Genomic DNA, 57,671 nt, shown 5'->3' on the forward strand with positions numbered 1-57,671 from the left:
TGTGCGTGCAACCCGCGTCCGCCGTCGGTCAAGGGTGGTGCGAAAACCCATCATGGGTGAAAGCCCCGCCCTTCAGGGCGGGCGTAGCTTACATGCGTAGTCTGACGGCCGGCGGTAAACCCGTTTTCGATCTCATCGATCCGGTCCGACCGCCAACCCGGTCACGTCCGAGAGGCCCAGCGACCGGGACCGCCAGCCCTCTGCGCCGTCCTTGGCGGCCGGTGGATCGACCAGGATCGTCCCTGCCGACGTGACGGCGACGATTCCCTGTCCGTAGCCGACGTCGACGATCCGCTCGTCTGTCGGCGGTTCGCGTTTCACCCACTCACCGTCCCGCCGTTCGATCAGCCCCTCCTCGCCGACCGCGAGCGACCGCCTCCCGTCGCCGGTGATGGCGTGGAACACCCCCCGCCGCTCGCGTTCCCACTCGCCGTCGGCGAACCGGTAGAGTCCGTCCACGGTCGCCGCTGTCGGGACCGGGTCGGCGGTGACGTCATGGGCCGCGGGGCCACGACGCTCGATCGTCTCGTCCTCGATCCGGTGGAGTCCGTCCCCGGCCGCGATCCACTCGCCGGTGATCGTCTCTGGATCCTCGACCGTTCCGAGCGACCGCCACTCTGGGCCGTCGTAGCGGGCGACTTCGCCGTCCGGTGACGCAGCGATCGGTCCCCCGGCGTCGACAGCGACGGTCGGCCCGAACCCCAGCGCCTCGAAGGACTCGATTTCTTCAGTCATCGCCCGGTAGACGTCCTCGTCGGTCCCGATCACGACCGTCTCCTCGCTCGCCGCGACCGACTGTACCCCGCCGCGGCGAATCAGTCGAAACCGACCGACGCGGTCGTCGGAGACCGCGACCAGTGTCAACCCCAGTTCGCTCCCAACGTAGACGTCGGTCTTCCCGCGCCGGTCGGCGTAGATCCGATCCTCCGCCATCTCGCCCATACCTCCTCCTTCGCGGGTGCGACCGAAAGAGTATCGACTTGCGGGCCGCCCCGTCGTCGAGCCCCTCACCAGTGACATCCTCCGTTTCGAGTACTTCGAGTGGAGATACCTTTCCACTGCACCGCCGAGAGCGACATTCCGGTTGTTCCGAGAGCGACAGGATCTGAACGTGCCGTCAGTCCACGCTTTCGGCTGTCTGTCCGTAGGTCGTCAATGATTGACGTGGTAACGGATCACGTTCGATCCGAAACAGGGGGGTTCCGATCACGGTCGTCGTCGTGCGTCTGTCAGACGCCAGTGTGTCATACGGATTATTGTCGTGATTTACCGGTATCCGTCGACCCCGGGTCGGCGTCATCCGGAAATAATCTACAATAATCCGTATCAACGTCGGGAACGCGGAGGGTTCGGGTCCGGCTGTGCCTCGAAAACGCGCGTCGGAGTCGGAAGGTTGAGTGTGATGCCGTCCGACGGTCCTCGCACGATGGCCGTCCGTGCGTGGATCAGTCGAGCAATAGAGAGGTTTCCGGCGTTGCTGGCTCGGTTCGGCCTGGTCGATCGACGGAAGGGTCTCGAGGCGCTGGACCTGGCGGCGCCGGTGATGGTGACCGGCGGCTTGCGCGTCCTCTTACGGATGGCGGACTTCCTGATGGTCGGGATCGCCCTGGGGGACGCGGCGATCGCCGGTCTCGAACTGGGCTTTCAGTATTTCTTTATCGGCTTCGGGCTCTCGCTGGCGGTCACCAGCGGGACAATCAGTGTCGTCTCACGGTTGAAAGGGGCAGACCGGCACGCCCGGGCGGACCTGGCTGTCAAACAGTCGCTGTGGCTGTCGCTGCTGATCTCCCTCCCGTTGACAGCGATCTCCTGGCTGTACGCCGAACCGCTGATCGACCTGCTGACGAACGATCCGGCGGCGATCGACCTCGGCGGGACGTACCTCCGGATCGTGATGCTCTCGCTTGCGTTCCGGTTCTGGAGCATGATCGCCGCCCGGGCCCTGGCCGGCGGGGCCGACACGCGGACGCCGATGTACGTCCGGTTGCTGACGCTGCCGACCAACGTGGTCCTGAACGCCGTCCTGATCTTCGGACTGGGGCCGTTCCCGCGGCTGGAGATCGCGGGAGCAGCTCTAGGGACAGCGATCGCCAACACGGTCGCTGCGCTGGTGTTCTTCGGGTTGCTCCTCTCCGGGCGGTTCACAGTCTCGCTGCGCCTTGGCGGCCGGCAGATCGACCTCGGGCTGATGGCCGAGATCGTCCGCGTCGCCACACCGCTGGCCGGGATGCGGCTATTGCAGACCTTCGGCCGGTTCCCGTTCCTGTTCATCCTCGGCGTCCTCGGAACGCCCGTCGTGGCGGCCTACGCCATCGGCCGGCGGGTGATGCTGCTCGCGTTGATGCCCGCGTGGGGCTACGCGACGGCCGCTTCGACGCTGGTCGGCCAGGCGATCGGGCGCGGCGAGGATAGCGAAGCGACCGATTACGGCTGGCAGACGCTCCGGATCGGGCTGGCGACCCAGCTCCCGATCGCGGCCATCCTCGTCCTCGCTGCCCGGCCGATCGCGATCGCGTTCGGGACAGCCCACGTCGATCTGACGGTGACGTTCATCCGCGTGTTCGGCCTCGCAGTCGCCGGATTCTCGATCTCGCGGACGATGCGGGGGAGCCTGCGCGGGGCCGGGGACACGCGCTGGCCGCTGTACGGGACCATGCTCGCGACATACGTCGTCCGGTTGCCGATCGCGGCGCTGGCGCTACCGGCCGGGTTCGTGGTCACGCTCGGTGGATTCTCGGTCTCGCTTGGGTATGGCTTCGGACTGCCGGCCATCTTCCTCGCACTGGTCGCGGACTTCTACGTCAAGGCAGCGGTCAATACGGGGCGGTTCAAGACCGGGAAATGGCGGGCGATCGCCCGCCGGTCCGGCGTCGGTGCCGCAGGCGACGACTGAACCACACGCGGGGAACGTTTATGCGGCCGCCGGTCGGCCTGTTGCACATGAGCACGGCAACTAAGGTCGTTCTGGTGACAGTCGGGGTCTCGGCGCTACTGGCGCTGGCGCTGATCGCGAACGTGGTACTGGCCTGAAAAACGAGAGACGTAGCAGTCCTAGAAGTGGATCAGCGGCTTGATCATCCCGTCTTCTTTCGTTTCCATCATCTCGAAAGCCTCCTGGATATCGTCGAACTCGAATTCGTGGGTCGTCATCTTCGTCGGATCGACCTTGCCCTGATCGAGCAAGCGGAGCAGGCGCTGGATGCGCAGGCGGCCGCCGGGACAGAGGTCGTTGACGATGTCGATCTCGCTCATGCCGACGCCCCACTCCGCACGCGGGATGTGGCGGAACTCGCCCTCGCCGTGGTACCCGACGTTCGAGACCGTCCCGCCGGGCTTGGCCACCTTGATGCAGTCCTGGAAGGTCTCGTCGGCGCCCAGCGCCTCGATTGCGACGTCGACACCCTCGCCGTCCGTGAGGTCCATGATCTCCTCGGCGGGATCGACCTCGCCGAAGTCGACGACGTCAGTCGCACCGTACTCGCGGGCGAGTTCCTTCCGCTCGGGAACGGTCTCGACAGCGATGATCCGGCCGGCACCTTGCAACTCGGCGCCCTTCGTCGCCATCAGGCCGACGGGACCTTGCGCGAAGACGGCGACGGTCCCGCCCATCGGGATGTCGCCGCGTTCGGCACCGGCGAAGCCAGTCGAGAGCATGTCCGCGACGTAGGCCGCCTCGTGGTCGGTGACGCCCTCGGGGATTTTTGCCATGTTCCCGTCGGCGTCGTTGATGTGGACGTACTCGGCGAAGGTGCCGTCCTTGACGTTGGCGAACTTCCAGCCGCCCAGTGCCTGATTGGACTGGGAGGGGTGACCGTCCTGTGCGGCCAGGGAGTTCCAGTCGGGCGTGATCGCGCCGATCGCGACGCGGTCTCCCTCTTCGAAGTGCTCGACCTCGCTGCCGACCTCATCGACGACGCCGACGACCTCGTGTCCCAGCGTCAGGTTCTCGCGCTCGCCGATCGCTCCGTGGACCGTGTGGCAGTCCGACGTGCAGATAAGTCCTTCCGTGGGCTCGATGATCGCGTCCATCGGCCCCGGCTCGGGTCGTTCTTTCTCAACGATCGCCGTCTCGCCGATCTCACGCATCACAAATGCTTTCATAGTGTGAACATTCAAACGAACGGCCCCCTCTCTAATAAAGCTCAGTTCCAATCCAGCGATCTGGGAACGGCACCCTCCTCATCGAGATCCCGCGGTCTTCCCGTTGGCGAGTATGCTTCCGGAACGAGACCTCGCAATCAGCAATCCCGTACCCGTCGCGATCACGGTCTATGCTGGGAGTGGCACCTTTTGACAGCCTACCATGGTCCTGACCGGACGACACGCCGGGGACCGCTCTGGCATCGAGGAAGGGCTGTTCGATCGGGAACGCACGACGAACGTCCTCAACGAGTGGTCCCAGCCTCACTCGCTCAGACTGGGGTGGGTGCGTTGTTCGCCGGGGTGAGGATCGGCAAAGCGCTCCTGCATCACCGCTCGCGATGTTTCAGCACGCCGTCGACGCTCTGTCGTGTCGATCTCTGCACACCCGGGCGACAGTTCGCGGTCACGATCCGTGAAATACTCCTCAGGTGCGACCCGGTCGTGATAGAACGGCCGGTCGTCGTCTTCGAGGATCGTTACGCCGACCACTGCGCCGTAGCCGGCACAGACGATCGCCTGGTAGGGTTTCTCGGCGAGTCGCCCCGCAGCGTACAGACCGTCGACGCCGCCCCCGATGACGATCACATCTGCAAGTGTTGGCTTGGTCACCGCTCAGCGCTCCCCGTTGATGATGTCCGCGACCCGCTGGCGGTCGAACAATTCGTCCTCCCCTGTCACGTCGCCAAATGTCTCGGGGTAGAGCTGTTTGGCGGCGCGTTCGGTCAGGAAGAGATTGTGAATCGGGCCCTGGTAGAGATATCCACCGCGGTAGACCTGTCCGTTCTGGACCGCCGTCAGCTGACTGCCGACAGGGTGGTCCTCCATGTACGCAAGTACCGTCTGACGGAACGCGTTGGGGGTTTTGCGTTCGTGGCCCCGAATCAACAGTACGTCCGGATCAACTTCCAGCAGGTTCTCGTAGTCGAGTTCGCCCCGGTCGGTCGTGCTGAGCCCTTCGATTCCGGTGCCCGCGAGTGCGTCGCCGACGCCCAGGTCGCGCCACTGCTTCTTGCTCGTCCCGCGGTCGTTGAGCCGGTACGGCGAGAACGTGGACGGTTCGTTTGTCGCCTCGTAAGTAAGCATCACGGTCGGCCGTTCGCTCGCAGGCGGCATCCGGGACTGGATATCCGCGAGGAACTCCTCGTGTAGTCGCTCGAACGCCCGGAACCGCTCCTCGCGCTGGAAGACAGCGGCGACCTTCTCGAAGGCCTGATAGAGTGTGTAGTAGCGGTAGTCGTGCCAGGCGTCCTCCCGCCGGAAGATCAGGTTCGCGAGGAATGGAGCCACGTTCTCGCGGATCTCTTTGAGGTCTGCCGGACCCCAGTCGAACCAGTTGACCAGCATTTGCGGGTCATAGAAGTGGATATCGCTGTCGAGTTCGTAGAACTGTTCTTTCGTCCGAATCTCGGGGTTGGATTCGACCGTGTTGCGGTCGATGTTGACCCCCGGTAGTTCGTCGTAGATACCGGTGTAGTAGCGGTCTGCGCCGCCGATTCCGGTGATCCCGTCGGCCTGTCCGAGTGCGACGGCCATGTCGGCATAGTCGCCGCTGTATGCTACCCACGTCTCCGGGATCGATTCGAAGGTCACCTCGCCAGCGGGGGCCATCGATACCGTGTAAGGGGTGTCCATGCTCGTCTGGGTCGCCGTTTCGGTGGTCGTCTCCGCCCCCGTGTCGGTGGCCGTTGCCGTCGCCGTTTCGGTGAGCGTCGTGGTTGCCGCCCCCGGGTCGGCCGGTTCGGTCGTCTCGGTACTCTCCCCACCGGTACAGCCGGCGAGCAGGCCGCCGGTCCCGACTGCCAGGCCGTATTTCAGATAGTCACGTCGTGTCGGTGCGTCGGTCGTGTTCCTGTCGTCGGTCGTGTCGGTCTCATCAGTCATGTTCAGAGATCACCGTTTCTGATGGCGGCGATCCGCTGGCGGTCGAACAACTGCTCGTCGGCGTCGAATTCGTCCGGATACAGCTGTTTTGCGGCCCGTTCGGTCTTGGCGAGATTGATGATCGGCCCCTGGTACATCCCGCCGGCGGGATAGACCGCTCCGTTCTGGACGGCAGTCAACTGGCTTGCGACGTTGTCCTCCTGCAAAAACGAGAGGTACGTCTCCCGGAACTCGTTGCGTGGCCGGTGTGTGTCGGTGTAGAACATGAGTACCTCGGGGTCGATTTCAACCAGCGGCTCGAAGTCGATCGACCCACGGTCAGACGTAAAGCTCTGAATATCGCTTCCTGCGAAGGCATCGTCGACGTCCAGGTCGTGCCAATGCTTGTAGGCGGTCGTCTCGCCCAGTCGATACGGATAGAACTGCGTGGGCTCGGTCGATGCCGGTGACAAGAACCCGATCGCCGGACGCTCGTCCGCCGGCGGCAACCGGTCGCGGATCCCAGCAATCGTCTCGTCGTGGAGCGTCTTGAGTGCCTCGAATCGGTCCGTTCGCTGGAAGACCGCGGCGACCTTTTCGGTGGCCTCGTAGAGGTCGAAATATGGATAGTCTTCGTGCCATGGATACGTCGAGAAACTCGTGTTTCCACAGAACGGCCCGACACTGCCGCTGATCTCTTGGACATCACTCCGATCCCAGTTGGGGATGAGTTCGACCATGTAGTTCGGATCGATGAAGTGAACGCCAGCGTCGATGTCGTAGAGCAACTCCTTGGAGATGCCGTCCTGCCAGAGCGAGGTCATTTCGTCCTTGCTCGTCGACAGTCCCGGAATCTCTTCGTAGTGCCACGTCCGGTACTCGCCGGTGAGTACGACGGCGCTTGGCTTCTCGAGTCCGAGTGCGACGCCCATATCGGCCCAACTGGCGTTCTCTGCGACCCACGTTTCCGGGACCGACTCAAAGGTCACTTCGCCAGCGGGGGCAATCTCAACGGAGTAGGCCCTGTCGGTGGAAGTCTCCGCTGCCGTGTTGGTCGGCGTGTCGGTGGTCGTTTCGGTCGCAGTCTCGGTGGGTGTTGCGGTCGCCGTTTCCTGGTCGGCTGGTTCGGCCGTCTCGGTACGCGCTCCACCGCTACAGCCAGCCAGAAGTGCGCCCCCGATGACCGCACCGCCGTATTTGACGTACTCCCGCCGTGTCGGTGTATCGTTCGCGGTCGTCTCGTCGTCCTCCATTCTAGAACTCCCCGTTGATGATGTCCGAAACATGCTGGCGGTCGAACAGTTGCTCCTCGGCCGGGATTTCGGGATAGGGGCCCTCGGTGTAGGTGGGCCACGCCCCGAACTGGTCGGGATACAGCTGTTTGGCCGTCATCTCCAACTGGAAGAGGTTGAGGATGGGGCCCTGATACCGGGCACCCTGGGGGTAGACCCGATCTTGTTGGACGGCAGTGATCTCCGAGGCGACTGGATCGGATCGGAACTCCTCACGACGCGCGGCGATGTCTGTGTTCGGCTCGAACCCACCCAGGTGCAAAATGACGTCCGGGTCGGCCTCGAGCAACACCTCGTAATCGACGACCGACGCGGACTCGACCGCACCCTCGAAGGCGTCCCTAGCACCGAACGGGCGGATGTGTGAAGTCAGGTATCCGGGGTCACTGAGCGTATACGCGTAGATCTCGTCGAGGTCCTGGGCGGCGATCATCACGGCCGAGGGTCTTTCGGACTCCTCGGGCAGCTTCTCATCGATGGTTCCTGTCAGCTCCGCGTGGATCGACGCGAGTGCCTGATACCGGTCCTGTTCGCCGAACAGTTGTGCGACCCGTTCGAACTGCTCCCACAGCGTGTAGTACTCGTAGCCGTCGGCGTAGGACTCAGGGGGCTCCTGATGGGTATCACTTAGCGAGTTACCGAACCAGGGTGAGACACCGCTCGCGATCTCCTCGATATCGGATGGATTCCACTTCTCCTGTCTCGTGATCCAGGCAGGGTCCGCGAGATGGATGTCGTTATCGAGATCGTAGAGCTTCTCTTTGCTGGGCTCCCACGAGGAGTACAGCCCCTCCCAGTCGAGGGTGACACCGGGTAGTCGTTCGACGAATTGGTTCCACAGCCGATCGTAGTAGCCCGGCGCGTGCATCGCGGTGATGGTGTCACCGCGACCCAGCGCGAAGGCCATGTCGGCATGATGCGTGAGCCGCGTGAAGACAGTCTCCGGGGGTTCTTCCAGGCTGACTGTCCCCATCGGGGCGATCGATGCACTGACGGTGTTCGATTCGGTCTCGGTGGGCGTTTCCGTCCGATCCGACGTGGTCGCTGTTGCACTGTCAGCGGTGGCTGTATCGTCTGTCGCACTGCTCGAACAGCCGGCCAACAGGCCGCCAACGAGTGCCGTGGTGCCGTATTCGAGCGCCACCCGTCGGGTCGGTGACTTGCGTTCCACGGGTTCGTCTGCTATGGGACTCGAATCGTCTGTCATCGGTTTTAGGCTAGCCTAAAACAACAAAAGCCTACTGATTTTAGGCGAGCCAAAAATATGGACAACGCCCCCAGGCGGTTGTTGCATCCGTTCCGTCAGCGTTCGGCTGGACCGGCCGACAGTCCTCGCGATTTGGGGCTGGTGTTTCGATGTGATCGTCGATCGATGCTCGACCGGCAGGTGGGCTCGGCGATCACGTCTCACCGTCGCTATCAGCCTCGTGGCGGGGCCGGAGTGGTTCGATCCGTGGTCCCCGGGGCGTCCGCTCGACCGCGGCGTCAATCTCGAAGACCTCCGCCAGTAGCTGTTCGGTGATGACTTCCTCGGGTGTGCCACGAGCCCTGATTTTGCCGTCTTTCAGTGCGACCATCCGATCGGCATGTCGAGCGGCCTGTTGGATGTCGTGCAGGACGACAACGACCGTCATGTCGCTGTCGTCCCGGAGGGCCCGGACGATTTCCATCACTTCGAGTTGGTGATGCAGGTCGAGGAACGTCGTCGGCTCGTCGAGCAGTAGCACGTCGGTTTCCTGGGCGAGCACCATGGCGATCCAGACCAGTTGCTTTTGGCCCCCGCTCAACTGTCCGACCTCACGGTCGCGTAAGTGATCGACGCCTGCCAGCTCGATCGCCCGATCGATGGCCGTTCGATCCTCGTCGGTGAGCCCGTCAAAAAAGTCCCGGTGGGGGTAACGACCGTGTTCGACCAGCGTCTCGACTGTGATACTATCGGGGGCGACGTTCTCCTGGGAGAGTAGCCCGAGCTTCCGCGCGAGTTCTTTGGTCTCCATGTCGTGGATGTCGGCCCCGTCGAGACGAACCACGCCTGATTCCAGTGCCAGCTGATCTGCCAGCCCTTTCAGGAGCGTACTCTTGCCGCTCCCGTTCGGACCAACCAGGGCGGTCACTTCGCCGGGCGCGACGCTGATCGACGCGCCGTCGATGACCGGCTGCTCGCTCGACGGATAGCCGACGACCAGGTCCTCGCCCCGGAAGTCGCTGCCCCCCGTCTCGCTGTCGGCGTGTCCGTCGTCCGTCTGTGCTCCGTCGGCCGGCGTCTCGCCGTTCTCCCGTGATGCGGGCTCCGTGATCACCTGGCTGACACCGCCGTCCGGCCCGGGCGTTTTCCCGGGCATCAGATCTCACCCATCGTGTCTTGTTTTCGCATCAGATACAGGAAGTACGGGCCGCCGAGCAGACCGGTGACGATGCCGACGGGCATCTGCTCGCTGCTGCCTGCAAGCACCATCAGGCCCAGTCTTGCGCCGACATCGGCGGCGACCATCAGCGCCGGGCCCGCAAACAGACAGCCGATGACGAGTCGTCTGTAGTCGCTTCCGACGATATTGCGGACCATGTGTGGGACGATCAGCCCGACGAAGCCGACGATGCCAGCTACTGCGATGGATGCCGCGGCGGCCACTACTGCGACCGCCGAGAGGGCAAAACGCATTCGCTCGACGTTCATCCCGAGCGACGACGCCGTCCGCTCGCCCAACAACAACACGTTCAGCTGTCGGGCACTGATAACCGAGAGTACGAGTACCGGAATCGTCCAGGGAAGCGCCATCCGGACCTCTTCCCATTCGACTCCGGTGAGCGATCCGGTCGTCCACGCGATTGCTGACTGGACGACGCCGATGTCGTTCGCGAAGAAGAACAGCCCAGTCTGGAGGCTCTGAAAGACAGTGCCGACGATAACCCCCGCCAGCACCAGTCGGACTGGCGAGGTCCCGTTCTTCCAGGCGATCGCGTAGACAAGCACAAACGCCCCGATACCGCCCAGTGCGGCGATGATCGGGAGCAACGAGGAAATACCCAGCCTTAGGGACCCGACGACGTACGGGATCACGAGTGTCGCGCCGGAAAAGACCACGAGCACGAGGAGGATCATCAGGCCCGCCCCCGAGGAGACCCCGAGGATGAACGGACTCGCGAGTTCGTTGCGGGTCACCGCCTGGAAGATTGCCCCGGAAACGGCCAGGTTCATCCCTACCAGGACGGCGACGATCACCCTGGGCAGCCGCATGTTCCAGACGATCAGGCTCTGTCGGTTCATCTCCGGCAATTCTCCGCCAAGCAGGAACGCCTGCCAGGACTGCAGGTTGAAAATAACGTCCGGATTGACTAGCGCCTGCCAGGCCTCGACCGGCGTCGTCGAGAACGCGCCGTTACTCACCTGCACCAGGGTTCCCCCCGCGATGACGAGGAGACTGCCGACGACCACCGTCCACAACGACTCCGACAACCAGTCGAATGCGCGACGACGCCGGGACATCGAATCCGTAACTGTCGTTGATTCGCTCGCCATTCTCAGTCACCCCCTCCGTTATCACGTTCGGTGTCGGCGTCACGGGCGGCCTCGATCTCGCGGGCACGGGCGAGGACCCGATCGTTGTCGACGTGTTCGAGCAGGCGATCCTGGCCGCGTTCGCGGCGGTTTGCGATCTCATCGTCGTCGATATAGCTAGCGAGGATGCGATCGATCTCGCTCTCTCTGGTTGCCACATTCCATTGCTCGCCGGTCGCCTCCTCCACGCGATCGTCCAGATACTCGCGCCACGTCTCGCGGTCATGCCACTCCTCGTCCAGTTCCGCCCGTTGGCGGACCCAGTCGTAGTGGTCGGCCAGCGTCTCGGGGATTCCCGAGGCGCGGCGGTGATCCCGCAGGAGCGTGCGCGCCGTTACCCCACCACGGCCGGCGGCGATGATGGCTTGCTCGTCAGCCCCTGATGGTGTGGCGACGTACAGTCCCTCTATCGGCGTCGAGCCGTCGGCGTTGGGATAGTCCTTCTTGAACTGTTCAGTTTTGTCGCCATCCTCCGCACTGGTGGCGACCATCTCTCCGTCGGCGTCGAGGGGCCAGAGGTACTCCCCGTCGTAGCGCGTCGCCGCGACCACCCGGCGGGCCGTAACCTGTTCCCCGTCTTGTGGATCGACGACGAACCCTCCTGCTGCGGGAGTCTCAAAGGCCGTGACGGACTCGACGAGGTCCTCACGAAGGGTACACCCGCCCTCACGGATGTGGTCGTGGAGTAGTCCGTAGAACGTCTCGATATCGATGCCAGCGGGGAAGCCGGGGTAATTTTTGAGATGTGCACACCGCCGGATCGAGGAGCGACCCCGGTCGAACACTAGCGTGTCCAGGCCGTACCGAGCGGTGAATATCCCCACTGTCGAGCCGGCCGGTCCGCCACCGATGACAACCACGTCGTGGTCGTACTCGCCAGCCGGTTCGTGGTCGGCCCCAGTCATGCTTCGCGGGTACCAGAAGGGCCGTTCGGAACCTGGCTGCCACCGTTAGAGTACCGTCCGCGTCGCTCGAAGCGTCCGTCGGCGCCTGGCCAGCGCCCTGACTGTCGGTCTACCGTGTCCGTCGCTCGTCGCTGCTCGTTTTGCCGCCGTTCACGTACGCTCTGCGCGTCGGGTTCGCCGGGTCGCGTTCTCTCATCCATGAGTTTAGGCTAGCCTAAAGAATATAAATGCGTTCCGGATTTTAGGCTAGCCAAAACTCACTGGAGTGGGGGATCGACGCCCGTTCGTCGGGAATCCGTTTAGCGCGCCACCCCACATCGATGACACACTGGTGGTCCCGCTGCTGGCAAAGAGAGGCCGCAGTGTAGACACTCCTGGTCTCCGTCCGGGGCCGTAATCTCGTCGATAGCCGCCTCTGTCGTCTCTCGAATGGATTCGACCGACCCGAACTCCGGGTCTGGTTCCGCCCCGTCACGGTCGTTGCCAGCAGTGTCGACTTCTGAGGCGACGGACTTGGCCCGCTTCGTGACGAACAATTTGGCGCTTGTCAACCTGACGGCACGCTCGGGATCTCTCAAAAAGTCCGTCAGAGGGCCGGCGAGTCCATCGAACGAATCCGCTCGTTCCTCGGCCCGATCTCCAAGCGCCCGCAGAACGCGCTTTCGGGCCTCCGTGTCTGGGCTTCGAGTCGATCAAATCCGGACACCACGGCTTCGCGACCACTGTCCGCGTCGACGACGAGTTCCGGCAATCTATCGGGCGATGGCGGCTGGTCCGGCGGTGTTACCTGTCGGGGATACGTGGTTCGGTTCCACGAGTAGTCGCTTCAAACCAGTGATCCGGCACCACCGGACTGTCCAGTTCCAACCCCGTTCGACCGCCCGCTTGCCGAACATGTCTCCCGAGTGATAGACAACATCCAAATGACTGCCCGGAGAGTGTCATTCCAATGAGCACGCAAGAGAGCGACCAGCCATGGTGACCGATATCTTCGTCGATCTGATCGGCGACAACGCCATCGTCCAGGCGCTGGTGGGTGGGACCGTTATTGCGTTGCTCAACCTTCTGGGCGCGTCGCTCGTCCTCGTCTGGCGGGACCCAAGCGAGCGCGCCCTGGACGGTGCCCTGGGTTTCGCAGCCGGAGTGATGATGGCTGCGGCGTTCACCAGTCTGATCGTCCCCGGGATCGACGCGACCGAGATCCTGGTGCCGGGCTTTCCTGCCGACGGACTCCTCCGGCCGCTGCCCGTCTTGATCGGGATCGCTCTCGGGGTCCTCGTGCTGGACCGCGGTGACGCCTTCGTCCCACACGCTCACATTCTCTTGACCGGCCGCAGGCGAGCGGACGCTGCCGGCCAGTCCGAACGCCTCCCGATCGACGACCCACGAATCGCCTCCGTCGTGTTGTTCATTCTGGCGATCACCCTTCACAACGTGCCGGAGGGACTGGCCGTTGGCGTCGGATTCGGGTCGGGTGACGTCGGTGGCGCGCTGGCCTTGATGCTCGCGATCGGCATCCAGAACGTTCCGGAGGGGCTGGCGGTGTCGATCGCGGCGATCAACGCCGGACTCGATCGACGACTCTACGCCGCAATTGCCGGGGTCCGTGCGGGTGTCGTGGAGATCCCACTTGCCGTGATCGGTGCCGTGGCGGTGACAGTCGTCGAGCCGCTGCTCCCCTACGCGATGGGCTTTGCGGCGGGTGCAATGTTGTTCGTCATCAGCGACGAGATCGTTCCCGAAACCCACACCCGCGGTCACGAGCGCGTTGCGACACTTGGGACGATGAGTGGGGTGCTCGTCATGCTGTATCTGGACGTCGCGCTGGGGTGAATCCGACAGCAGCCGTGATCCTCGATTACGATCCGAGGGCAGCGTCGGGCCGTTCCTCGAACAGCATATCGAGGAACATCGCCTCGAAGCGCTCGCTGTCGAGGGACTCGACGACGCGGGTCCGAGGGTCACTGTCGGTAACGTCGTTTTCGTCGACCGCTGTGTACCCGCGGGTTAACCCCTCGCGTTCGTCCACATCAACCGCGTACATTCCCGTCTCCTCGATGAGATCGGGTTCGACGAGCGCCGCCACCAGGGCCGAATCAGGCTGCGTGACTGCGTCCCGGCCCATCGTCTCGCGGTTGAATTCCCGTACCTGCGTCGTGATGTCGGTGAAAAACTCCGCGAGGGGAGTATCCGGGCCGGATTCGATCCGTTCGAGCGTTTCGGGACCGAACTCGGTATCCCGAACGGTTAACCCCCAGTCGAACAACGTCACGTCAAAGTTGTTCATGACGATCTTCGCGGCGTCGGGGTCGACCCAGAAGTTGTACTCAGCGGCCGGGGTGATGTTGCCCAGGCAATTAACCGCCCCGCCCATCACCCACACCTCGTCGAGCAACTCGTCGAGATTCGGCTCCTTCTTGTAGGCGAGGGCGACGTTGGTCAGCGGGGCGATACACGCGAGCGTGATCTCACCAGGGTTCGCTCGGGCCTGCTCGACGATGTAATCGACGGCGAATTGCTCGCCCGACTCGATCCCGGTCTCGGGGAAACGGTCGCCGCCGAGTCCGCCTTCCCCGTGGATGTGGTGGGCGAGCTCGTGATCTTTCTGGAGCGGCGATCTGGCACCTTCGTAGACGGGTACGTCGTCTTCGGCACCCGCAAGTTCGAGGGTCCGTTTCGCGTTCTCGACCTGGTGATCGAACGCGACGTTGCCCGCACAGATCGTAATGCCGGTGACGTCGATTCGGTCGGATAACAGACCCATCAGCAGGGCCTGCGTGTCGTCACCAGCCGTGTCCGTATCGATAATAACCGGTCGCTCGTTGCGGAGAGACATGCCCCAAGCCTGGGACACTGGACAAATGATTGTTTGGCTCTCCTGTGGCGAGACCACGTCCCCCTCGCGTCACGTCGAGGTGAGCAATTCGACCGCGTCCCGGTCGGGGAGTGCCGGGACGACCTCGTAGTCCGTACACGCGAGCCCATCGGCCAGGCTGGCGAATTTCGCGGCCTCGACGGGATCGGCTCCTTCGGCGAGTGCAACTGCGAACCCCGCGTTGAACGCGTCCCCGGCACCCGTCGTATCGACAACCTCGATGTCGGGGGCAGGGATCGACGTCACCTCCGAGGCAGTCACGACCAGCGCGCCGTCGGCGCCCTGTGTGAGGACGACCACGTTCGCTCCCATTTCGACCAGGTCGCGGGCGAGGTCGATGTCCTCGATGTCGGCGTCCGGGTCGACCCCGGTAAGGAGGCGTGCCTCGCTCCGATTCGGTGTCAGAAAGTCGGCCTGCTCAAGCAGATCGGGTGGCAACTCGGTCGCCGGGACCGGGTTGAGGATCGCCGACGTCCCGGCCGCTGTCGCGAGCGACAGCGTCGTCTCCACCGGCTCGATCTCGGTTTCGAGTTGCGTCAGGACGACGTCAGCAGCCTCGACGGCCCCGGCGGCGTCACGGACGTCACCTGCATCGAGAGTCCCGTTTGCGCCGGGCGCGACACCGATGGCGTTCTCTCCTGCGTCCTCGACGAGAACGATCCCGACGCCGGTGTGAATGCCGTCGGTTCTGGTGACGGCCGTCGCGTCGACGCCCTCGCGATCCCAGAGGTCGAAGGCGCGATCTGCGTAGCGGTCCTCGCCAACGCGCCCCACAAAGGAGGCGTCCGCGCCGAGACGAGACGCAGCGATCGCCTGGTTCGACCCTTTCCCGCCGACGCCCTCCGTGAAGTCCTCCCCGAGCACTGTCTCTCCAGGGACCGGAATAGAGTCGATGGTCATCGTGATCCCATGGTTGTCGCTCCCGACGACGGCGACCGTTGGAGACCCCGATTGCTCAGTACTCATCGCCGGTCTCCGCCCCGGCCGTCGAGTCGCTTCCGTCACGAGACCCTGGCTCACCATCGGTCACGATCTCGACCCCACTGGACGCGCCCAGAAGGTCAGCCCCCGCCTCCAGCAGTGCTTGGGCGTCTGAGGCCGTTTTGATCCCACCGCTGGCTTTCACGCCGACGTTCTCGGGTACTCGTTCGGCAATGAACCCCACGCGATCGACAGTTGCCTTCCCGCCCACGCCGAATCCACTTGAGTTCTTCAGGTAGTCGAACCCCGCCTCGACGGCGTATTCGATCTCCCGTTCGGCCTCCGCGTCGGTGAGACCGCCCAGTTCCAGCATGAGCTTGATCGTCGCGTCACCGGAGGCGTCGACAAGCGCTTCGAGTTCCTCGTTGAACGCCTCGTAGTCACCGGATTTCAGGTAGCCGATGTTCGCCATCACACCGATCTCGTCGGCACCGGCCGCGACGGTGTCTCGAATCCCGGTCACCTTCGCGATAGTGCGATCGCCGCCCAGCGGATATCCAAGCGCCGTGCAGACGCTGACGTCCGTCCCGTCGAGTGTTTCGGCGGCAAGATCGACCCAACACGGCTGGACCATCGCCCCGTCGAACCCGTAGTCGACACATTCCTGAAGCACCGTTTCGATCCGATCGCGGTCGGCCGTCGCGCTGACTTCCGTGTGCTAGATGACACTCGCGAGGTCCGCTGGCTCTGACATACCCACACCCATCGCCGCCGCGAGTGAAAAGGATTTGCCGGCGGCTGGCCGAGACGCGGACTTCGGCCCTCTGTGGTGTCACCGGACTAGCCAGCGATCAGTGGAATGACGGGGCCGGGCGACGACTCAGATCCGGCCACCAAGCATGCCGGCCGATCCCTGGCTCTTGCCGCCTAGTCGACTGAAGTCCATATCTTCGAAGAATTCGGGAGCCTGATCGTCGGTCGCGTAGACGGACAGCGCGGTCTTGGCGATGCCAGTCAGCCACCGGTAGTTTGCATCCTCATCCTCAAATGGGTTATTTCAACCGTACGTAGTGAAACACTGTTGACGAAACATAACCATTACTTTTTAACTACAGTTTTGAATTCCATTCTATAGGTGGATTACCTATAACAAAAACGACAGTCACCAAGATGAACTTGCTGAGCATATCAGTGATGGCGGCGGTTGCTGCGGCGCTTGGGAAGCAACTAGCAAAATCCGTGATTCCGTGACCGGGGCGAAAACCGGAGTTGGCTCTAGAACTCGTTACAGACCGGCAGGCCGATCGTGTTGAAATCGCTCATGTCTTCGAGCGTGCCAGGAATCTCGTCGAGGCTGATCGTCTCGGAGACGAGCTCAGTGGGATTGAGTTTGCCTGTTTCGATCATGTCGAGCATCTCCGAGTAGTGTGAGGGTTGCAGCCCAAGTGAGCCGACAAAGTCGATCTCCGTCGCGACGAACAGGTCGACCGGGAGCGGGATCTCGCCACTCTCTTCTTCGGTCGTCAGGCCCAGCTGGACGTGGCGACCGTTCTTCGCGAGCGAGTGGACGGCGTTTCGCGTTGTTTCTTCGATCCCCAGAGCGTCGACGGATACGTCGGCGCCGCCGTTCGTGATCGCGGTGACCTCGTCGACGGGATCGACCTCGGTAGCATTGACCGTCTCGACGGCGCCGAGATCCTCTGCCTTCTCGAGCTTTTTGTCGTCAAGGTCGACACCGATCACGTTCGCCCCCAGTGCATCGGCGATCTGCACACCTGAAAGTCCGACCCCACCCAGTCCGTAGATCACGACGTCTTGGCCGCGTCCGACATCGCCACGATGGGCGAGCCCGTGATATGAGGTCATGAACCGACAGCCGATTCCAGCGGCCGTCTTCGGATCGATCGAGTCCGGGAGCGGGACGGCATTGACGTCTGCGGTCGGGATATGGACCTTCTCTGCGAACGCACCCGGAGCCTCGTCCGAAAAGCCGAGGCCGATGTGGTTCTCGCAGATGTTCTCGTGGCCGGTACGGCAGAGATGGCAGTGTCCACACCCGAAGTTGAACGGGATCGCGACTTGCTGGCCGACCTCTACCTCTTCGACCTGTGGGCCTGTCTCGACGATCGTCCCGACGGGCTCGTGGCCAAGGATGTGCGGCGGCTCAGGTCGATAGTCGATCCAGTCCCAGTGGCCTTGCCAGGCGTGCCAGTCAGATCGGCATACGCCGACACTGTCGACCCGGGCAACAGCCCCGTCCGGTTCGGGCTCTGGATCATCGACTTCTTTGACACTCAACGGCTCTTGAAACGCCTCCATCACAGCTGCCTGCATATCAAATCGATTTGTCGAGTGGATATGAGTTAAAATTTAGGGGTTAGAATAGTTTCTGGGTTCGACCGCTCGCCAGTGTCCGGTTTTGTGAGAATCGTCCGATCATAGCCTCATGTCGGGATCTAGAATGATACTTGAGGGCGGTACGCAAGCTGGATGGAGGATTTATCATCCCCTTCGTGGTAGAACTCTCGCATGCCACCACAATGGCTCCGAGAACCCGGATCTCTGTCTTTCTCTCCTTCGAACATTTATATGAGAGTGAGAAGAAGGATATTGTGAACGATGACGGGTTATTGGTCGGCATCGTCGGTTGGTCAGTGATATTAACCAGGACCGAATCCTTGCCGACGAACGGCTTCACAGCCGTCGGTCTCCCTATCGCGACGGCGATCATAGGGATCGTCGGTATGACAGCCATCTGGATTGCTACCGGACGAGAGTTGAAGGGTGACGCTGCTTCGAAACTTCTTATCGGTTTTCTCTCAGACGCAGTCATCGGATTCTATCTGATTTGGCGGTTTTTCTCTGGCACATGGACGACAATGAAAAGCGTGCTAGCCGTGATCGTCCTGCTTTCGCCGGTCGGGTACGCAGTATCTCTGCGCGAAGCCAACGAGTAGCGTCCCGTCACCTTGGAACGGTCAATTTTGCGTCTGGCATCCGACAATCCGTCGACGTGATTCAACGCCGTTTCAGCGGCGATCTGTTTCGTTTTGCATTGCGGGAGATCCACTCGCCAGAGACAAAACCACTTGTTACTGTTAGATCCGGCCGCCCAGCATCCCAGATGACCCCTGACTCCCGCCACCCAGTCGGTTGAAGTCCATGTCCTCGAAGAACTCGGGCGCCTCGTCCTCGGTCGCGTAGACGTACAGTGCGGTCTTTGCGATGCCGGTCAGCGCTTGGCCGATCAGGTACGCGAGCACGATGGCCGTGCCGCCGATCGCGATCGTCACCAGAATCCCCACCAGTCCCGCCCCTGCGAACGTCAGGAACGTCACGCCCGCCACGGCAACCCCACCGAGTACGAGTACGAACGTGACGATAGAGATCGCCGACAGCGTCCCGAGCGACTCTCCCCACGTCCGCTTGATCGTGTGGCCGCTCTCCCTGAACATGCCTGTGATCGAGGTCTCCTCGAAGACGATCACTGGCACGACGAAGTAGGTCATCACGCCCCATGCGAGGCTGAAGAGGGCTGCCAGGATCGTCCCGCCGATCTCACTCGACTCCTCGATCCCCCGGATGATCACACCAACGATCGCGGCGACGATCGACCACGCCAGCAACTGCCAGCGCTTCTCCCAGGCGATTGCCAGACTCGCCCGGATCGTCGGTTCTCTCCCGCGGAAGGTCTCTCGGGTCGCCGCGACCAGCGCTGCCGTGAAGAACGACGCGATGAACGTTTCGACGACGTAGATGACGAACAGCGTGGCGTACATGATCGGTCCCGACCCGAGGTCGGCCAAGAACAACCCGCCGAAGACCGTCATGACGAACGCCAGCCCGGCGAGGCCACCCAACAGCGGGAACGCAAGTAGATTCGGGTGTGCCCGCAACACCCGGCCGCTGCGCCGTGCCAACCCGAACCCGATCGAGATGCGTCTGAAGATTCCCATCGTGCAGGATACCCATCTCTCGTCGATCGTATGAACGTTCCCTTTCAGCACCAGTCCGTTTCGCCTCGTCGCAACGTCGCCGCCCTTGAGGATTAACTGTCGTCCCCGGCGTCACTAGCCGTACTTGTAGGAGACGCCGCTGCCGTTCTCGGGGTACTCCCAGACGACGTTGCCGTGCTGGCAGGCCCACCGGCAACTGCCACACTCCAGGCAGTTCTCGTAGGCGATCGTCGGGACCCCGTCGTCGCCTTCCATCCGCCAGACGTTGGCGGGACAGACCGAGACACAGTCCTGGGTGACGCACTTCTCCTCGCAGATCCCGGGCAGTTTCACGTCGAGGTGTGACTCGCCGGGGTCCTCGTACTTGACGGTGTATAGGCGGTCCTCGATCGATGGCTGTTCGACGTCTGGGGTCTTCGGTTGTGCACTCATTGTTAGCTGAACAGCTTGCGGTATTTCCAGGCTTTCTTCGCCGCCCCGAGGTACCCGCCCATCGCGCCGACGAGGCGCTTGCGGGCGGATTTCGTGTGGCGGGTCTTCGGCTCGTCGTTCATCCGGAAGTAGTCGGTCTCGGCGTCGGCGATGGCTCGGGGCAGGTCATCAAAGAGGAATTCCTTGTCTTCCGCGGCGGCGTCGAGGAACCACCCGTAGTGGTTCAGGTTGTCAATCACCCACGAGTCGTTCATGGCCTCCTCGTAGGCCGACAGCGCCGCCGCATCCGTCCGACCCGACGCGACCGCGTCGGCGACGGCTTTCCCGGCCTGGTAACCGCTCTCGACGGCCATGTTCGTCCCTTCGAGGTGCAGACCGTTGTTGAGCACCAGACCCGCCGCGTCGCCCGTGATCACCGCGCCGTCGTGGACGAGGTCGGGCATCGCGTCGGGGCCACCCTCGGGGATCGCGTGGGCGGAGTACTCGATCATCCGGCCACCCGTGACCAGCGGTGCGACCGCCGGGTGGGACTTGAAATCGTCGAGCACCTCGTCAGGGCTCCGCTCGTCGTGGACGGCGTCCTCGATGGAGTAGACGACGCCGATGGATAGCGTCCGTTTGTTCGTGTAGATGAACCCGCCGCCGACGGCGTCGCCGACCGCGCCGTCGCCGAAGTAGTGCATCGCTGCCCCCTCCTCGTCGGTGAGGTGGAAGCGATCCTCGATCGTCTCGCGATCGTACTTCCGGACCTCCTTCGCGGAGACCGCGACGTCCGTGCGCTGCTGGGATTCGGCCAAGCCCGCTCCCTCACTCACGAGGGAGTTCGCCCCCTCGGCGAGCACCACCGTCGGCGCGTGCAGCCTACCGTCCGGGCGGTCGGTCTCGACACCGGCGATGGCCCCCTTCTCGCGGACGAGATCGGTCACAGTCGTTTCGGTGATGAGCGTCGCGCCGGCGTCGACGGCCTGCTCGGCGAACCACTCGTCGAAATCTCCGCGCAACACCATCCAGGAGTCGTTGTGTGGCTCTTCCTTCCAGGCCGCCGGCTGCATCGAGACTTCGGTGGCGTCGCCCTCCTCGGAGAGCATCGAGAAGGTCTTCTGGGCGACGAAACGCTGCTTGGGAGCGTCCTCGAAGTCCGTCAGCTCCCGGATCCGTGGGGTGAACATGATCCCGCCGAAGACGTTCTTCGTCCCCGGGGAATTCCCGCGTTCGAGCATGATGACGTCCAGACCCTCCTCGGCCATCGTCAACGCGGCGGCACTCCCGGCCAGCCCCGCACCGACGACGATCGCATCGAACTCGCCGTCGTAGCTCGGCGTCTCGCTCGTGGACTGGGGCATCGGTGGCCCCTCGCTCTCCTCGGGCTCGGGTTCGACGCCGGCGTCCTCGCCTGACTGGGCGTCCGTGCTCATGCTGTCACCTCCTGGGCGTCATCACCGAGACGCTCCCCCAAGAGTTCGATCAGTTCCGGTAGGACCTCCGCATAATCCTCGACGATGCCGTAGTCGGCGTTCTCGAAGATCGGCGCGTTGGCATCGTTGTTGATAGCGATCACAGTCTCGGAGTCGTCCATCCCTTCGACGTGCTGGATCGCCCCTGAGATCCCCACGGCGATATAGAGCTTCGGACGGACGGTCTTGCCGGTCTGGCCGACCTGTCGGGACGGTTCGATCCAGCCTTCCTCGACGGCCTCGCGAGTCGCTGCGACTTCGCCGCCGAGCAGATCCGCGAGTTCCCACAGTGGATCGAAGTCCCCTTCCAGTCCCATGCCGCCAGCGACGACGACTTCGGCGTCGGTGATGTCCGCGACGTCGCCGACCTCGCGTTCGAGCACCTCCGTCATCGTCTCCTCCTCGCTGACAACGACGTCGACCTCTTCGATCTCGCCCTCCCGGCTCTCGTCGCGTTCAGGCGTGTCGAAGACGCCCGGACGGACGGTCGACATTTGCGGGCGGTGATTCGGGCAGATGATCGTCGCCAGCGCGTCCCCGCCGAAGGCCGGCCGGCGCATCTCGTAGCGTTCGTCGGTGATTTCTAGTTCCGTCGTGTCGGCGGTCAGGCCCGCGTGAGTCGGGACGGCGACGCGACCGGCGAAGTCCCGGCCGGTGTGGGTCCCGCCGATCAGCGCGATGTCCGGCTTGCGGACCTCCACGAGGTGACGGAACTGCTCGCCGTAGGGGTCGGCACGGTAGGGCTCGAAGATCGGATCGTCGGCAATCAGGACGCGATCCGCGCCGCGGGCGATGGCTTCTTGGGGAATTTCTGACTCCCGGATGTCTTCGCCCATGACCAGTGCCACCAGATCCTCGTTCTTCTGGTCGGCGAGTTCGCGACCCTTGGCGAGCAATTCCCAGGCGACCTTCGCGACCTCGCCGTCGTGTTGTTCGACGAACACCCAGACGTCGCTGTGAGCCTCGATGTCGGCGGCCGTGTCGGCGTCGGCTCCGGCCGCCATCTCAGCTCACCTCCGCGATGCGATCGGCCAGGTTCTCGACGTCGTCGACGAGCTCTTGCTCGCGCGGGACTGGTTCGGCGGTGGCCATCCCGCCGACCTGCGTCGGCGAGACCGCCAGGCCGACCTCGTCCTCGACGCCGATGTCGGCGGCCGACCACTCGACCGGCTCGAAATCGGTCTCGGCGTAGATCTTCCGGTGGAGTCCTGCCGTCCGGGGCTCGTTCTCGCCGAACTCCATGGCGACGACGACGGGCAGTTCGGCGGCGACCCGCTCGTAGCCGCCCTCGACGTCGCGTTTCGCGACGAGCTGGTCCTCCTCGGGGCGTGGCTCGAGTTCCTCGACGTAGGTGAGCTGTGCCCAGTCGTTGTGGGCGGCGATGCCCGGCGGAACCTGGCCCGTCGAGGAGTCGGTCGTCTCCTCGCCCCCGAAAACCACGTCGGCGTCGAGTTCCTCGGCTGCCCGAGCCAGCGCGAGGCTCGTCGGCCAGGTGTCGCTACCCCCGAAGGCACGATCCGTTAGCAACACGGCGTCGTCGGCGCCCATACCGACGGCCGCGCGCAGTACCTCGTGGGCGCTGGCTGGCCCCATCGTGAGGGCCGTGACCGTGCCACCGACTGCGTCCCGCACTTCCAGGGCCGCCTCGACGGCGTTGTAGTCCGGTGCGTTCATCACCGCGTCGGCGTCCGCCCGGTTGAGCGTCCCCGTATCGGGGTCGATCGACACCTCTGCGGCGTCCGGTACCTGCTTGACGCAGACGACAATCGTCCAGTCGTCGCTCATCGCTACTTTGACCCCCTATATAGTGGGATTGACGTTCGGTTCACATCGGGAGAACTGTCCCTAACGATAGTAAATGACAACCCGATTCCCAGCACGTGAAAACGGTGTCTGCCCGTATTTGAGATGCATCACGGCATCTCCAATCTCATATTCGAGATACGTCACGCACACCCTAATTCACGATTTCGAGATGCGTATCGCACGTGTCCCCCACATATTTGGGGTATCGTCACTCCAGGCGATCGGCGTGTTCGTGGAGTTCCTCGGCGAGTTCGCGGGCCTGGTCGGCCGTCAGTTCGACCGTCTCGGCGTGAGCAGCGAGTTCCTCCACCTCGGTGTTGTCGAGTTCGAGTTCGAGTCGGACGCGGTCGGGGTCCGTCCGGTCGGTCGTGACGTTCAGGACGGCCGGTGCCTTCGCGTCGAAGCCGTGACCTTCGACCTGAGCGGAAAGGAAATCGAAGGTCGTGTACGCGTTGACCGTGAGGATGCGGTCGGCCATACGCGGATTGACGGCCGGGCGGACTTAGCCGTGTCGCCCACCAGAAAAACGGAGAGCGAAGAGGTCGAAATCGGCCGGGACGCCTACGAGATGTCTTCGACGATCTCCCTGAATTCTCCTTCGTTGAAGCCCCGAAGGGTCTCGGTCCGGACGTTGCCCCCTTTCCCGAGGATCAGCGCGTACTCGGCGGCGGTCTCGTCGTCCGGGAACTCGGCGATTGCGACCCCGTCGTACTGCCCCATCGTGACGTAAAAGTCCACGAATTCTCCACCGAGATCGGCGACGAGATCCTTGTGGGCCTCGACGCGGTCCGGACTCGATTCCACTGTCGAAATTCCCTGCTCCGTGTACTCTAGCAGGGTCACGTACGTTGGCATTGGTGATCTCTCCCTGTCAGTTGCGCCCTCCGACTGGCCACGCCGGACACCCTCTTTTCGACGGGCGCATGTTTGACGTTGACACGCCACGACCATAAGTATGGACCCGGCAATCAGTGTTGGTTCCCCTCTAGGTGTCTTGACAGCATTGCTGACTTCGTCCGTGCCCGTCCGACAATCGCCGTTGGTCTCGCCCGTCGGCACGACGGGCGGAACACCGTAGACTCCCTCCGATCAGTCGTCGGCCGGCAGCGGATCACCCTGGCTGTCAGTCGGCGCGGGCGAGGCGTCCATGTCGTCATCCTCGGCATAGGGATACCAGGTCTTCTTGGTGTTGTGCATGTAGGGGTCCTCGTAGTCGGTCTCTTCGGGTTCCAGCAGGTCGGCGAGTTCCTCCTCGTCATGGTCTGCCACGAACTCCCGGAACGTCTCGCCGTTCGCCCGGCGCTCCGCGAAGGTCTCGATCAGGTTGGCGATGGCACCCGGTACTTCGTCGGCGGGGACGCGCATCGCGATCCAGTCGGCGAACCGGGGATCCTCGCCCAGGCCGCCGCCCAGGCCGACGTCGAAGGCCTCGACCGGATCGCCGTTCTTGCGAGTCTTCATCCCGCGTAAGGAGACGTCGGCGATCTGGGGCTGGGCACACGAGGCCGTACACCCCGAGAGGTGGATGTGGAACTCCTCGTGATCGTCGGGCAACTCGACGTTTTCCTTCAGCCAGCGGGCGTACCGGACCTGGCGGTTCTTCGTTTCGACGATCGACAGCGAGCAAAACTCCGTGCCCGTACAGGCGATCGACCCGCGCATGAACGGCGATGGATCCGGTGAGTACTCATCCAGCAGCGGCTCGTCCAGCAGCTCGTCGAGGTTCTCTTCGGGGACATCGGTGACGATGACGTTCTGCCGTTGGGTCAGTCGGACCTCGCCGCTGCCGTACTCCTCGGCGAGATCGGCGAGTTCGAGGACGTCCGCGGCACCCATCCGACCGACCAGTACGTTCAGGCCCACGTAGTAGTTGCCGTCGACCTGCTCGTGAACGCCGACGTGGTCGTTGTGGCCCTCCTGAATCCCGGTATTGTAGGTGTACTCCTCGCGGAGATCCTCGCCCGCGGTGTGGAGATCGAAGTCAACGAAATCCTCCTGGAGAGTCGATCGGATCTTCTCGGCCCCCCACTCGTCGACGAGGAACTTGATCCGGGCGTTGTAGCGGTTCTCGCGGTCGCCGTGTTCGCGGAAGAGTGCGGAGAGGCCGCCCGCCACTTCGTCGGCCTTCTCCGGCCGGACGAACACGTCGATGTCCCGCGCTAGACGAGGTTCCTTCCGGGAGAGGCCGCCACCGACCCGGACGTTGAAGCCGGTGACTTCTTCGCCCTCGATTTCCTTGCGTGCGGGTTCGAGCGCCAGGTCGTTGATGTCGCCCTGGCCACAGCCCTCGGTACAACCAGTCACGGAGACCTTCCACTTCCGGGGCAGGTTCGTGTGGTCCTCGTCACCTTTGAACGTGTCATGGAGGTCCCGGGCGATCGGCCAGGCGTCGATCAGCTCGTGTTTGTCCTTGCCCGCGACCGGACAGCCGACGATGTTCCGCCAGGAGTCCCCGCAGGCCTGTTGGGTCGAGAGGCCGTTATCCTCCAGTTTCTCGAAGATCTCGGGAACGTCTTCGAGTTTGATCCAGTGTAGCTGGATCGACTGGCGGGTCGTCCAGTCGCAGTAGGCCCCGCCGAACTCGGGGTTCTCGGCGGGCCCGGTCGCGTACTCTTCGGCAATTTCGCCGATGACCTCGAGTTGTCCAGGCTCGATGACGCCGTTGGGCGTCCCGATGCGCATCATGAAGTAGCTCTCCTGGCCGGCGCGCTGGTGGTACAGCCCCCACCACTTGAAGCGCTCGAACCAGGCATCCTGTTCGTCCTCCGGGATGGATTCCCAGCCCGTCTCGGCGAACTCCATGAGGTGCTCGCGTATCTCCTCGCCGTAGACTTCGTCTTTCCAGCGTTCCACGTCAGTCGGCATGTGTCCACACCTGGGTCGGGCCACGTATACGACCGCGTATCTCGTCAAGCTTCCCGCCCTCTCCCCGGAAGTGGACGTTATTGCCTCCTTCGTCTCTGTGGTGTGCGAACGTCACCCGAAGATAGCGGGGCGAAGCGACGATCCGGACCGACGATCCGGCCGACAGGGAGCCAGCCGGAGACGGCACTGGCTCCACAGGTCACACACTGACCCGCAGCCCGGGCGAGGATCGTGGTCTCAGTCACGTCGACCTCGACGAACCCCTCGATCAGGAAATCCGCTGTCGTACAGTTACAGACGTCGTGGTCTGTGAGCCGCCATAGTTCGCTCACCGAAACGACGCGTTCGTCGTCGACACTGATCCAGGCACCATCGTCGAGGATCCGGACGGCCGTCGGCATTATCCCGTTTTGGGGATCGGACTTCGAGTAGGCGTCGACCCGGACAAGTCTCGCCGTCACTCGCGTTCAGTGTCGGGATCCGTCGGTGCTTCCGCCGGTCATCTCCGTTGTCGACTCTCGAAGTTCGACGATACGACGGCGCCAGCAATTGCGGCAAGTATCCCCTCCAGGCGGGAGTTCGGGTAGGCATTACCCGTGTGAGCGGCCTTTTGAGGGTGTGACCGGTATAGAGAGGTGATGATTGACAGCGCAGACGACGCCGTCCAGACGCCGACCGAGGTCGCGGTGACTGGCGGGTCGAACGGAGGGATCGACCGATGAGTGACGCCGAAACCGCGGAAACCGACCACCTCGACAACGTCGAGGACGGGTGTGGATGCGCCGAGGTCTGGGAGCACCTCTCCGAGGAACGCGAGCGAGATGCCGCGGGTGACTGATCCTCGACCGGACGTTTTTACCTACGCATCACGAGTCTGGTTCACACATGAGTGACGAGCCGGAGCAGGCCGGGCTGCCAACCGATCGGGAGTCTCCGGTCGGACAGCCGGTGGTCCGGGGAGACCCGGACGCGACCGGTGAACATGCCGACCGTGCAGTGGCGTTCGAGCCAGACGATCCCGACAGTCTCACGGAGGCTGCCGAGACCGTCCGCTCGTTCGCCGAGAACACTGCTGGGGACGAGGACAGCGTCTACATGCTGCGCGGCGCAGCGGCGTGTGCGGCGCTCGTTCGCGGTATGGGTTCCTACAAGGCCGCCGCCGAACGGGCTGGTGGGGCGGCGACAGTCTCGTTTATCCGCAAGTGGTCGCGGGTGCATGACCTCCCACGATCGGTCCGTCGACACGTCGCCAAGGGTGAGATCGCGCCAACGGCGGCCAAGCACATCGCCCGTGTCGGCGGTACGGCCAGGTTCCTGCTGGCGTTTGCGGCTCTCGATCACGGTCTGACAGTCCGGGAGATTCGGTCGCTGGCCAGCGAGATCAACGACGGTGCTGATCCCGTGGCTGTGATTTCAGGTGCCGGGTTTCGCCTCGGCGAGATCACTGTCACGCTCCCCATCGACGCGTACTGTGAGCTACGGCGGCGCGCTTCCCTGGAAGACGAATCTCCCGGAGAATTGATCGCTGCGGCACTTTCCGAGCACTACGACGCCGTCGGCGACCCGGACCGTCGACAACCGTAAGGACTTAGCCGGCGACTCCCCCAGATCTCAGTGAGGGCCGGTAGCTCAGTCAGGCAGAGCGTCTGGCTTTTAACCAGACGGTCATGGGTTCAATTCCCATCCGGCCCGCTCACGATGGCGCTCACAAATTCGTGAGCGCCTGCTGTGCGTTGCCGGTGGAATTGAACCCTGGGAGTCGCAGCCCCGGAATGGCCGAGCGAAGGGAGGCCACATGCCCGGAACGTCTCCATCCGGTTCAATCCCCATCCGGCCCGCTAAACTTTTCGGCGTCGGGTTTCCTCGCGAGCCTCCGGCTCGCTGCGGGAACCTCTCCTTGAAAACTTTAGTATTCAAAAACCGGACGCTCACTCCGTTCGCGTCCGGCGAAACGACTCGCTTCGCTCGTCGTATACTTCTCTTGGGAATTGAGCCCTGGAAGTCACAACCCGCGTAGCGAAGCGAGCAGAAATGTCTTCACTCGGTTCAATTCTCATCTGGCCCGTGAGACTTCTTCGAGCGATAGCGAGCAGTGTCGAACGCATGGGGTGGGAATTGAAGTAGACGAATCACAGCCCGCACAGTGACTGTAGGAAGAGAGCAGGACTGTCTCGGCGTCGTTCGGCGTTCGCGGATTCTTCGAATCCGCTCTCCCATCCGGTCCGCTACTCCATTTTCGCTGGCCGTTTTCGCATACTCCCGGTCCCTCATACTCGTCTATGATAAATTCTTGAAGCGTCCATACGCAGTTTCGGCGTTGTGTCGTATCGCCAGATGACGTTCGAATCCGATGGAATCAGCGATGGAATCAGATACAATATCTGTATTTGATGCAAGAATTTCCCGTTAAATTGCATCCTACAGATATAAATAGTGGGCAATAATATTGCGGCCCAAGCCACGTAGGTGGGGAAAACACGGAGTCGGGGTACAGGGGCCGCGGATTGGCTAGACTCACCTGAGTGGTTAAACCGCGACGATGACGATGAACACCAATGAACTAATCACGGAGCTGTCTGGAACTCGAAACTGCATAGTGGAGGCGTGTTCCGGGTGTCTGATGCCTGGGACGTACAAGAGTACGCGCGCGCTCGTCTGCAACGAGTGTGGGACGCCAGCGATTCGGGTGTGGTAATAATGTCGGGTTTTCGGGGTGCTGTCGGCTCCATTCGCATGAATCGTTCCGCTGTACCGTCGTGGCGAAATCGCTCACGAGGCTCTCGCCAACAGTACGAGTGCCTGCCAGTTGCCAGTGCGTCCGGGTGTGTGCCAGTTGAGCGGTTGGCGCATACCCGGCGGAGGGGGTATCGAGGGGAAGCTAACGCGTCGATTCAGGCACCGTAAACTGACAACATGTTCAACGAAACCAAGCCAGTAGATCGAACGACATCACAACCACGTCCAGCCCAGTCACCCGTCGCAACTGTCGATTCCTCCCCGGAGACCACTGGCGTGTCAGTCCTCATTCCAACGTACAACGAGCGAGAAAATATCACCACAGTTGTCACTGAGTGTCTCAAAGCCCTTCCATCGTCGGCGTTCGAGCTGGAAGTGATCGTCGTTGACGACGATTCCGAGGACTATACGTGGCAGTATCCCGAGCGGCTGTTCGGTGATGATCCGCGAGTGCGGGTCATCCGCCGTCAGTCGAGCGAGAAAGGGTTGGCTCAGTCGATTACTGACGGCTTTGGGGCCGCGACACACGATTTCTGTGCGGTTATCGACGCCGATCTACAGCACCCGCCAGAGAAACTCCCTGAACTCCTTGACGCCCTCAAAGAGGGGGCAGATGTCGCTATCGGGAGTCGTCACGTCGCCGGTGGCGGTATCGAGAACTGGCCCCTGTGGCGAAAGATCGTCAGCAGGGGGGCAACGACCTGCGCGGGCGTGGCAATCCCCGACGCACGCCGGATATCGGACCCGATGTCGGGATTTTTCGCCGTTCGACGGAGCGTCATCGAGGATGTCGATCTCGACCCCCAGGGGTACAAGATCCTCTTGGAGATCCTCGGCAAAGGTGACTACGATGCGGTGACGGAAGTCCCCTACCGCTTTAGGCAGCGAGAACGCGGCGAGAGCAAACTGACCGCCGAGGAGTATCAGAATTTCCTCGAACACGTCGGACAACTCGCCGTCGCCAGCCGCAATCTCGACGAGGTCATCGATCCGATGCGAGCGGTTCGCGGTGCCGAGTTCGCCTTCGTCGGCGCGACCGGCTCGGCCGTGAATATGCTCGTGTTCGTTCTGGTGGTCAGTACGAACGCACACTTTCTGCTGGCCGGATTGGTCGCGTTTCTGGCAGCGGTGAACTGGAACTTCGCCGGCAACTGGCTGGTGACCTACGACCGCCCGTCCGGGAATCTTCTCAGGCAGTACGCGACGTTCCATGGCGTCTCAGTCGTCGGTTTTGTCGCGTATACAGGCACGCTCACGGTGGGGGCAATCAGTGGCCTCCCGTTGCTGATTGCCAACCTGTTCGCGATCATCGCCGGCTCTGGTATCAATTTCTTCGGGACGGAGACGTCGGTCTTCCCGACCGGGGCAACACGCGAGCCCGTATCGGGGCAGGTGTAATGCATGGATGGTCTTCACGATGAGTCGGCGACGGGATCGACGCCGGCGGTATCGGCCGCGACGATAGCAGGCAACGATATACTCGTCACTGGCGGCGCAGGCTTTATCGGCTCGAACCTGGCGAACGCGCTCGCCGGGCGAAACGATGTCGTCGTCGTCGACGACGGATCGCTCGGAATCGAAGAGGCGCTCGATGAGGATGTCGAACTCGTCGAACGGAGCGTCCTCGAACCGGATCTCCCGACGGCTGTCGACGTGTGCTTTCATCTCGCCGGACTGTCGTCGTACTCGGCACACGAATCGGATCAGACGGCTGGTGTCCGGGTGAACCTGGAAGGGTTCGTGAACGTCCTCGAACAGGCTCGAAAAGACGGCTGTAGTGACGTCGTCTATGCCTCTACGATCTCGGTTTACGACGATCCGACGGCACCCACCGAGACGGCGGTCGCGGCCACGACCGGCTGTGAGGCATCGTGCCTCGCACGCGAGCGTTACGCGGAGTATTTCGCGTCTCACTACGGACTGAACGTGGCCGGACTGCGACTGACGACGGTCTATCAGGCATACCGGAACAGTCACGCTGGGGGGCCAGCGTACCCGAACGTCGTCGCGGAGCTGGCCGACACAATCGCACACGGTCGGCGACCGGTGCTGTACGGGAGTGGCGAACGGGTCCGGGATTTCACCCACGTCGAAGACGTGGTCAGTGGCCTCATCGCGGCAGCGAACCACCGATTGACGGGTGTCTACGACCTCGGAACCGGACGGGGAGTAACGAGCAACGAGTTGGTGGCGATGCTCACGGACACTCTCGACAGGCCGGTACAGCCAACGTACGTCGACCGACCGACGCCGGATGGCGTGCTCCCGGCCTGCGGCGTCGCAGACCCCTCGAAATTCCACGCAGCAACCGGGTGGGAACCGGAGATTCCGCTCGAATCGGGAATCGAACGTGTGTGTCGTCAACACGAGGTGCCGTCGCCATGAGCGGCACTGTTTCCGTTGACCTACCCGACCAGTGCGAGGTCTCGATTTGCCGACGATCGTCGCGACGACAGTTGCACAGGATCGAGAAACGACGGCGAAAGCGGCCACAGAGCGGACTATGCTGACAGGAATAACCGCCGCCGACGCGTTGCTCACACTGTCGGTCTTCTACGGAGTTGCATGGCTGATGACCAATACGTACATTTTCTCTCCAGTGGTCGGGGCAGTCCTTACCCGTGTTTGGACTGGTGTCAGGACCCGGGATGTGGCGTTCGTCTCGACCGAGAACATCACGATCAAGGACCCGTCGGTCTATCCGGAAATAGATGTCCTGGTACCTGGATACGAGGAACACGAGGTGATCCATCAGGCGATCCAGTCGATCCGGGAGACCGCTTACCCGGACGGGAAGATCAATTTGACTGTCCTGCTGGAGCCGGACGATCAGCGGACGATAGAACGGGTCAGGTCACTGCAAGAGGAGTACACACTCGATCTCGTCATCGTGCCAGCGGCGTATCCGGGGTCGCCGAACAAGCCACGGGCGCTCAACTACGGCTACGAACAGACGACCGCGGAAATCGTGGGAATCATCGATGCCGAGAACGTTGTCAGTTCTGATCTCTTCGAGAAGGTTGCCAAGGCGATCACAGTCGAGGGTAACGACTACGTCCAGGGGATGGTCGATATGGCCAACGAAGACGACGGCTGGAAGAACCTCGTTTTTCGAGCCGAGTACGGATGCTGGTACCGGCTTATCGTCCCGGCGTTCAAGCGTATGGGGTTTCCGATCCCACTCAGCGGGACGACGTGCTTTTTCACCCGCGACTTGCTCGCGGATATCGCGACCCGACGCGACGATCGCAAGGGAAGTCCCCACAGCGACAGCGACCGGTCGTGGCTCGCTGAGAACGGGCTCACGGGGGTCACGCCCTGGGACCCGAAGAACGTCACCGAGGACTTCGAGATGGGGCTGTATCTCTGGCTTACCGATTACGAGTTCGGACTCCTCGATGCAGTCACCAAGGAGGAATCACCCCAGACAGTTACGAACTGGATGAAACAGCGAACCAGGTGGCAGAAGGGCAAGCTGTTCACCTTTCTGGACTTCCTCAAGAATCCGGCAGGATCGGCTCGACAGCGATTTCACGTCCTCTGGCAATCGTTTCTGCCACACGTCGGTCCGCTGAATATCATCGGGCTCACGCTACTGGTCGGCATCGGGACGGCGCTACAGTTCTCCCCCGGAATCACCGCCGTCGAGTGGCTTTTGCAGCTGTCATTGACGTTTCTGGTCGCCGGGCTGCTTTCCTTTAGCGTCGGCTACTGGCTGGCTTCGACCAAGCCAAGCGGGGGGAAAGCGCTTCGGTCGGTGCTGGTCGGCGTGACGGTCCCGGTCTACTGGCTCCTCCAGTGGGCGGCAGACGTCCGGGCATTCAAACAAACTGCAGTCGGCGACCTCGACTGGGAGAAGACAGTCCATAAAGACAGCGGTCGGTTCAGGGCACTACAGGGCGGCGCCGAGGGGCCGAGCACGTCGCTTCGGGCTAGCCTCGGCAGCACGCTCCGGCGACACGTCCTGTTGGTTCCGATACTCGGGGCGGGGCTCCTGTTGCGGCTTCCGCAACTCGGACGAAGTCTCTGGCTCGATGAGGCCTACTCGATCGTCGTCCGGGGCTCACAGCCACTGTACGGAGTTATCGCGATGGTCGAACCCCATCCACCGCTGTACTACATGCTGTTGCACGGCTGGATGGGACTGTTCGGGCAGTCCGAACTGGTGACACGGTCCCTGTCGGTCCTCATCGGACTCTGTTCGATCGCGGCGATGTACGCGCTGTCGTCATATGTCTACGACCGGCGGGCCGGCCTGGTCGCGGCGCTAGTCATGGCGACCTCGACGCTGCAGATCCAGTACTCCCAGACGGTTCGAATGTACATTCTGATCGTTCTGCTGACGGCGCTGTCGTGTTATCTCTACCTCCGCCTGCTGGACTCGAAATCCCTGGAAAACCAGTTCGGATACGGGATCGTGACGCTGGCGCTACTGTACACCCACATCTACGGGAGTTTCATTCTGCTCGCACAGTGTCTCCATCTCGGAATTTTTCTCGTCCAGCATCGGCGGCGGGCGATCGTGCCCGTCGCACGAGTATTCAAGGTGGCCGTCGCAGCGGGCTTGCTGTTCCTTCCGTGGGTACTCCTCATGCTCGTGCCGAACTTCATCCTCGCCGACAGCGGCGGTCCGACGGCGTGGGTGACACTGCCCGACCTCCACACGCTCCGTGACATCAGCTACGCCTACGCGAACGTGCCAGTAAACTACCCGATCATCGATTATACCGGGCAACAGCAACTCGCTTCGAGAGTAATCCTTGGCGGGTTCGCACTCGGGCTCGGCTATCTCGTTGTCCGGTCGATACGAAAGCGAGTAGCGCTGTGGCGTGAGACTGCCGAGGACGGACTCCTCCTCACCGATGGTCAGGGTAAACAGTCCCCAGACGGCGGTCTCGCTGGTCTCGAACCGCCAGGGGGCGTAAGTCTTGCAACCTGCGTGATCGTCTCGACAACGCTGGTTCCGTATCTCCTCTCGTATCTCCTGTTCCCGCTGTTGGTGGTGCGATACGCCGTCGCTGGGTTCGTCGGGTTCACGCTGATCCTGTCACGGATCGTCTCGGCGCTGTCAAGCAAGAAGGTACAGATCGGAGTGGCCCTGGTAGTGGTCTTGCTGGCCGCTCCCGGTATCGGGACCTACTACGGGTCGGACACTGCCGAGGACTGGCAGACTGTGGGCGACAAGCTGTCGGGAGCGAACCTGACGGAGGACGACCTCGTGGTGTACTCTCCCAACTCGAAACTTCCGTTGTCGTACTATCTGCCGGCTTCCGAGCGGTCCCGAGCAAGTAACGTCACTTACGCCAACGGGTCAAAGGTCCCTCGAGCTCTCTCGAAGGGGAACTTCACGACGGTCTGGGTCGTTGCCTACGACAACAACCCGACCGAGGGACAACTGGTTTCCCACCAAGCGTACGAGTTCGAAAACGTCACACAGGCTGGCGAGAACCTCGCGTTGATGCGGTACGCCCGGACAGACCCGCCGGCCAACGAGACGTCGAAACCCCGTCAGCGCGGCACCACGTCGCTCAGCGACTCGTTGCGCGCTCGACCCGGGCTTACAAGAGGTTGGTGACGGACCGTGACCGGCCCATACCGCTGGCTGTGAGAGGCTAACGATATTCTCCATCCCGAAGTGAGGTTCCATCAGTTGTGGTCGTGGCATCGGATTCTCCCTCTGAGAGCCGGTAGTATCACAGGGGGTCGACACAGCGTGTATCGGCGTCGGTCAGAAGGCGACTCCGAGCGAGCGAGAGCTGTCAGTTGTCGGCAAGCAATTGTTTGACGAACCCGCCCATGTACCGGTCGCCCGTACGGAGCGACCCGTCGGTATCGAACATTGCCGGGCTCCACAGCGAGTCTGCACACCAGGCCGTCCAGTTTACGTTCGGAATCGAGTCGAAGTACTCCGCGATTGACTCGCCGAAGCCGGAAGTCGTACCGACGATATACTCGGGTTTGTCGTCGTCATTCACGTAGCCCCATTCGGTGACGAAAAGCGGGACCTCCTCGGCAGCAGCGGCGATCGCGTCCACGTCGTAGGATTCGAAGTGACCGGGATACAGATGCACCGAATAGAGGATATTCTCGTCCTCGAACGGATTGTCGTCGGCGTACTTTACGTACGACGACCATCGGGGAGATCCAACGATGATCGGCGTTTCGGGCGCGTGTAATCGGATTTGGTCGACCCACGGTTGTGCAGTCTCTCGCCAGGCGTCCCAGTCCGCTCTCCCGTCTCCGCTGGGTTTTGTCGGTTCGTTGAATAGCTCGAACAGTACGTGCTCGTCGTCGGCGAACGCGGGTGCGACGGCGTTCCAGAACGTCCGTATCTGCTGGTCGATCTCTTCGGTGTCCCACCGTTCGACCTGGTGGTAATCGAGGATGACGTAACAGCCCCGATCGCCGAGCAGATCCACGGTCGGTCGGAGATACTCGTCGATCGTCCGCTGGAGTCCGACCGATTCGAGAGAATGCTGAACAGGAACCCGGATGACGCGCGGATGCCACCCTCTTTCGGGATCGGTGAGCCGATGGAGAGTGTCTCCGTAGCTCGCATCCCCCATCTCCTGGTAGTTCCGTCCCCAGTACGGGTCGACGGTATTGAGTCCGTATAGTGACACGCGGTCTCCGTTCGGGTCTTTCAACCACTTCCCTTCGACGTGGAGTCGAGGTGTTGGCATCGACTGGCCCGAACCGGATGTCGGCACACCCCCAGCAAACACAGTCGACGAAGAAACCACTGCCCATGACAGCATACCACCGCTTGCCACACCGGCCAGAAACCGTCTTCGGGTGGCCGAGATGTCGCCGCGGCCGGCAGATTCCTGCCGTGGGACAGTTTGGTCTGTCATTACTACTGATTTTTGATCACATGGCCAAGAGCGTTCAGCCTGTATTATCAAAATTGATTCTAAGAATTAATTTTCGCAGATATAAAGTATGGAATATTGTGATTGCCCGATCAAAACCCAGCTAATGCGACTGAGATATTACAGTGATAGCGAGGTGAAAGCCCATCGTCTGTTGCCGTGTGTAGAATCTCAGTGATGATATCACTGACGCACTCGCAGACTTCAACATTGGGGTCGACGGAACGTTGGCTGACCTCGTCAAGGCGAGTAGTGAAACCACCCTGATTAGAGTCGGCGTAGCCGTCTTTCTCGCCGCGTCATCGCTGCGGGCTACGCGTTCATCTCTCGCTTCTCGAAAAATTCGAAAGCCAAAAATAGTGGCTCACTCCGTTCGCGCCCGGCACCCCCGGAGTAACGGCGAACGCAGGTCCGGGGAAAGCGGCGTACGGGTGTCGTCATTATATAATATTTACAGTAATATATAAAATCTTATTATTAACTTTAATAGACGATATACAGATATATTGTTCATTCCGACGATTGAGCGAAAGTGCATTGCAACAACCTCGTGAACGAAGGCACGGAGCCTCGTTTCGTCCTGTCTAGGTCGTGTGGGTACATACTCTGGGAGCGCGATCGTCGCTCAAGTGCGCGAGTGCTCGATCCCTGTCGTTGACACCGATCCTTGTCGTTGGCTCCTCGTTTGGGAACGAGAAACGAAAAACAGGATGAGCGACCAGTGGGGTGTCTCCGGTTCCACCCATTTCGCTGGCTGAAGAGGCGGTACTGTTTACGATCGCTGGACCGTCGCAAACGGCCCGATCTCGACTGATCAACTCTCTCCTCCGGCGTTTCCCCGGCGGATATCTCCTCGGTCCATCTGGTGATTGGGTTCGAATCGTCGGCCCAGTTCCTCGGTCGTCGTCCCATTAGTGAGTCTTGTGGCTCCATCGTTAAAAGGAACAAATATAAGAATTAGAGTATAATAGAGTAACTAATGTAATGTACAAAATACCGATTGAAGATAAGTTCTAATTCTGTTCGGGTTCCGTCTGCTCGATCCACCTCAATCCATCTATCGAGCGGTGCAGGGGCGAGTGAACGATGGGAGAAATCACCTTCCAGAACACCCTCATCCGATTCATCGCAATCGCTGCTGAGGGATATGATCGCTGGCTTAAACCGACGTGACATCCTCCTCCGGATGAACAGGTTTGTGCCTGTTCGGCCTATAAATTCCTATGCTGTCACTGGTCGTGTAACTACACTCTCTTTGCAACCCCTTCCCCCAAAATTTAATATCAGGAAGTCGGAGTTGCGTGTATGGGCCAGCTAGAGACGCGAAATCTGACAAAGATATTTCAGGACAGTGGGCAGGAGATCGTCGCCGTCGACGATCTCGATATCACCATCGAAGACGGGGAGTTCATCACCTTGGTCGGCCCTTCCGGTTGTGGGAAGTCGACAACGTTGCGTAGCATCGCCGGACTGGAAACCCCGACGACGGGAGAGGTGTATCTCGACGGTCAGGAGATCACCGACCGGAAGCCCAAGGCACGGGACATGGCGATGGTGTTCCAGTCGTACGCGCTGTATCCCCACATGACGGCACGGGAGAACATGGCGTTCGGATTGCGGATGGCGACGGATCTCTCCGCCGAGGAGATCGATCGACAGGTGACGGAGACAGCGGAAATGATGGAGATAGGTAATCTCTTGGACAAGAAACCTGGCGACCTCTCGGGTGGTCAACAACAGCGGGTTGCGCTGGGACGAGCGATCGTCCGTGATCCCGAGGTGTTCCTGATGGACGAGCCACTGTCGAACCTGGATGCGAAACTACGGACTCAGATGCGAACGGAACTGCAGGCACTGCAGCAGGATCTCGATATTACGACGCTGTATGTAACACACGACCAGACGGAAGCGATGACGATGAGTGACCGGATCGTGATTCTCGACGATGGTCGACTCCAGCAGATCGGAACGCCATTGGAGTGTTACCACCAACCGGTAAACCAGTTCGTCGCAGGGTTCATCGGTTCACCCTCGATGAACTTCTTCGAAATCGAGCTGAACACGCAGGGAGAGCCGACGTTCGTCCACGACGGATTCGAGATGAAGATCGACGAGGATGTCCTGACTGATGTCGAGGGCCACGAGTCACTGACACTCGGGATCCGGCCGGAGGACATCGAGGTCGTCAAAGCCGATGCACGGAACGCGATAACGAAGCAGGTCCAGGTCGCAGAGCCACTCGGTGAAGTGACATACGTCCACCTAGAGATCGGTCAGCAGCAGTGTACAGCGACCCTGCAGGGCGACCTCGTATTCGACGCCGGACAGACGTTGTCGATCCGGTTCCCGCAGGACCGCATCCACGTTTTCGACGGCCAAACTGGTAACGCACTTCGGAACCGTGAGCCACCGGCCCGAGATGATATCGAGGCGTTCGCCGAGGGGCAAGTCGACGAGACGGCCAGAAGCGACGCGTGACGTATTGAGTAGTGTGTCTTCGCCCGTGGGATAACGTTTCGCTGTGATTCTACCGGGGACGATACTCGAATCCCGCTGGGGATCGGCCTCGTCATATAACTTAACTTTATCGAAGATTATTTACTATATAAGTTCGAACGCCACTCTGTATGCCACAGAACCAGAGCGGGACAGGTATCACTCGGCGGCGGATGATCGGCGTGACTGGCGCTGGTGTCGCAACGACATTGCTCGCCGGCTGTGGGAGTGGGGGTACAGCAGAGACCGACTCCGACGGTGGAACGGAAGAGAGTACAGATAGTGGCGGTGGCAGTGGCGAACAAGCACTCATGTGGGAGTACGGGTTCCCGAACACACAGGGTGTGGAGCCCGTCTGGCGAAACACGTTCGAGGCCAAATACGAGGAGCTGGCCGGGGAGGAACTCACGATCAGTCGCTTCGCCTACGAGGACCTGCGCCAGAAGTTCCTGACTGGTGCACGTACGGGCGATCCGGACGCGATCGAAGGGACGTTGAGCCACTTCTCGGAGTATCTGGCTGCGGGCCACCTCGCGCAACTCGACGACCTGGCGAACGAACTCGATTACTTCGACGGCTACATCGACAATGCGATCGACGCGATGCGGTATCAGGGTGACCTCTACGCGCTTCCCTACGAGGGCAACGCCAGAGCCTTCTTCGTCCGGCAGGACATTCTCGACGAACTCGGACAGGACATCCCGGAAACGGTGTCGGACTTCCACGAGGTCGGCCGGATGATCAACGAGGAATACGACGACGTCGTCGCCTATCACAACTGCACGAAAGACGGCAGCGTCCGGGCGTTCCAGGAGTTCATGAGCCACATCTACCAGCATACGGACAACATGTACGTCCCGGAAGGGGACTCGTGGTCGCTCAACGTCGAGGCGGAGACGATCGGACAGGTGTTCGACAACTGGTACTACCAGATGTACGCTGTCGACAACCCGGTCGCGGACCCAGACGACCTCGGGACGGGTTGGCAGACGAACGATCCTGGGTACATCAATGGAAATTACGCGTTCATCGAGGGCGGGACCTGGATTCGTAACTGGACGTCCGGGGAGAACATCAACGACAGCGACACGGCCCAGGATATACTGGACAACAAGACCCAGATCGCACACTTCCCGCGCGGTGAGGGTGCATCCAAGGGGACGTTCCTGGAGATCAAGCCGGTCATGGCCAACGCCCATTCCGATCAGCTCGAGAAAGCCAAGACAGCGGTGCAGGCGTATACCCACCCTGATGTCCTCAGCGAGGGCATGGCACAGGATCCTGAAGCGTCCGGATCGGCGATGACGCCCGTCCACGAGGATGTCGAGTCGACGATCGACAGCGAAAACTGGGAGGCGCTCACGGAAATCTTCGAGACCGGCAGGGCCCTGGCACAAGTTACGTGGGGACCAGTCAGAGAAGAGTTCTACACGTATATGCAACAAGTGGCCTACGGCGAGACGGATCCGTACGATGCCGGCGAACAGTTCCACTCGGCTCTCCAGGACTTAGAGAGCGAAATATAGGCCTGCCATAGATGTCCACGCAATCTGCAGGACTGAGCCGGTACGGAGAGGAGTTCAAGACGTTTCTCTCGGAGACGTGGCTCGGCTACGTGATGGTCATTCCGGCGACGCTTATCCTGGCTGTCATCATCGGATACCCGATTCTCCGTGGGATCCAACTGGCGTTTTACGAGGCGTCACTGCTCAATCCGGAACAGATGCAGTACATCGGTCTGGAGAACTTCCTTCGCCTCCTGGAGGATACGACGTTCCAGGGCGCACTGTGGCGGACGATCCTGTTGACGGGGATCGTCGTCTCGCTGCAGTATCTGCTCGGTCTCGGTCTCGCACTGGTACTCCGTGAGAAGGTGCCGGGTGTCGAGATATTCCGGAGCCTCTCGATGGTGACCTGGGTGATCCCGGTCATCGTGATGGTGATCATCTTTCGGTTCCTCGTCCAGAACGGGTTCGGACCCGTGAACATCATTCTCGGGAACCTGGGAATGGAGACGTCCTACTGGTTCGGACAGCGGGGTCCGGCGTTCATCCTGGTGATCATCATGCACGTCTGGCGCAACGTCCCGTTTTACGCGATCGCGTTGCTCGCCGGCATGACGGCGATCCCGAAAGAACAGTACGAGGCCGCCCGGCTGGACGGTGCCGGTGCACTCCAGCGGTTCCGGTACGTCACGCTGCCCCAGATATCGACGGTGTCGATGATCATGATCATCCTGCACGTGACGTTCACGTTCAAGAACTTCGACATCGTGTATCTGTCGACGGGTGGCGGACCCCTGGGGTCGACGGAAGTACTCGCCACGTACGTTTACAAACAGGCATTCGAACAGTACGCGCTCGGCTACGGTGCCAGTATCGGCGTGGTGATGTTGATCATCATGCTCGTGTTCACCGTCGTCTACGTACAGTACGAGAGTGCAGAATAGGAGCGAAATCCAATGGCAAACACTGACGACGCTTCCACCGGAGTGGTACAGCGTATCGACGCGTGGCTGGACGAAGACATGTCGGTCCGGCGTGCAGGGATCGTCTACGTCGTGCTGGGTCTGTATTTCGCGTTCCTGTTGTTACCGATCGTCTACATGCTTCTGGCGTCGTTCACGTCCCAGGACTTCCTGTTCTCGCCCGAGTTGATCCCGTCGCTGAGCGATCTGACGATCAACAACTACGTCTCGGTACTGACGATCGGCGAGTTTCAGCGGTACTTCGTCAATTCGACGATCATCGCCGTCGCCACGACTGCACTTGTATTGACAGTCGGAATCCTGGCCGGGTACTCGATGAGTCGGTTCGAGTATCCTGGCCGAAGAGGACTGCTCTATGCGTTTCTCTCGACGCAGATGCTTCCGATCGTCCTCATCCTTATTCCGTTCTTCCTGCTGATGTACGATCTGAACTTGATAGACTCACACCTCGGGATTGTCGTCGCCCATTCGGTCATCGGCATCCCGCTCGGCACGTGGCTGTTGAAAGGCTACATCGACGATATCCCCGAATCGCTCGACGAAGCAGCCATGATGGACGGGGGTTCTCGATTTGACGTTCTCGTCCGGATCATCATTCCGCTGTCGATGCCCGGGATCGCAGTCGCCGGGTTCTATACGTTCATCCTCTCGTGGAACGACTTCCTGCTCGTCTCGATTCTCTCACAGACGGAAGCGACGCGTACACTCCCGTTCGGTCTCCAGCTGTTCCAGGCCCAGAATGCTGTCGCCTGGAACCTGCTCATCACCGCCGCGATCATCACGATGGTCCCCGTCGTCTTGTTGTTCGCGCTCGCCCAGAAGTGGGTCGTCGAAGGGCTCGCCAGCGGCGGCATGAAAGGGATGTGACGAGCCTCGCGGTCTTTTTCGCGGTGTCACAAGACAGTGTCGCCGAACACGCCCCGTCGTCGACGGGCCAGTATTCCGTCGAACGTCGGACCGGACCCCTCACTGTCGCTATACGCGACGGTTCTCGACGTAGTATGTGGATAGATTGTTATGGTTTTAGCCAAATTTAAATATCAGCCTTTCCCATTTCGATCCGTGTTCGCAACAGGATCCCGCGCGTTAGCAGCGACGCCACCGATGGGCTGGAACTCGTGGAACGCGTTCAGTTGTGCTGTGACCGAAGAGGACATCCGATCGGCAGCGGACAGACTCGTCGAGACCGGCCTCCGGGACGCGGGCTACGAGTATCTCGTCGTCGACGATTGCTGGATGGACGACGAACTGGACGACGGTTACCTGCGGCCACATCCCGAGGACTTCCCGAGTGGGATCGAGGCGCTGGCCGAGTACGTCCACGATCGCGATCTGAAGTTCGGGATCTACTCGTCCGCCGGGCGGGTCACGTGTCAGGGATATCCGGCGAGTCTCGGCCACGAACGTAAACACGCCCGGCAGTTCGCCGACTGGGGCGTCGACTATCTCAAGTACGACAACTGTGGCGATCACGAGGGGAAAGACGCGCTCGCACGCTACAGCGCGATGGGGAAAGCACTCGCCAAAGTCGATCGCGATATCGTCTACAGCATCTGTGAGTGGGGTCGAAACGAACCGTGGCGCTGGGGTCGAAACGCCGGAGGCCACCTCTGGCGGGCGACCCACGATATCGTCGCGAAGTGGTCGACGGAGGACACGGAGTTCGGACTCGGGATCGCCGACATTATCGATCAGATGGACGACAGAGACATCGCACCCTCCCATGGGCCGGGAGGATGGAACGACCCGGACATGCTACAGATCGGCAACGGACCGGACTCCGGGCAGTCCAAACTGGAAGACGTCACTGTCGAGCGGGGACTGACACCGGCAGAAGAACGCACGCACTTCAGCTTCTGGTGTCTGTTTGCCGCGCCGTTGATGGCGGGGAACGACCTCGTGGAGATGGATGACCGCACGCTGGCACTGCTGACCAACGAGGACGCAGTAGCGATCAATCAGGACCCGCTGGGTATCCAGGGAACGAGAGACGGCCGTCTCGGTGAGACCGAAGTGTGGAGCAAGCGACTCACCGACGGGAGGTGTGCAGTGATACTGTTCAATCGTGGACGGACTCCGGCAACGATCGAAACGACCGTCGAAACGGTCGACATGTCAGTCGACGCCGCGACGTACACCGTCGAGGACGTCTGGGAGGACGACGAGTGGCAGACGAGCGGTACTCTGCACGCGACAGTCGACCCACACGATGTCGCGTTGTTCCGGGTTTCACCCGAGTGACGATCGACCGACGTGTCGCACCTAGCTTCGGTCGTTCGAAGAGTGAAACACTTTTATTCAACGCTGACGAATACGAACTATGCCGACGATAACGTTTATCGGAGCAGGAAGTATGGTGTTCGCGACGAACCTCGTCGGGGATCTGTTGTCCTACGACGCTCTTTCGGACAGCGAAATCAGGTTGATGGACGTCGACGAACACCGACTGGAACAGACCTACCAGGTCGCCACGGCCATGGTGGAAAACGAAGGGCTGGAAGCCAGTGTGGAGGCGACGACGGACCGTCATGCAGCGCTCGAGGGGGCGGATTACGTCCTCAACATGATCAACGTCGGCGGGACCGACCCCTTCGAAAACGAGATCAGAATACCCGAGAAGTACGGGATCAAGCAGGCGATCGGTGATACGACAGGGCCGGGTGGTGTGTTCCGTGGTCTCCGGACGATTCCGACGGTCCTCGACATCGCGACCGACATGGAAGCACTGTGTCCCGACGCACTGTTGATGAACTACACCAATCCGATGTCGATCGTGTGTAAGGCCGTCTACGAGGCAACCGACATCGACGTTGTCGGGCTCTGTCACTCGGTCCCGCATACAGTCGAGGCCATCGCCGAGTACGTCGGGGTCCCGGAAGAGGAGCTAGATTACTGGGTTGCAGGGATCAACCACATGGCGTTCTTCCTGGAGTTGACCCGCGACGGGGAGTCGCTCTATCCTGCACTGTGTGAGGCCTCTCTGGAGGAGGAGACGTACCGCGAGGATACGGTGCGCTTCGAAATGATGCGCCACTTCGGGTTGTTCCCGACCGAATCGAGCCACCACATGAGCGAGTACGTCCCGTACTTCCGCACCGACGAGGCGACGATCGAGAAGATGACTGGGACGGGTTATGCCGAGCGCATGCCGACAGCGACGTATCTGAACGGTTGGAAGGAACGCTCCGAACAGCGCGACGAACCGGAACTCGACATCGACCTCTCGACAGTCGGGGTCGAACGATCCGACGAGTACGCCGCACGCCTGATCCACTCCCTGGAAACCGACACGGAACGACGGTTCAATCTCAACGTCCCTAACCACGACGATATGATCACTAATTTGCCCAACGACGCCTGTGTCGAGGTCCCGGTGTTCGCTGACGGGGCAGGCCTGCACCCGTGTGCGATCGGTGAACTCCCGACCCAATTAGCCCCACTCGTACAGCAACACACGGCCGTCTACGAACTGGCTGTCGACGCAGCACTGGAAGGGGATCGTGAAAAAGTCCACAGAGCGATCAAGCTCGATCCTCTCTCGTCGGCAGCCTGTACGCTATCGGAACTTCACGAGATGACCGAGGAGTTGATACAGGCCAACAGCGCATATCTCCCCACCCTGGAGTTCTCCGACGGAATCGAGGGGGACTCTCGATCGCGAATGGTCAGTGACGCGGACCTCGGCCAGGGACCTTCTCGATAGTTCATACGACATGAACGCGTGGGCCAGGTAGATCCCTAAATCACCCCGAAGATGCTGAGAATATTGCCCCAGACCGCACCGATGACGCTACAAGGACGAAGATGGCTCGACAGATGGTTCATACAACATGAACAATTATGTTGCCTCAGCCGTACACCTCCGATATGAAATCAGCCACGATCCCGGCGGCAGGGGAGTTCGACCGCCAAACTGCGAAGACGTCCGTCACGACGTTTCGTATAATCGAGGCTCTGGAACGGCGTTCGAAGGCACGTGTGAGCGACCTCGCGAGGGAGCTGGATCTGGCAAAAGGGACCGTACACAAGCACCTCACGACGTTACAGAAAGTGAACTACGTGGTTCAGGAGGACGATAGTTACCGGTTGAGTCTTCGATTCCTCGGGCTCGGAACCACTACGCGGGCTACTCTCGACGTGTACCAGATCGCCTACTCTTCACTGGAGAAACTGGCCGAAGCGACGGGAGAGGTCGCGAGCATCATGATTCCCGAACACGGATACGGCGTGTACGTCGTCAGGGTGAGCTCGGAGGGGCGTCCCGATATCGATATTCAGGAGGGTGAAACGGTGCCGCTGACGGCGACGGCGGGCGGAAAGGCGATCCTCTCTTACATGGACGACGAAGCTCGCACCCGGATTTTCGAGCAACACGGGCTTCCGGAGCTGACGGATAACACGATCACCGAGCTCGACGAACTAAAGACTGAACTCCAGCGCATTCGGAACAAACGACTGTCCTTCGATAGGGGGGAGTACCGGACCGACCAGCACTGTGTCGGGGCCCCGCTGACCGACTTCGGGGGGAACATTTTGGGTGCCGTGACGGTATCGGGTCCGGCGTCCCGGATGACCGAGAAGTCGACGACGGCCGATTTCGCGAGTCTCGTCGGCAGCACCGCCGATGCGATCCAGAGTCGCCTCTAGGAGATCCCGCATGAACGTATCGAGGACTACATACAAGTCACTCCGTGCCAATCATAGCGTATGAACAGCGAGGAAACCCCACCGAATGTCGTCGTCGTGGTGACGGACCAACAGCGGTGGGACAGCCTGGGGACGTACGGGAACCCGATGGGGTTGACCCCGACGCTAGACGAACTCGCCCGGGACGGAACGACTCTCGAAGTCGCGATCTCTCCACAACCGGTGTGTGGGCCGTTCCGGGCTACCTTTCAGACAGGCAAATACGCCACGGAAACGGGCGTCTGGAAGAGCGCGATTCCGCTAGAAGGCGAACAAACCCTCGCAGAGATATTCAAAGAAGCCGGGTACGACGTCGGGTACGTCGGTAACTGGCACCTTGCGAGTACCTTCGACGACCCGGTCCCGCCCGCACAGCGCGGCGGGTACGACGATTTCTGGCTTGCCGCAGACGTCCCGGAGTTCACGACCCAGCCCAACGACGGGACGCTGTACGATGCGGACGGGCAAGCAGTCACCTTCGATCAGTACCGCGTCGACGCGTTCACCGAGTTCGCGATCGAGGGCATCGAACAACTCTCGGAGCCGTTTTTCCTCGTCGTGGGATACGTCGAACCACACGACCAGAACGACAGGTGGACGTTCGTCGCTCCGGAGGACGCTACCCGTCACGACAAGGATCCGTTCGTCCCCGATGATCTCCGGAACCGTCCCGGTGAGTGGTACCACGAGTTGCCGGACTATTACGGTATCGTCGAGCGTCTCGACGAAAACGTCGCACGTATTCTCGAAGCGTTGTCCGCCCGTGGGATTCGGGACAACACGCTGTTCGTCTATACGTCCGATCACGGCTGTCACTTTCGGACTCGGCCCGGAGAACACAAGCGGACGCCGCACGAATCCGCGGTCAGAGTTCCCGGGATCCTCTCCGGCCCTGGATTCACCGACGGAGTAGACATCCAGCGCGTGACGAGCGTACTCGATATCCCACCGACGCTACTCGACGTGGCTGGGGTCGAGATCCCAGAGACGATGCGCGGGTCGAGCCTGCGTCCGGTCGTCGAGCACGATATCCCCGACGAGGACGGTGCGGCGTTCATACAGATCAGCGAGTCTCAGATCGGACGAGCGTTGCGGACAGAGCGCTGGAAGTACGCAGTCGCCGCCCCGACGATGACCGGCTGGCAGGGCGGAAGCGGCGAACAGTCGAGTGACGTATACGTCGAACGGTACCTCTACGATCTACAGCGTGATCCAGGGGAAACGGTCAATCTCGTCGGTCGACCGGATCACCGTGACATCGCTGACGACCTTCAGAATCGATTGCTGGCCCACATTCGCGAGGTCGAAAACGAATCACCGGATATCAAACCGTTCGACAAAGGTTATCCTTGAGGAGACAATCGTCGCGATGATCGGGCTGTGTGGATACACGCCGATGAGTACCTATAGCCGTCCTCGACATGCATTGAACGAACAGTCTGACGATACCCCAATACGACTAATCAGGTGGCTTGCAAAGTACCGTCCACATAACAAGGGTACGTTTGTTATTGGAATGGGCACCACGACAGACAGGGGCGTCACTGTTCCACAACCAGTGACGTCGTGTCCGCTCCCGGATCGTTCACGGGGGCATTTCCTGTGGAGTCATCGTGTTCGTTCGACCATCGGTTCCGAACCGTCCACGTGGCTTCCTTCGCACAGACTCCTTCGTGATCGCCGGCTACGAAACATAACAACTGTACAATCGTCATTGTACACCTCGGTGTCGGCGTTCAAGGGGACGGAGCGCCTCGTTGTCGTCTCGGTTTTCGGGTGATCCATCGCGTCATGACGTCATGCAGTCTGCCAATTCAGTGGGGTGATCGCCCCTGGGTGTCACCGCGTGGGATCGTTCTCACGGTCGTGGCTCCCGCCTGGCCCGAACGAGACGTTGACGTGGAGTGGAAAATTGATTGAACACCTTTCAAGACGGGTGATTTTCCGTGTGACGAGTGAAACAATATGTTTCGTGAGAGAGGAGTAACTGGGTTGGCAATAAATAATTGTACATAATACCTGTTTTCCGGACCATCGCAGGACGTGTTGTTCGTGTGCAGTGGATCCTTTGCAAATCGGCGCTTACTGCCGATTCGGCCCGGTTAACCCGTAGTCATAGTCCGTATCCGGACGCGTTCATGATAGCAACGGTCTGCGCTGGCATGTGGGTGATACGAACGTCTTCTCGGAACGTCTCTCGGCCGAGAGATCATCATTAACGATTGTTCATCCACTAATCGCGGACATGTGCAGACAAAACTATCGACCCAGAGTGAGTATGGATTCACGTGAACAGCCAGGGCTCGGTCTTGTCGTGATCGAATCACAGTATGCCTCTGTTTGCGTGCGATTTGTTCATCTCAGTGGATCCGACGTACTCCAGGTCCGGAACTGCGGACGCTCCGGTCGCGAAGCGATTCGTGATCTCGTTGGCTACTGAATTGTCGCGGTTCCTCCTTTCGAGTAGTAGTGTCCCTCATTCGGTCGGTTCGTCAGAGTGTCGTCGTGAGGGGTGGATTAGTTTTTGAACATTCCCGTACCAACTATGATGTTCACTAACGATTATCGATGGCTCGAGTTTTTCGTCTCAGACGGATCGAGGACTCGCGGGGTATTCTTACGGATCGAACCTGCGCTCGATACTGTGATCGGTTTGGTTGACGTCCCGGACGATGTAGGGGTGGCCTTCGTCGTCGTGCGGCTATCGGATTAGTGTTTGAACATCTCGGATCGAGAACTGTGTTCACTCCGTGGTATTGCTTCGGCTGGTCGTCGATCCGGTCCTGTCACTCGGTGGGGTGGTGTCCGTAATCGTTATGCTTGTCCTGGGGGTATCTGGTCGTATGTCGTCCGATATTAGCGTCCACGGACAGCGAACTGTCGACCGTATTTCGAAACACGTCTACGGCCATTTCGCCGAACACCTCGGCCGCTGCATCTATGGGGGACTCTGGGTCGGGGACGATAACCGGGTCGAAACGGCCGATGGTATCCGGATGGACACCGTGTCTCTTCTCCGCGAGCTGGGGATCCCGGTCCTCCGGTGGCCGGGCGGTTGTTTCGCCGACGACTACCACTGGGAGGACGGCGTCGGGCCGCGCGAGGAACGGCCCACGCGACGAAACCTCTGGTGGGCACAGGGCCGCGAGGAGGAGTTCGTCGAACCGAACGACTTCGGCACCGACGAGTTCCTGCACCTGTGTGAGATGCTCGACACCGAGCCGTATCTCGCCGTCAACGTCGGTTCGTCGACCCCGGAGGAGGCTCTCGACTGGATCGAATACTGCAACAACGACGACGAGACCGACCTGACCGAGCGCCGCGCCGAGAACGGCCATCCCGAACCCTACGGCGTGAAATACTGGGGTATCGGCAACGAGAACTGGGGCTGTGGTGGCCGGTTCGCCCCCGACGAGTACGGCGACGAGTACCGGCGGTTCGCCAACTACCTCCGTGGGTTCAACAACCACCTCGACCCGGACGGCGACATGGAGTTCATTGCCTGCGGGCACCTCACTGACGAGTGGAACGAGGCGTTCTTCGAGAACTTAGAGAAGGGCATGGAGTTCGGTCCCGGAACGTTCCTCGGAATGGGGTCGCCGTACGAACTACTGGATCACTTTTCGGTCCACCGGTATTACCAGGCCGGTAGCGACACGGATTTCGACGAGGATCAACACTACCGTATCTTCGCTCGCACCCGGAAGCTCGCTGACGACATCGACCGGGCGGCCGCGACCCTCGAAGAGTACGTTCCGACTGGAGACGTCGGGATCATCGTCGACGAGTGGGGCGTCTGGCACCCCGAGGCAACCCCGGATAACGGCCTCGAACAGGCCAACACCGTCCGTGACGCACTCACGGCCGCGGCCGCCTTCGACATCATGCACGAGCGCGCCGACGTGATCTCGATGGCGAACATCGCCCAGACGGTCAACGTTCTGCAGTGTCTCGTCGAGACCGACGAGGACGACGCCTGGAAGACCCCGACCTACCAGGTCTTCGATCTCTACGGGGGCCACGCCGGCAACACCGCCGTCGAGGTCGACGTCGAAAGCGAGACAAAGACCTTCGACGGGGAAGCCCACGCGGTCGAGATGGTGTCGGCCTCCGCCTCTCGGAACGACGAGGAGTTGTTCGTCACCGCGTCGAACCGCCGCTACGAGGAGAGCGAGACGATCGAGATCGACGTCGACACCGAGTACTCGACGGCGTCGGCGACTGTGCTGTTCGACGGGCAGGACTCCCATGCTTACTCCCGAAAGGACAACGCCGAGGCGTTCGAACCCGAGACGCTCGACGTCGAAGTTTCCGAAGACGGGAATTACGTACTCGAAGTACCGCCGTCTTCGGTCGTCGGGCTGACGCTGGAGCGGGCCTGACGGATCGGTCGCGGTCGACTCTCTGTTTCGATCGTTCAGGTTGCTTTGACTGGGTGCCCTTCGAGGCGTTTGCGGAAGAACTGTAACGCGGGTTTCGAGAGTGCGGGCGGGTTTCCCGGATATCGTCGCCTTCTCAGTTGAGCCGGTGGTACGTCTCGTTCCACTGCAGTTCCCGCTCGAAGTCGTCCAGGTCGGTTTCTTCGTCGACGTGGAGGAATTCGATGTCGGCCATCTCGGCGAAGTCCTTGAGGTGCTGGGCGGTCACGGCCTGACTGTAGCCCGTGTGGTGGGCGCCACCGGCCTTGATCCAGGCTTCGATCGCCGTCTCGAAGCCCGGCTGTGGGTCCCAGAGTGCTCTCGCGACGGGGAGATTCGGCAGGTCTTCGGCCGGTTCGACCGTCTCGACGTCGTTGACGATCATGCGGAAGCGATCGCCCACGTCCACAACCGTCGCGTTCACGGCCGGCCCGGCGGCCGCGTCGAAGACCGATCGAACCGGGTCGGCTTTCCCGCCGATGTCGAGCGGATGTATCTCCAGTCGGGGCTGTTCGCCGGCAATCGACTCACAGATCTCCAGCATGTGCGCCCCGAGGACTGTCTCGTCAGCGAGGTCGTAGGTGTAGTGCTCCATGAGGGACGTGCCGCCTTCCAGTCCCCGACCCATGACCTTCATCGCCCTGGTCAACAGTGCCGACTTCCAGTCGCCCTCGGGTCCGAAACCGTATCCGTCGGCCATCAGTCGCTGGACGGCCAGACCGGGCAGTTGGGTCAGACCAGTCAGGTTTTCGAAGGTCGTCGTAAAGCCCACGAATTCGCCGTCTTCCAGGAACGCCCGGATCCCGAGTTCGATCCGGGCAGCTTCCCTGAGGGAGTCACGCTTCTCGCCGTCTTCGGCGAGTTCCGGGGCGAGTTCGTACTCGTCCTCGTAGGTCGCCACGAGATCGTCGATCTCCGCCGTGGAGACGGCGTCGACGTACTCGACGAGGTCGCCGAGTCCGTATCCGTCGACGGTGGCGCCAAACGTCATCTCCGCCGCGACCTTGTCGCCTTCCGTGACGGCGACGTCGCGCATATTGTCCCCGAAGCGGGCGATTTTCGCCCCGCGGAGGTCGTACCACGCACAGGCGGCCCGCGTCCAGGTTCCCAGCTGTTCGAGGACCGCGTCGTCCTCCCAGTGGCCGACGACGACCTTGCGATCGACGTCGAGCCGGGAGACGATGTGCCCGAACTCGCGACCGCCGTGGGCGGACTGGTTGACGTTCATGAAGTCCATGTCGATCTCCGAGTAGGGGAGCCGTTCGTTGTACTGGGTGTGGAGATGGACGAACGGCTTTTCCAGGGCCTGGAGGCCACGGATCCACATCTTCGCCGGCGAGAACGTATGCATCCACGTGATCAACCCGACGCAGTTTTCCGTCGCGTTGGCCTCCATGACGATCTCTTCGATGGCGTCACGCGTCGTCAGGACGGGTTTGTGAACCACATCTACCGGAATCTGGTCTGACGCCGAGAGGGAAGCCGCGATCTCCCCGGAGTGCTCGTCGACGATCTCCAGTGCCTCTTCGCCATAGAGGTGTTGACTCCCCGTGACGAACCACAGTTCCAGGTCGCCGAATTCGGTGTCGTGCGGTATGTCCGTCATAAGTACACGTTCACGTTCCACTACCAGCGACAAAAAGGAATCGGTCATACGCTCCCGATCCGACTGATTCTCGACTCGTTCGACCCACGACGGTACTCTCGGGGCCGTCGGTCCCAACCCCTCTCGACGAGATCATACACTGAAATAATATAATTATTGATTTACAAAGATTCGTCCAGTCAGACGGGAACAATGGGTTGAAAATTTCATCATCGGCTGCGGACTGATTGGGGTGAGAACTCCTCCACGAGCAGCCCAACCGGTCATCGAACTGTAGTACCGAAAAGTAATTGAATATTCTATCCTAATACGGGAATATGCCCCGGGCACGAAACGCGGCTCGACCGAAGAACGTCACGGTCGAAGAACTCCGTGATTACCTGACCGAGGTGGAGGGGAAGACAGCCACCCAGCGGATCATGGTCGGGATCAATCACAAGGAGGGAATCCCGCAGACGAAGCTGGCAGACTGGTACAACGTGTCCCGGACGACGATTCACAACTGGCTCAGCCGGCTCGAACGCCTCGACGAGGAACCGCTCGAGGAGGTCATCTACGACGAGGAGCGGCCGGGCCGGCCGTCGAAACTCGATCCGGACGAACGCGACCGCCTGGCGGCGGTACTCCAGTCGTCCCCGAGCGCCGTCGGGTACGACGCCTCGACGTGGACACCACGGCTCGTGCACATGTACATCGAGGAGACCTTCGATGTCGAATACAGCCTCAGCTACGTCCGGGAACTCATGCACGACAGCGATGTGTCCTGGCAGACGATGAGGATGACGGAGGGTGAGAACGTCGCTCGAACTGGTCGAGGACCGACTCAGGACGAGTCCGAAGATACCCGCTCGAAGGACACTAACTCGGAAGATACCCGCTCGAAAGACACTAACTCGGAAGATACCCGCTCTGAAGCTACCAATACGGACGATACTCACTCGAAAGATACTAACTCGGAGGATATCCACTCTGAAGATACCCATTCGAAGAATACCCACTCCGGGGACACCAACTCGGAGGACGATTCGGTTCCCCACCGGGTCCACGGCTGTCGGAGTTGAGTTGGTAGCCGGGCACGATGTCCCTCGTCTGTTGTTTCTCGGTACGGCGACGTTCTTTCTATGTCGTAGCCACTCGCCGTCGGCCTGTTCGGAACGCGGCCCGTCCATTCTCTCGCCATTCCGGCTCGGATCGAATATTTGATGCGGTCGTCACTTCGGATCGATCGCATGGTCCGGATTTCGGATCCCAGCGACGACCTCGTCGAACGGTTCTGATTGACCCTTCTGGCGGTTTTCTCCGCCAGGTACCTCCTCCGGGGGCTCGGACAGCCCGATTGGACCTCCGGGAGCAGCCCTCACCACTCTCACGAATACACAATCTTTTTATATTAGTTTCTGTTGTGTAGAACTATGGGTTCAGAGATTCATGTCCATCGGCATGACCCGATCGACGAGATAGCCCCTGACGTTTACGGACACTTCGCCGAACACCTCGGTCGCTGTATTTACGGCGGGGTCTGGGTCGGCGAGGACGAAGATCGCGTGCCGACAGAGGACGGCATCCGCATGGACACCGTCGAACTGCTGGCCGACCTCGATATGCCGGTCCTCCGGTGGCCGGGCGGCTGTTTCGCCGACGACTATCACTGGGAGGACGGCGTCGGCCCGCGCGAGGAGCGGCCGACGCGGCGCAACGCCTTCTGGACGCAGGGCCGCGAGGAGATCCCGGAGGACCCGAATACTTTCGGGACTGACGAGTTCATGCGGCTGTGTGACATGCTCGATACCGAGCCGTACCTCGCCGTCAACGTCGGCAACGGGACGCCCGGCGAAGGGGCCGACTGGGCGGAGTACTGCAACTACGACGGCGATACAGAACTCGCTCAACGCCGCGAGGAGAACGGTTCCGAGGAGCCTTACGGTGTGAAGTACTGGGGTGTCGGCAACGAGAACTGGGGCTGTGGTGGTCGGTTCAGCCCCGAGCAATACGCCGAGCAGTACCGCCGGTACGCGACGTATCTCCGTAGCGTCAATGGGATGCTCAGCGATCGCGAGATGGAACTGATCGCGGTCGGGCACATCGGCGAGGACTGGAACCGGGACTTCCTCCGGGCGCTCCGGGACTGTTCGGAGTGGATCGAGGGTCCCTACGACCTGATGGAGCACATGTCGGTCCACCGCTACTACGAGGCCGGGCCCGACACTGACTTCGACGACGAGCAGTACTTCAAGTTGCTGGCCCGTTCGCGGCAGGTCGGTCAGGACATCGACAACACTGTCGACGCGTTGTCGACCTACGCCCGCGAGAGCGACATCAGTATCATCGTCGACGAGTGGGGCGTCTGGCACCCCGAGGCGACCAACACGAACGGGCTCGAACAGGCAAACACCGTCCGTGACGCGATTTCGGCGGCCGGGGTCTTCGACGACTTCCACGATCGCGCCGACGTCGTCGCGATGGCGAACATCGCCCAGACGGTCAACGTCCTGCAGTGTCTCGTCCAGACTGACGAGGACGAGGCGTGGCCGACCCCGACCTACCAGGTCTTTGATTTCTACAAGGATCACATGGGTGGGACTGCCCTGAAGACTGTCGTCGACAGCGAGAAGGAAGCGGTCGAGGACGAACCTCTCGATGTGCCGCTGGTCAGTGCGTCGGCCTCCGAGCAGGACGGAGAGGTCTTCGTGACGCTGTCGAACCGTGATCTGGAGAGCGAGACCGTCGAGATCGAGACCGATCTCGAAGACGCCTCGGTCGTCGATAGCGAGGTACTGTTCGAAGACAAGGGCGTCAGGGAACATTCGACTGCCGAGAACGCAGCGGCGTTCGAACCCGACGCGATCGACGTCGACGCCGAGGGTGACGGCGTCTTCGTCGTCGAGGCGCCCGCGAGTTCTGTCGTGAGTGTGACTCTTTCCGCCTGACAGCTTCGCCCGTTGGGTTCCCGATACTCGGTGTCAGTCCGCTTTTCGATCCCGTGTCGGCGACGAATGCAGACCGTGGTTCGTCACGGCTCTAAACAAGTCCGTATCTATTTGGCCTCTTGGCCGTAGGGTAGCGTATGAACGCAGCGATCCACGTCGCGCGGCACGATCCGATCGATCGAATCGATCCGAACGTGTACGGTCATCTTTCGGAACACCTCGGCAGGTGTATTTACGGCGGGGTCTGGGTCGGCGAGGACGAGAATCGTGTGCCGACTGAGGGCGGGATACGGCTGGATACGGCCGAGTTACTCCACGATATCGAAGTGCCGGTCTTGCGATGGCCGGGCGGCTGTTTCGCCGATGACTACCACTGGCGTAACGGGATCGGTCCGCGCGAGGATCGCCCTCGGCGTCGAAACATGTGGTGGGTCCAGGGCCGTGAGGACCTCCCCGAGGAATCCAACGCCTTCGGGACCGAGGAGTTCATGCAGTTGTGTGAGATGATCGATACCGAGCCGTATCTCGCCGTCAACGTCGGATCGGGCGAGCCCGACGAGGCAGTCGACTGGGCGGAATACTGCAACTACGACGGCGATACGGAGATGACGCGACTCCGTGCGGCAAACGGGAGCCAGGAGCCACACGACGTCACGTGGTGGGGCGTCGGCAACGAGAACTGGGGTTGTGGCGGGCGATTCAGTCCCGAACTGTACGCCGAGCAGTTCCGTAGTCACGCGAACTACCTCAAGGCGTTCGACCGTGTGATGTGTGACGGGGACATCCAACTGGTCGCCTGCGGACACATCACCGACAACTGGAACCGCCGATTCCTGGAGCACCTCGCCGAGTGCGTCTCCTTCGGCCAGGGGACAGCCTACGATCTCATCGATCACCTCTCGGTCCACCGCTATTACTACGCCGGCGGCGACACGGATTTCACCGAAACCCAGTACTACCGATTGTTGGCCCGCGCGGCGAAGATCGGTGACGACATCGATCGAGCGGCCGAGGCTATCGAGATGTTCGCGCCCGCTTCCGATATCGGGATCGTCGTCGACGAGTGGGGGGTCTGGCACCCCGAGGCGGTCTTCGCGAACGGGCTCGAACAGGCCAACACCGTCCGGGACGCGCTGGCGGCTGCTGCCGTTCTCGATGATCTCAACGAACGGGCGGACGTGGTTTCGATGGCGAACATCGCTCAGACGGTCAACGTCCTGCAGTGTCTCGTCCAGACGAACGAGGCGGAAGCCTGGCCGACCCCGACTTACCAGGTGTTCGATCGCTACATGGGTCATATGGGTGCCACGGCCCTCCGAACGGTCGTCGACGCCGACACTTGGTCCGTCGAGAGTCAGGGCAGCGAGTTCGGCCCGGAGGATACCCACGAAGTCCCGCTGGTCAGCGCCTCAGCCTCCGAGACCGACGGTCGCCTCCACGTCACGCTTTCGAACCGCGACCTGGACGCCGCCTGTGCGGTCACTGTCCACCCCGACGCCGAAGACGTGACCGTCGTCGACGCGTCGGTGTTGTTCGACGGGCTCGCAGTCGACATCCACTCCACGGTGGACAACGCTGCCGTGTTCGAACCGGAGTCCATAGACGTCGAGGACGAGGGTGACGGTCGGCTTGTCCTCGAGGCACCCCCGAGCTCCGTCGTGAGTCTGACGCTCGACCTGTAATTCCCACTTCCGGCCGGCCAGAAGTCCCTGGAAATCACAGAGTACGTCGACGCGTCCTGAAACAACCCACGAACAGCCGAATCGGGTCACACCAACCCGGGAGTGCGATCCCGGGCCGTCGGCACTACTGCGATGGCTCGCTATCCCCGTTCTCGATCGCGATCGTGACCGTCGATCGACTCCGATCTCGCGATAGGTCTGGGGGAGAGGGCCAGGGGGCGGTGACGTCCATCCGTAGATCCTATGGGTGTCGAGTGTATTGGTTGATATATGTTCAGTCAGCCGCCCGAGTCTCGTATAGCTGTCGTCGTTTCGATTCACGAGTTCCTCACGGCCGTCGAGGGGTGTCCGTGATGTCCGAAGGTGAACACACCGACGAGACACCTCCCTCCCCGTCCGGTCGTGGCGCTGGGCAGACACTGTACCGACCCCCGGAAGGGGCGCCAGAACCGGGTGCGATGTATCCCCGCGTCGAGCGATTGACCCACGACGATGCTGGCGATGTGTTGCTCGCGACGTTCGAACACTACTGGAGCACGGACCTCGACAACGCCGCACAGCCGTTCTTCCCGGTCTATCGAAGCACCGATGGCGGTGACACCTGGCGAAAGTGCTCGGAGATCCACGACACCGAGAACGACTGGGGGCTGCGATATCAGCCGACGCTGTTCGAACTCCCGACGGACGTCGGACCGTGGTCGGCCGGGACAGTGATCGCCGCCGGGAACTCGATCCCCGACGACCTTTCGCGGACGCAGATCGACGTTTACGCCAGCGAGGACCACGGCCAGACCTGGGAGTACGTCAGTACCGTCGCCGAGGGGGGCAAAGCCGTCCCCCAGACCGGATCGACGCCGGTCTGGGAGCCCGAACTGGCGCTCGACTCCGACGGGAACCTCGTCGTTTACTTCGCCGACGAGCGTCACCGCGAGGACGGCTACAACCAGTTGATCGGCCACCGTGTCTCCGAAGACGGCGGCCAGACCTGGGCGGAGGAAGTCTTCGACGCTGCGATCCCGAACGGCGAGGATCGCCCCGGAATGCCGGTCGTGACCCGACTCCCGGACGGACGGTACGTGATGGTCTACGAGATCGTCGGTCCCACCTACGAGGGTGGCGTCTTCCTTAAGGTCTCGCCGGACGGGCGATCCTGGGGCGATCCGGCTGACGTGGGATCACCTGTCCGGACCGACGAGGGATACCAGGGGTGTAACGGACCGTACGTCACGTGGACGCCGGCAGGTGGCCCGGACGGGACCGTGCTCGTTTCGGCGAAGACGGTTCGGGACGAGGACCGCGAGCCAGCGCCGGGCAGCGGTGAGGTTCTTTTCGCGACACAGGACTTCACTGATTTCGCCGACTGGACGACGATTCCGGCCCCACTGCCGTACGACGACGAACTCGATGTCGACTACCAGATGGTCGCCTGGACGACACCACTACTGCCCTCCCCCGACGGCGATCGACTCCTGGAGATGACTGGCACGTACGTCGACGAGGAGCGCCTGGAGATCGTCTACGCGATCGAGGATCTCTATTTGAACCTCTGAGATCGTCACTTTCGCGGACTTTGCCTGTAATGTTGTGGTCCCGTTGAGGTGTGTCTCCCGCGAGAACCCACAGCACACCTACACGAAGCTCCTCATGTGGGCCACGCCGAACCTCGATGCCGCCGCCCAGGGTGAGACGATGTCA

Annotated in this window: 44 protein-coding genes, 1 tRNA gene and 2 pseudogenes; 22 read left to right on the forward strand and 25 right to left on the reverse strand. The window is 61.4% G+C overall.

The annotated features are described in order from the left end of the window. Window positions 1–132 precede the first annotated feature (132 nt). The gene (locus tag E3374_RS13350) at window positions 133–942 is read right to left on the reverse strand and encodes an HVO_0234 family beta-propeller protein (protein WP_136689460.1); all 810 of its coding nucleotides are present in this window, start codon (window positions 940–942) and stop codon (window positions 133–135) included. 484 nt (window positions 943–1,426) lie between these two features. Here E3374_RS13350 and E3374_RS13355 point away from each other — a divergent pair, with 484 nt between their 5' ends. Both E3374_RS13355 and E3374_RS18140 read left to right on the forward strand, forming a co-directional pair. Further along, entirely contained in the window at window positions 1,427–2,893 is a 1,467-nt protein-coding gene (locus E3374_RS13355; protein ID WP_136689532.1) for an MATE family efflux transporter, read from the forward strand. A 47-nt stretch (window positions 2,894–2,940) separates the two neighbouring features. Next, the gene (locus tag E3374_RS18140) at window positions 2,941–3,030 is read left to right on the forward strand and encodes a hypothetical protein (RefSeq protein WP_449405157.1); all 90 of its coding nucleotides are present in this window, start codon (window positions 2,941–2,943) and stop codon (window positions 3,028–3,030) included. Window positions 3,031–3,051: 21 nt separating this feature from the next. On the opposite strand, the gene E3374_RS13360 is transcribed toward E3374_RS18140, so the two are convergent. The 9 genes and pseudogenes from E3374_RS13360 to E3374_RS17460 form a co-directional block, all read right to left on the reverse strand. Beyond that, window positions 3,052–4,101 carry a zinc-binding dehydrogenase gene (locus E3374_RS13360; protein ID WP_136689461.1) on the reverse strand — a complete coding sequence of 350 codons (1,050 nt, stop codon included), beginning with the start codon at window positions 4,099–4,101 and terminating at the stop codon, window positions 3,052–3,054. 303 nt (window positions 4,102–4,404) lie between these two features. Then, window positions 4,405–4,710: pseudogene (locus tag E3374_RS13365) on the reverse strand (thioredoxin reductase); the annotation flags it as partial. Window positions 4,711–4,755: 45 nt separating this feature from the next. Beyond that, on the reverse strand, window positions 4,756–6,024 hold the full coding sequence (locus E3374_RS13370; RefSeq protein ID WP_136689462.1) for an ABC transporter substrate-binding protein: 1,269 nt from the start codon (window positions 6,022–6,024) through the stop codon (window positions 4,756–4,758). A 2-nt stretch (window positions 6,025–6,026) separates the two neighbouring features. Then, the gene (locus E3374_RS13375; RefSeq protein ID WP_136689463.1) at window positions 6,027–7,256 is read right to left on the reverse strand and encodes an ABC transporter substrate-binding protein; all 1,230 of its coding nucleotides are present in this window, start codon (window positions 7,254–7,256) and stop codon (window positions 6,027–6,029) included. A gap of 1 nt (window position 7,257) precedes the next feature. Beyond that, window positions 7,258–8,502, reverse strand: coding sequence for an ABC transporter substrate-binding protein (locus tag E3374_RS13380; RefSeq protein ID WP_394347459.1), 1,245 nt, complete (start codon window positions 8,500–8,502; stop codon window positions 7,258–7,260). A 193-nt stretch (window positions 8,503–8,695) separates the two neighbouring features. Continuing rightward, the gene (locus E3374_RS13385; RefSeq protein ID WP_136689464.1) at window positions 8,696–9,637 is read right to left on the reverse strand and encodes an ABC transporter ATP-binding protein; all 942 of its coding nucleotides are present in this window, start codon (window positions 9,635–9,637) and stop codon (window positions 8,696–8,698) included. Beyond that, window positions 9,637–10,812 carry a FecCD family ABC transporter permease gene (locus E3374_RS13390; protein ID WP_136689465.1) on the reverse strand — a complete coding sequence of 392 codons (1,176 nt, stop codon included), beginning with the start codon at window positions 10,810–10,812 and terminating at the stop codon, window positions 9,637–9,639. Before E3374_RS13390 ends, E3374_RS13385 begins: the two co-directional genes overlap by 1 nt. Before the next feature lie 2 nt (window positions 10,813–10,814). Next, the gene (locus E3374_RS13395) at window positions 10,815–11,756 is read right to left on the reverse strand and encodes an FAD-dependent oxidoreductase (RefSeq protein ID WP_136689466.1); all 942 of its coding nucleotides are present in this window, start codon (window positions 11,754–11,756) and stop codon (window positions 10,815–10,817) included. Window positions 11,757–12,055: 299 nt separating this feature from the next. Then, entirely contained in the window at window positions 12,056–12,307 is a 252-nt protein-coding gene (locus tag E3374_RS17460; RefSeq protein WP_136689467.1) for a hypothetical protein, read from the reverse strand. A gap of 424 nt (window positions 12,308–12,731) precedes the next feature. Here E3374_RS17460 and E3374_RS13405 point away from each other — a divergent pair, with 424 nt between their 5' ends. Beyond that, window positions 12,732–13,589 (forward strand): ZIP family metal transporter, encoded by an 858-nt coding sequence (locus E3374_RS13405; RefSeq protein ID WP_136689468.1) that lies wholly within the window; start codon window positions 12,732–12,734, stop codon window positions 13,587–13,589. 25 nt (window positions 13,590–13,614) lie between these two features. On the opposite strand, the gene E3374_RS13410 is transcribed toward E3374_RS13405, so the two are convergent. From E3374_RS13410 to E3374_RS13425, 4 genes and pseudogenes are all read right to left on the reverse strand, one after another. Next, window positions 13,615–14,592 (reverse strand): nucleoside hydrolase, encoded by a 978-nt coding sequence (locus tag E3374_RS13410; protein WP_136689469.1) that lies wholly within the window; start codon window positions 14,590–14,592, stop codon window positions 13,615–13,617. Window positions 14,593–14,661: 69 nt separating this feature from the next. Further along, a complete protein-coding gene (locus E3374_RS13415) occupies window positions 14,662–15,597 on the reverse strand; it encodes a ribokinase (RefSeq protein WP_136689470.1) in 936 nt (311 codons plus the stop codon). Continuing rightward, window positions 15,587–16,258: pseudogene (gene deoC / locus E3374_RS13420) on the reverse strand (deoxyribose-phosphate aldolase); the annotation flags it as partial. The pseudogene deoC and the gene E3374_RS13415, both read right to left, overlap by 11 nt. Before the next feature lie 569 nt (window positions 16,259–16,827). Next, window positions 16,828–17,886: a zinc-dependent alcohol dehydrogenase family protein gene (locus E3374_RS13425; RefSeq protein WP_136689472.1), complete on the reverse strand. Its 1,059-nt coding sequence runs from the start codon at window positions 17,884–17,886 to the stop codon at window positions 16,828–16,830. A 278-nt stretch (window positions 17,887–18,164) separates the two neighbouring features. Here E3374_RS13425 and E3374_RS13430 point away from each other — a divergent pair, with 278 nt between their 5' ends. Then, window positions 18,165–18,509, forward strand: coding sequence for a hypothetical protein (locus E3374_RS13430; protein WP_211194977.1), 345 nt, complete (start codon window positions 18,165–18,167; stop codon window positions 18,507–18,509). Between the two features lie 141 nt (window positions 18,510–18,650). Here E3374_RS13430 and E3374_RS13435 read toward each other — a convergent pair whose 3' ends face one another. From E3374_RS13435 to E3374_RS13475, 9 genes are all read right to left on the reverse strand, one after another. Beyond that, complete coding sequence (locus tag E3374_RS13435; RefSeq protein ID WP_136689474.1) at window positions 18,651–19,508, reverse strand: DUF6159 family protein; 858 nt, start codon at window positions 19,506–19,508, stop codon at window positions 18,651–18,653. Window positions 19,509–19,622: 114 nt separating this feature from the next. Continuing rightward, window positions 19,623–19,940 carry a ferredoxin family protein gene (locus tag E3374_RS13440; RefSeq protein WP_136689475.1) on the reverse strand — a complete coding sequence of 106 codons (318 nt, stop codon included), beginning with the start codon at window positions 19,938–19,940 and terminating at the stop codon, window positions 19,623–19,625. A 2-nt stretch (window positions 19,941–19,942) separates the two neighbouring features. After that, a complete protein-coding gene (locus tag E3374_RS13445) occupies window positions 19,943–21,355 on the reverse strand; it encodes an FAD-binding protein (RefSeq protein WP_248299492.1) in 1,413 nt (470 codons plus the stop codon). After that, window positions 21,352–22,398 (reverse strand): electron transfer flavoprotein subunit alpha/FixB family protein, encoded by a 1,047-nt coding sequence (locus E3374_RS13450; RefSeq protein WP_136689476.1) that lies wholly within the window; start codon window positions 22,396–22,398, stop codon window positions 21,352–21,354. The genes E3374_RS13445 and E3374_RS13450 overlap by 4 nt, the downstream gene beginning before the upstream one ends. Window position 22,399: 1 nt before the next feature. After that, window positions 22,400–23,179 (reverse strand): electron transfer flavoprotein subunit beta/FixA family protein, encoded by a 780-nt coding sequence (locus E3374_RS13455; RefSeq protein ID WP_136689477.1) that lies wholly within the window; start codon window positions 23,177–23,179, stop codon window positions 22,400–22,402. Window positions 23,180–23,408: 229 nt separating this feature from the next. Further along, window positions 23,409–23,678, reverse strand: coding sequence for a DUF6360 family protein (locus E3374_RS13460; RefSeq protein ID WP_136689478.1), 270 nt, complete (start codon window positions 23,676–23,678; stop codon window positions 23,409–23,411). Window positions 23,679–23,761: 83 nt separating this feature from the next. Next, window positions 23,762–24,055 carry a GYD domain-containing protein gene (locus E3374_RS13465; RefSeq protein WP_136689479.1) on the reverse strand — a complete coding sequence of 98 codons (294 nt, stop codon included), beginning with the start codon at window positions 24,053–24,055 and terminating at the stop codon, window positions 23,762–23,764. Window positions 24,056–24,289: 234 nt separating this feature from the next. Further along, the gene (locus tag E3374_RS13470; protein WP_136689480.1) at window positions 24,290–26,065 is read right to left on the reverse strand and encodes a nitrite/sulfite reductase; all 1,776 of its coding nucleotides are present in this window, start codon (window positions 26,063–26,065) and stop codon (window positions 24,290–24,292) included. Between the two features lie 77 nt (window positions 26,066–26,142). Then, a complete protein-coding gene (locus E3374_RS13475; protein WP_136689481.1) occupies window positions 26,143–26,466 on the reverse strand; it encodes a hypothetical protein in 324 nt (107 codons plus the stop codon). 484 nt (window positions 26,467–26,950) lie between these two features. Between E3374_RS13475 and E3374_RS13480 the strand changes: the two genes are divergently transcribed. The 5 genes from E3374_RS13480 (at window position 26,951) to E3374_RS13500 (ending at window position 34,376) form a co-directional block, all read left to right on the forward strand. Beyond that, window positions 26,951–27,649, forward strand: a complete 699-nt coding sequence (locus tag E3374_RS13480; protein WP_136689482.1) for a DUF7119 family protein — start codon at window positions 26,951–26,953, stop codon at window positions 27,647–27,649. 34 nt (window positions 27,650–27,683) lie between these two features. Continuing rightward, window positions 27,684–27,757 (forward strand) — tRNA-Lys (locus tag E3374_RS13485). Window positions 27,758–29,077: 1,320 nt separating this feature from the next. Continuing rightward, the gene (locus E3374_RS13490) at window positions 29,078–30,199 is read left to right on the forward strand and encodes a glycosyltransferase (protein ID WP_169051851.1); all 1,122 of its coding nucleotides are present in this window, start codon (window positions 29,078–29,080) and stop codon (window positions 30,197–30,199) included. A 3-nt stretch (window positions 30,200–30,202) separates the two neighbouring features. Continuing rightward, window positions 30,203–31,186: an NAD-dependent epimerase/dehydratase family protein gene (locus E3374_RS13495; protein ID WP_211194978.1), complete on the forward strand. Its 984-nt coding sequence runs from the start codon at window positions 30,203–30,205 to the stop codon at window positions 31,184–31,186. A 46-nt stretch (window positions 31,187–31,232) separates the two neighbouring features. Further along, the gene (locus E3374_RS13500; protein ID WP_136689484.1) at window positions 31,233–34,376 is read left to right on the forward strand and encodes a glycosyltransferase; all 3,144 of its coding nucleotides are present in this window, start codon (window positions 31,233–31,235) and stop codon (window positions 34,374–34,376) included. 184 nt (window positions 34,377–34,560) lie between these two features. Here E3374_RS13500 and E3374_RS13505 read toward each other — a convergent pair whose 3' ends face one another. Continuing rightward, window positions 34,561–35,655 carry a cellulase family glycosylhydrolase gene (locus tag E3374_RS13505; RefSeq protein ID WP_136689485.1) on the reverse strand — a complete coding sequence of 365 codons (1,095 nt, stop codon included), beginning with the start codon at window positions 35,653–35,655 and terminating at the stop codon, window positions 34,561–34,563. A gap of 1,323 nt (window positions 35,656–36,978) precedes the next feature. Here E3374_RS13505 and E3374_RS13510 point away from each other — a divergent pair. The 9 genes from E3374_RS13510 to E3374_RS13550 all read left to right on the forward strand — a co-directional run bounded on the left by E3374_RS13510 (window position 36,979) and on the right by E3374_RS13550 (window position 49,725). Then, on the forward strand, window positions 36,979–38,151 hold the full coding sequence (locus tag E3374_RS13510; RefSeq protein WP_136689486.1) for an ABC transporter ATP-binding protein: 1,173 nt from the start codon (window positions 36,979–36,981) through the stop codon (window positions 38,149–38,151). Between the two features lie 149 nt (window positions 38,152–38,300). Further along, the gene (locus E3374_RS13515) at window positions 38,301–39,695 is read left to right on the forward strand and encodes an ABC transporter substrate-binding protein (protein WP_211194979.1); all 1,395 of its coding nucleotides are present in this window, start codon (window positions 38,301–38,303) and stop codon (window positions 39,693–39,695) included. An 11-nt stretch (window positions 39,696–39,706) separates the two neighbouring features. Continuing rightward, a complete protein-coding gene (locus E3374_RS13520; protein WP_136689487.1) occupies window positions 39,707–40,618 on the forward strand; it encodes a carbohydrate ABC transporter permease in 912 nt (303 codons plus the stop codon). A gap of 12 nt (window positions 40,619–40,630) precedes the next feature. After that, a complete protein-coding gene (locus E3374_RS13525; protein WP_211194980.1) occupies window positions 40,631–41,524 on the forward strand; it encodes a carbohydrate ABC transporter permease in 894 nt (297 codons plus the stop codon). 195 nt (window positions 41,525–41,719) lie between these two features. Beyond that, the gene (locus tag E3374_RS13530) at window positions 41,720–42,898 is read left to right on the forward strand and encodes a glycoside hydrolase family 27 protein (protein WP_211194981.1); all 1,179 of its coding nucleotides are present in this window, start codon (window positions 41,720–41,722) and stop codon (window positions 42,896–42,898) included. A 79-nt stretch (window positions 42,899–42,977) separates the two neighbouring features. Further along, window positions 42,978–44,360: an alpha-galactosidase gene (gene melA, locus E3374_RS13535; protein ID WP_136689489.1), complete on the forward strand. Its 1,383-nt coding sequence runs from the start codon at window positions 42,978–42,980 to the stop codon at window positions 44,358–44,360. Window positions 44,361–44,524: 164 nt separating this feature from the next. Continuing rightward, window positions 44,525–45,304, forward strand: a complete 780-nt coding sequence (locus E3374_RS13540; protein ID WP_136689490.1) for an IclR family transcriptional regulator — start codon at window positions 44,525–44,527, stop codon at window positions 45,302–45,304. Window positions 45,305–45,364: 60 nt separating this feature from the next. Continuing rightward, complete coding sequence (locus E3374_RS13545; RefSeq protein WP_136689491.1) at window positions 45,365–46,696, forward strand: sulfatase-like hydrolase/transferase; 1,332 nt, start codon at window positions 45,365–45,367, stop codon at window positions 46,694–46,696. Window positions 46,697–48,186: 1,490 nt separating this feature from the next. Next, window positions 48,187–49,725, forward strand: a complete 1,539-nt coding sequence (locus E3374_RS13550) for an alpha-N-arabinofuranosidase (RefSeq protein WP_136689492.1) — start codon at window positions 48,187–48,189, stop codon at window positions 49,723–49,725. A 133-nt stretch (window positions 49,726–49,858) separates the two neighbouring features. Here the strand turns inward: E3374_RS13550 and araA are convergent, their stop codons facing one another. Continuing rightward, entirely contained in the window at window positions 49,859–51,367 is a 1,509-nt protein-coding gene (araA, locus tag E3374_RS13555) for an L-arabinose isomerase (protein WP_136689493.1), read from the reverse strand. Between the two features lie 317 nt (window positions 51,368–51,684). Between araA and E3374_RS13560 the strand changes: the two genes are divergently transcribed. From E3374_RS13560 to E3374_RS13575, 4 genes are all read left to right on the forward strand, one after another. Next, window positions 51,685–52,428 carry a helix-turn-helix domain-containing protein gene (locus E3374_RS13560; protein WP_136689494.1) on the forward strand — a complete coding sequence of 248 codons (744 nt, stop codon included), beginning with the start codon at window positions 51,685–51,687 and terminating at the stop codon, window positions 52,426–52,428. Between the two features lie 351 nt (window positions 52,429–52,779). After that, window positions 52,780–54,294 (forward strand): alpha-N-arabinofuranosidase, encoded by a 1,515-nt coding sequence (locus E3374_RS13565; protein ID WP_136689495.1) that lies wholly within the window; start codon window positions 52,780–52,782, stop codon window positions 54,292–54,294. A 137-nt stretch (window positions 54,295–54,431) separates the two neighbouring features. Beyond that, window positions 54,432–55,976 (forward strand): alpha-N-arabinofuranosidase, encoded by a 1,545-nt coding sequence (locus E3374_RS13570; RefSeq protein WP_136689496.1) that lies wholly within the window; start codon window positions 54,432–54,434, stop codon window positions 55,974–55,976. Window positions 55,977–56,329: 353 nt separating this feature from the next. Then, a complete protein-coding gene (locus tag E3374_RS13575) occupies window positions 56,330–57,526 on the forward strand; it encodes a sialidase family protein (RefSeq protein ID WP_136689497.1) in 1,197 nt (398 codons plus the stop codon). The last annotated feature ends 145 nt before the right edge of the window (window positions 57,527–57,671 follow it).

It is taken from the genome of Halorhabdus amylolytica (assembly GCF_004944975.1).
In the GTDB taxonomy this organism is placed as follows: Archaea; Halobacteriota; Halobacteria; order Halobacteriales; family Haloarculaceae; genus Halorhabdus; species Halorhabdus amylolytica.

What these genes read in the sequence shown, in the direction of transcription:
- E3374_RS13350 (WP_136689460.1), bottom strand. Translation starts at nt 942, where the DNA reads ATGGGCGAGATGGCGGAGGATCGGATCTACGCCGACCGGCGCGGGAAG.
- E3374_RS13355 (WP_136689532.1), top strand. Translation starts at nt 1,427, where the DNA reads ATGGCCGTCCGTGCGTGGATCAGTCGAGCAATAGAGAGGTTTCCGGCG.
- E3374_RS18140 (WP_449405157.1), top strand. Translation starts at nt 2,941, where the DNA reads ATGAGCACGGCAACTAAGGTCGTTCTGGTGACAGTCGGGGTCTCGGCG.
- E3374_RS13360 (WP_136689461.1), bottom strand. Translation starts at nt 4,101, where the DNA reads ATGAAAGCATTTGTGATGCGTGAGATCGGCGAGACGGCGATCGTTGAG.
- E3374_RS13370 (WP_136689462.1), bottom strand. Translation starts at nt 6,024, where the DNA reads ATGACTGATGAGACCGACACGACCGACGACAGGAACACGACCGACGCA.
- E3374_RS13375 (WP_136689463.1), bottom strand. Translation starts at nt 7,256, where the DNA reads ATGGAGGACGACGAGACGACCGCGAACGATACACCGACACGGCGGGAG.
- E3374_RS13380 (WP_394347459.1), bottom strand. Translation starts at nt 8,502, where the DNA reads ATGACAGACGATTCGAGTCCCATAGCAGACGAACCCGTGGAACGCAAG.
- E3374_RS13385 (WP_136689464.1), bottom strand. Translation starts at nt 9,637, where the DNA reads ATGCCCGGGAAAACGCCCGGGCCGGACGGCGGTGTCAGCCAGGTGATC.
- E3374_RS13390 (WP_136689465.1), bottom strand. Translation starts at nt 10,812, where the DNA reads ATGGCGAGCGAATCAACGACAGTTACGGATTCGATGTCCCGGCGTCGT.
- E3374_RS13395 (WP_136689466.1), bottom strand. Translation starts at nt 11,756, where the DNA reads ATGACTGGGGCCGACCACGAACCGGCTGGCGAGTACGACCACGACGTG.
- E3374_RS13405 (WP_136689468.1), top strand. Translation starts at nt 12,732, where the DNA reads ATGGTGACCGATATCTTCGTCGATCTGATCGGCGACAACGCCATCGTC.
- E3374_RS13410 (WP_136689469.1), bottom strand. Translation starts at nt 14,592, where the DNA reads ATGTCTCTCCGCAACGAGCGACCGGTTATTATCGATACGGACACGGCT.
- E3374_RS13415 (WP_136689470.1), bottom strand. Translation starts at nt 15,597, where the DNA reads ATGAGTACTGAGCAATCGGGGTCTCCAACGGTCGCCGTCGTCGGGAGC.
- E3374_RS13425 (WP_136689472.1), bottom strand. Translation starts at nt 17,886, where the DNA reads ATGCAGGCAGCTGTGATGGAGGCGTTTCAAGAGCCGTTGAGTGTCAAA.
- E3374_RS13435 (WP_136689474.1), bottom strand. Translation starts at nt 19,508, where the DNA reads ATGGGAATCTTCAGACGCATCTCGATCGGGTTCGGGTTGGCACGGCGC.
- E3374_RS13440 (WP_136689475.1), bottom strand. Translation starts at nt 19,940, where the DNA reads ATGAGTGCACAACCGAAGACCCCAGACGTCGAACAGCCATCGATCGAG.
- E3374_RS13445 (WP_248299492.1), bottom strand. Translation starts at nt 21,355, where the DNA reads ATGAGCACGGACGCCCAGTCAGGCGAGGACGCCGGCGTCGAACCCGAG.
- E3374_RS13450 (WP_136689476.1), bottom strand. Translation starts at nt 22,398, where the DNA reads ATGGCGGCCGGAGCCGACGCCGACACGGCCGCCGACATCGAGGCTCAC.
- E3374_RS13455 (WP_136689477.1), bottom strand. Translation starts at nt 23,179, where the DNA reads ATGAGCGACGACTGGACGATTGTCGTCTGCGTCAAGCAGGTACCGGAC.
- E3374_RS13460 (WP_136689478.1), bottom strand. Translation starts at nt 23,678, where the DNA reads ATGGCCGACCGCATCCTCACGGTCAACGCGTACACGACCTTCGATTTC.
- E3374_RS13465 (WP_136689479.1), bottom strand. Translation starts at nt 24,055, where the DNA reads ATGCCAACGTACGTGACCCTGCTAGAGTACACGGAGCAGGGAATTTCG.
- E3374_RS13470 (WP_136689480.1), bottom strand. Translation starts at nt 26,065, where the DNA reads ATGCCGACTGACGTGGAACGCTGGAAAGACGAAGTCTACGGCGAGGAG.
- E3374_RS13475 (WP_136689481.1), bottom strand. Translation starts at nt 26,466, where the DNA reads ATGCCGACGGCCGTCCGGATCCTCGACGATGGTGCCTGGATCAGTGTC.
- E3374_RS13480 (WP_136689482.1), top strand. Translation starts at nt 26,951, where the DNA reads ATGAGTGACGAGCCGGAGCAGGCCGGGCTGCCAACCGATCGGGAGTCT.
- E3374_RS13495 (WP_211194978.1), top strand. Translation starts at nt 30,203, where the DNA reads ATGGATGGTCTTCACGATGAGTCGGCGACGGGATCGACGCCGGCGGTA.
- E3374_RS13505 (WP_136689485.1), bottom strand. Translation starts at nt 35,655, where the DNA reads ATGACAGACCAAACTGTCCCACGGCAGGAATCTGCCGGCCGCGGCGAC.
- E3374_RS13510 (WP_136689486.1), top strand. Translation starts at nt 36,979, where the DNA reads ATGGGCCAGCTAGAGACGCGAAATCTGACAAAGATATTTCAGGACAGT.
- E3374_RS13515 (WP_211194979.1), top strand. Translation starts at nt 38,301, where the DNA reads ATGCCACAGAACCAGAGCGGGACAGGTATCACTCGGCGGCGGATGATC.
- E3374_RS13520 (WP_136689487.1), top strand. Translation starts at nt 39,707, where the DNA reads ATGTCCACGCAATCTGCAGGACTGAGCCGGTACGGAGAGGAGTTCAAG.
- E3374_RS13525 (WP_211194980.1), top strand. Translation starts at nt 40,631, where the DNA reads ATGGCAAACACTGACGACGCTTCCACCGGAGTGGTACAGCGTATCGAC.
- melA (WP_136689489.1), top strand. Translation starts at nt 42,978, where the DNA reads ATGCCGACGATAACGTTTATCGGAGCAGGAAGTATGGTGTTCGCGACG.
- E3374_RS13540 (WP_136689490.1), top strand. Translation starts at nt 44,525, where the DNA reads ATGAAATCAGCCACGATCCCGGCGGCAGGGGAGTTCGACCGCCAAACT.
- E3374_RS13545 (WP_136689491.1), top strand. Translation starts at nt 45,365, where the DNA reads ATGAACAGCGAGGAAACCCCACCGAATGTCGTCGTCGTGGTGACGGAC.
- E3374_RS13550 (WP_136689492.1), top strand. Translation starts at nt 48,187, where the DNA reads ATGTCGTCCGATATTAGCGTCCACGGACAGCGAACTGTCGACCGTATT.
- araA (WP_136689493.1), bottom strand. Translation starts at nt 51,367, where the DNA reads ATGACGGACATACCGCACGACACCGAATTCGGCGACCTGGAACTGTGG.
- E3374_RS13560 (WP_136689494.1), top strand. Translation starts at nt 51,685, where the DNA reads ATGCCCCGGGCACGAAACGCGGCTCGACCGAAGAACGTCACGGTCGAA.
- E3374_RS13565 (WP_136689495.1), top strand. Translation starts at nt 52,780, where the DNA reads ATGGGTTCAGAGATTCATGTCCATCGGCATGACCCGATCGACGAGATA.
- E3374_RS13570 (WP_136689496.1), top strand. Translation starts at nt 54,432, where the DNA reads ATGAACGCAGCGATCCACGTCGCGCGGCACGATCCGATCGATCGAATC.
- E3374_RS13575 (WP_136689497.1), top strand. Translation starts at nt 56,330, where the DNA reads ATGTCCGAAGGTGAACACACCGACGAGACACCTCCCTCCCCGTCCGGT.